Here is a 57,288-nt window from a genome sequence, read left to right as displayed (position 1 = left end):
GCTGGCCACCTTCCCCAGCATCGAGCGCACCCTGGTGATGGTGCAGAGCGAGGTTGCCGACCGGCTCGCGGCCAAGCCCGGCAACAAGGTGTACGGCGTCCCGTCGGTCAAGGCCAACTGGTACGCCGAGGTGAAGCGGGCCGGCGCCATCGGGCGCAACGTGTTCTGGCCCGCGCCGAACGTCGACTCCGGCCTCGTCTCGCTGATCCGTCGCGACCCGCCGCAGACCACCGCGAGCCGCACCGAGGTGTTCGCGGTCGTCGACGCCGCGTTCGCCCAGCGCCGCAAGACCCTGCGCGCCGCCCTCGCCGGCTGGGCCGGCTCCCCGGCCGCGGCCGAGCAGGCGCTCGCCGCCGCCGGCATCGACCACAAGCTGCGCGGCGAGATGCTGACGGTGGAGCAGTTCGCCGCGATCGCCGAGCACAAGCCCGGGAAGCCGGAGTCCGAGTGATCACGGTACGCGTCCCCGCCAAGGTCAACGTCCAGCTGGGGGTCGGCGGGCTGCGCCCCGACGGCTTCCACGACCTGGCCAACGTCTTCTTCGCCGTCGCCCTCGGCGACGAGGTGACGGCGAGCGCCGCCGGGCCCGGCGAGGGCGTCACCCTCACCTGCTCCGGCCCCGACGCGGCCGTCGTCCCGCTCGACGGCAGCAACCTCGCCGCCCGCGCGGCCCGGCTGCTCGCCGCCCGGCACGGCCTCGCCGAGCCGGACGTGCGACTGCACATCGACAAGGCCATCCCGGTGGCCGGCGGGATGGCCGGCGGCAGCGCCGACGGCGCCGCGGCCCTGGTGGCCTGCGACGCGCTGTGGCAGCTCGACACCCCCACCGCGACGCTGCTGGAGCTGGCCGCCGAACTCGGCTCCGACGTGCCGTTCGCCCTCCTCGGCGGCGTCGCCCTCGGCCGGGGCCGCGGCGAGATCCTGGACCCGCTGCCCGTCACCGGGACCTTCCACTGGGTCTTCGCCGTCGCCGACGGCGGGCTCTCCACCCCCGCCGTCTTCCGCGAGTGCGACCGCCTCCGCGAGGAGGCCGGCACCGGCTCCGGCGACACCGACGTGCCCACCCCCGACGCCGACGCCGGGCTGCTCGCCGCCCTCGCCGACGGCGACGCCGTCGCCCTGGCCGGCGCGCTCGCCAACGACCTGCAGTCGGCCGCCCTCTCGCTGCGCCCGTCGCTCGCCGCGACCCTGCGGGCCGGCACCGAGGCCGGCGCCCTCGGTGCCCTCGTCTCCGGCTCCGGCCCGACCTGTGCCTTCCTCGCCAAGGACGCCGAGGCGGCGGCCGCCGTCGCCGAGGCCCTGCGCGCGTCCGGCACCTGCCGCACCGCGCACGCCACCCACGGCCCGGTACCGGGGGCGACCGTACTGCCGTAGCAAGGCACCTCGGGCTTCCCCATTAGGCTGGGGAGATCGGGGCCTCCCCGAGTGGGGCGCGCACCGGGAGACCGGGGCGGCCCCGAGACCGCCGAACCCAGGAGCGCAGCAGACGTGGCCGTCAACCTCGCCACCATCGAGTCCGTCACGAAGGTCTACGGCACCCGGGCCCTTCTGGACGGGGTCAGCCTCGGCGTCAGTGAGGGGGACCGGATCGGCGTCGTCGGACGCAACGGTGACGGCAAGACCACCCTGATCCGGATGCTCGCCAAGCTGGAGGAGCCGGACGGCGGGCGGATCACCCACGCCGGCGGGGTGGAGATGGCCGTCCTCACCCAGCACGACTCGCTCGACCCGAAGGCCACCATCCGGCACGAGGTGATCGCCGGCCGGGCCGACCACGAGTGGCTCGGCGACTCCCGCATCCGCGACATCATCGAGGGCCTCTTCGGCGGCCTCGACCTGCCCGGCTTCGCCGACGGCCTGGACACCGTGATCGGCCCGCTCTCCGGTGGCGAGCGCCGCCGGATCGCCCTCGCCAAGCTGCTGCTCGGCTCGCCGGACCTGATCGTCCTGGACGAGCCCACCAACCACCTCGACGTCGAGGGCATCGCCTGGCTCGCCAAGCACCTGCAGAACCGCCGCTCCGCGCTCGTCTGCGTGACCCACGACCGCTGGTTCCTGGACCAGGTCTGCACCCGGATGTGGGACGTCCAGCACGGCGCGGTGCACGAGTACGAGGGCGGCTACTCCGACTACGTCTTCGCCCGCGCCGAGCGCACCCGGATCGAGGCCACCGAGGAGCAGAAGCGCCAGAACCTCGCCCGCAAGGAGCTGGCCTGGCTGCGCCGCGGCGCCCCCGCCCGGACGTCCAAGCCGCGCTACCGGATCGAGGCCGCCAACGCCCTGATCGCCGACGTGCCGGACCCGCGGGACAAGAGCGAGCTGATGAAGTTCGCCAACGCCCGGCTCGGCCGGACGGTGTTCGAACTGGAGGGCGTGACCGTCACGGCCGGTCCGAAGCTGCTGCTGGAGAACCTGACCTGGCAGCTCGGCCCCGGTGACCGGATCGGCCTGCTCGGCGTCAACGGTGCCGGCAAGACCTCGCTGCTCCGGGCGATGCGCGACGCGTACGCCTCGGAGGGCGACGTGCAGCCCGCCTCCGGCGTGATCAAGGTCGGCAAGACGGTCCGCCTGGCGTACCTCTCGCAGGAGGTCGCCGAGCTGGAGCCGGAAACCCGGGTGCTCCAGGCGGTCGAGCAGGTGCGCTCCCGGGTGGACCTCGGCAAGGGCCGGGAGATGAGCGCCGGGCAGCTCTGCGAGCAGTTCGGCTTCGGCAAGGACAAGCAGTGGACGCCGGTCGGCGACCTCTCCGGCGGCGAACGGCGCCGGCTGCAGCTGCTCCGGCTGCTGATGGACGAGCCCAACGTGCTGTTCCTGGACGAGCCCACCAACGACCTCGACATCGAGACGCTCAACCAGCTGGAGGACCTGCTCGACGGCTGGCCCGGCTCCATGGTCGTGATCAGTCACGACCGCTTCTTCATCGAGCGCACCACGGACGTCGTGCACGCGCTGCTCGGCGACAAGAAGCTGCGGATGCTGCCGAACGGCGTCGACGAGTACCTGGAGCGCCGCGCCCGGATGGCGGCCGCCGCCGTACCGGCCGCAGCCGCCGTCGTGGAGGCGCCGGGGGTCGGCCTGTCCGCGGGAGACGCGCGGGCGGCGAAGAAGGAGATGCAGAAGCTGGAGCGGCAGATCGCCAAGCTGGACCAGAAGGAGTCCAAGCTGCACGCCCAACTGGCCGAGCACGCCGCCGACTTCTCCAAGGTCGCGGAGCTGGACACGCAGCTGCGCGGCGTCCGGGAGGAGAAGGAGGAGCTGGAGATGAGCTGGATGGAGCTGGCCGAGCAGGTCTGAGGGCCGCCCGGGGATTCACGGCCCGGGGATTGACGGCCCGGCCTCGACGGCCGTCGGTCAGCCCCGGCCGCCGAGGAGCGTTTCGAGTTCGTCCGCCGCACGGCCCAGCGCGCTGCGCGCCGGGTCGTGCGGCCGGGTCGGGCGGGCCGCCGACCGGGTCGGCGGCCGGTGCTCGCGGGCGGCCGCGGTGAGATCGTCCAGGGCCCGCCGGACCCGGGCCACCTCGCCCGGGTCGGGGACCCGGCCCCCGTACCGGATCTGTGCCGCGTACGCCGCCACCGCGCCGCTGAGCCGCTCCAGCGCGGCGGTCGCGGGCAGCCACTGCTCGGCGAGCCGGCCGGTGGGCGGCGGCTCGGCCAGGCCCTGCTGCACTTCCTGGCGGGCCTCGGCGAGGGCGCGATAGGCGGTGCGGCGGAGCCAGACCTCGGCGACGGGGGCCGGCGGGGTGGTGGGGGATTCGGGGGCTGAGGGGGCTTCGGGGGCGGTGACGGGGGCTCCGCCGCCGGCGACCGAGGCGAGGTAGGCCCGGAGCGCGGTGGCCGCGTCGACCAGGCGCGGCTCGATCCGGTGCCGCGGGCGTTCCGGCCAGAGCAGATAGCCGAAGAGCAGCACGATCGCACTCGCGAGCGCGGTGTCCAGGACTCGCGGCCAGAACTCGGCCGCGCTGCTCTGCCCGCCGAGCTGGAGCAGGATCAGTGCCATCGGGGTCATGACGACGGTGTTCAGACCGTAGTGCGCCGCCGTCGCGTACGGCAGCAGGGCCACACAGAACGCGGCGATCACGGTCAGCGCCCACGCGTCGGTGGTGAGCGAGAGCACCCCCGCCGTCACGGCCACTCCCAGCACCGTGCCGATCGAGCGGCTGACCGCGCGCAGGAACACCGAGCCGAGGTCGGGCTTGAGCACGAAGGCGATCGTCATCGGCACCCAGTAGCTCTTGCTGAGCGGGAGCGAGGCGGTGGCGGCCGAGCCGACCGCGATGCAGAGCGCCACCCGCAGGCCGTACCGGACCGACCCCCGGGAGAGCAGCCGCACGCGCAGCCGCCACGGGTCCGGCGGCGGGGGCGGCGCGGTGCCCAGCACCGCCGCGCGCCCGGCGACGGTCTCGGCGGCGGCGCGCAGCGCCACGTCCAGGGCCTGCCGGGACGGCGTGTCGGGCTGCCAGTCGGGCACCGCCACCTCCCCGCCGCCGCGCTCGACGGCGCGGGCCAGCCGCCCGGGGACGGCGGCGACCTCCGGCGGCACCGGCCGCCAGGCCCAGAGCAGCCCGCTCGCCGCCTCGGTGGCGGCCAGCGCCGCCTCGTACATCCGGCGGAGCCGGACCGCGCGGGGGGACTCGGGGGCCCGGGGGCGGGGTGGCGGGAGGAGGTCCTGGAGCTGGTTCAGGCGGGCCGTCAGGACCTGGCGGGAGGTGGCGCCCTGCGGGGTGCCGAGGTCGGCCAGGGTGCGGCCGAGCGCGTCGTACGCGGCGGCCAGCGCGCGGTTGCGCGGATCGGCGCGGGGACGGCGGTAGCCGCTGCGCGGCAGGCCGAGCAGGATCACGAACGCGGCCCCGGCCAGCATCATCGGCGCCGCCGCCCACCACGGCCGGGCCAGCGGCATTCCGCTGCCCAGCGCGGCGGAGACCAGCAGCAGCATCCCGGCCGCCGACCCGCGCGGCCCCGTGGCGCTCAGCGCACCGGACACGAACGCCGTGGCGGTGAGCGCCGCGCCGATGACGAGGGCGGTCGAGTGGAGCCCCTCGGGGTGGAACTCCTGCAGGGCGGAGCCGATCAGCATGCCGAGCGCGGAGGCGAGGACGGCGGAGGCGATCCGCGGGGCACGCAGCCGGGTGGGTTCGACGCGGTCGTTCATGGTGGCGTGCATCGCGCCGAGACCGGCGAAGATGCCGAGGTCCAGGCGGTGGGTGAGCTGCCCGAGCGCGAGCGGCACCGCCATGCCGACCGCCGCACGCACCATCAGCGCGAGCGGCAGCGGCGGCCGGGCCGGGCGGGCGGCCCGGGCCCACCAGGGAGTGCTCCGCCGTACGGGATCGGCCGATCTGGACGGCACGTGATCACATCCATTCCGCTGCAGGCCGGCCCGCACGCGAGTGGGCGGGGGCGGCGGTCGCTGCTGTGCGACATTGCGCGGCAGATGAGGTCGTACCCGGCCGAACCGGACCCGGCCAGTCTAGCGGCCGTCCGGGTGGGGTCCACGGAGGCCTTGTACGTGTCAAGTTCGTACCGATCGCGCTCAGTCGTGGCACGGGCCCTGCCGACGTGACGGAGCGGGTGGCTACGATGGTCGAGGCGACCGCTGTGCCGAACGAGGGATGGCGCGTCGAGTACGACTGTACGACCGAGAAGTTGACGGTGTGTTGCGGTGCGGCGGCCCGAGGGGGCCGCCCCGCACGCGGGGGAGAGGTGGATTTGCGGTGGCTGACGCACCAGTGGGCGGAGAAGCCGGGACGACGAACGGAGTGACGACGACTCCGGACGACACGCCGTTCTCGCTCGGCGGTCATGACAGCGGCATTCTCGGCATGTTCGGCATGGCCGGCGTGGTCGACAACGTCATTCGTGTCGCCCAGACGAACGTCAGCGCCTCGGCGCTGGTATCCGCTTTCGGCAGTCAGAACGTCAAGATCGAGCTGGATACGCTGACCGCCTTCGCGAAGAAGATCGAGGCGCTGCTCCAGGCGATGGAGGGCTCGGAGGCCGCGCCGTACAAGCTCCAGGAGCAGCGGCTGCACGCGGACAACTTCGGCAAGGGCTTCACGCAGTCCACCGACCTGACGGCCGCGTACGGGAAGACGCACGACGCCCTGGTCAAGCTGCACAAGGACTTCGTCTCCCAGATCGAGGCCATGAAGACGGCGGTGGCGAAGACGGCGGGCAACTACGCCGGCAACGAGGAGCACACGACGGCCGCCCAGACGAACATCGCCAAGAACGCTGGTGTGCCGCACCCGGCGGCGGGGCCGAACGGGCCGGGCCCGAAGGTGGCCTTCTGATGCCGGTCAAGGGTGGGAGTTTCGGTAGGACGGGGAGTAAGTAATGGCAGGCGGAACAGACTTCGAAGGCAAGAAGCACGAAGAACTCAAGGCCATGGTCGCCGGCACCGACCCCGGCAAGGTGCTCAGCCGAGGTACCCAGCTGCAGGCGGCCGGCAAGGTTCTGAAGGAGCTCAGCCAGGCGCTCAAGGCGCATGTCGACCAGATCGCCTGGGAGGGGCCCGCAGCCGAGAGCTTCAAGACCTGGGCCGGGAACTTCCACAAGTCGGCGGCGCTGATCGGCGACTACTCCACTGGTGCCGGCGACGCGATGCACCAGGCGGGTGAGGCGCTCAGCACCGCGAAGACCGCGGTGCCCGAGGTGCCGAAGACCGAGGTGGCGACGGTCGACAAGCACAACAAGCAGCCGTGCCCGACCATCACTCCGGTGCTGGAGATCAAGTACGGCGGTGTGGGCAGTTCCGCCGACGAGATCATGAAGCGGGTCGACTCCAACTGGGTGACCGCGGCCGAGGCGCAGAAGGCGCAGAAGAAGGTCGAGCAGGAGCACCAGGAAGCCATCAACCAGATGGTGAAACTGGCGCAGGCCTATGAGGCGGCGACCACGAAGCTGAACTCGCTCGAACTGCCGCCCCTGCCGGGGACACCGGGTGAGGGTGGCGGAGTCGGCAGCAGCGAGGAGGTCGGTACCGGAGGGGGCGGTGGAACGGGCTCGGGCAGCTACACCAGCAGGCCCCATGGGGGTGTCGGCGGTGGAGGCGGGAGCTACAGCCCGCCCGGCGGCGGTGGTGGAGGCGGCGGCTCGGTGGCTCCCCGTCCGTCCGTGCCGGGCCCGCAGGACCCGAGTGGGCCGGGGCACATCGACCCCGTCCCGCCGCACACCGGACCGGCGCCGCTGCCGCACGACCCGGGTTCGCCGCTGCCGGCGCCGGTGCCGACGTACCCGGGCGACCGCCCGGGCACCGGCATCGACAGCGTGCCGACCCTGCCGACCGTTCCCGGCCAGACCGGTCCCGTCGGGCCGGGTGGCGGCGGCAGCCTGCCGCCGAACATTCCGGGCGGTCCGCACACCCAGCCGGTCGGCCCTGGTGGTCCGCCCGGCGGCGGGCCCCTGCCGTTCAACCCCTTCGGTCCCACCGGCGGTGGCGGCGGATCGCTCCCGCCCAAGGGCACTGGTCCGGCCTCGGGCCGGACGAGCACCTTCGGCGGCGGCACGCTTCCCTCGAAGAGCACCACACCCGGGGTGCCCGGTGGCGGGCAGGGGGTCTTCGGATCCCGTGAGGCCCAAGGCGGCGGCCGTTCCGGAGCCGGCAACGGCATGGGCGGTTCGGGCGGCGGCATGCACCCGGGCGGGGGCGGCGGTCACGGCGGCGGGGCCTCCGGCGGCAGCGCGCGCGGGCGGGGCCTGACCTCGACCGGCGGCGGCACGGTCGGCGGTTCCAAGGGACCGGCCGCCGGCGGCGCGTTCACGCCCGGCGGCACCGGTCTGCGGAGTCGGGCGGCAGGTGCGGGCGCGGGCGCGGAGAACGGGTCGCGTTCGGGGCAGAACGGCATGTCGGGCGGTCCCGGCATGGCGGGTGGCGCAGGCAAGAGCGAGCGCGAGCGCCGCAATCGCGCCGACTACCTGCACGAGGACGAAGAGACCTGGACGAACGGTACGCCGCAGAGCAATCCGGGCGTGATTGAGTAGGACTGTTACGACTGCCCGGCCACTGGGCTCTCCCGGTGGCCGGGCAGTGCTGTCCGGGGCATGGTCCTCGGTGACGGGGCGACAACGAGGAGCGGGAATGCGGCGGACGGGTGACGGGACGCGTAGGTGGTGCTTCGCCTCCGCGTTCTTGGCAGCAGGTGTGATCACGGGAGCCGTGGTGGCTCCGGTTGCTGTGGCCGACTCAATCCGTGAACAGCAGTGGCACCTCGATGCCATGAAGGCATCGGAGATGTGGAAGGTCAGCAACGGGCAGGGTGTCACCGTGGCCGTGATCGACAGCGGCTTCAAGCTGGACCATCCCGATCTGGCCGGGCAGCTGCTGCCGGGGAAGGACTTCAGCGGCCTTCCCGGTGGAGTCGGAAGCTACACCGAGAGCCACGGGACCGAGATGGCTGCGCTGGTCGTCGGCTCTGGCAAAGGCATGAACGGCAACGGAGCGTACGGGCTGGCTCCAGGCGCCAAGGTGCTGCCGATCAAGATCAAGAACAATGACAACGCGGCCGGTGTCAGCTCGTCGGAGTTCCTCAACCAGATCGACCAGGGCATCGTCTACGCGGCCGATCAGGGCGCGAAGGTGATCAGCATCTCGCAGGCGACATCGGCTGCGCGGCTGTCGACCGACGACATCGCAGGTCTCAAGGCGGCTGTGGACCACGCACAGGCCAAGGGATCTCTGGTGGTGGCGGGCGTCGGGAACTCGGCGCAGTCAGGCAATCCACTGCAATACCCCGCCGCACTCCCAGGAGTGCTCGGCATCGGTGCCGTCGACCGCGAGGGGAACGTCACCGCGGAGTCCGAGCAGGGGCCCCAGGTGGACCTCGTCGCGCCGGGGATCGACATCTTCAACGCGTGTACGGCCAATTCGGGTTACTGCAAGGGGCACGGCACGTCGGACGCTACCGCGCTGGTCTCCGCCTCCGCGGCCTTGGTCTGGGCGGTGCACCCCGACTGGACCGCGAACCAGGTGCTGCGGGTGCTCATCAACACCGCGGGGAAGCCGAGCGACGGTGCCGCCCGCGCCGACAACGTCGGCTACGGCGCCGTCCGGCCCCGGGTGGCGCTGACCACGCCGGGTGACCCGGGGCCCGCGGATGTGAACCCGATCCCCGAGGCGCCGGTCGGCGGGGCCGCGCCGACGGCCGCCCCGTCGTCGTCGGCCCCCTCGGCCACGGCGAAGCCCTCGTCGGCCGCGCCCACCGCGCAGGGCACGGACAGCTCACCGGCGCCGGCCGCGCAGCCCCCGACCGCGCAGCCCCCGACCGCGCAGCCGCAGGCCGACAAGGCGGCCGACTCCGGCAGCGCGATGCCGATCGTCGTCGCGGTGGTCGTCGGGCTGGCGGTCGTGGCGGGCGTCGTGTTCTTCGTGCTGCGCCGACGGGCCGCCACCGCTCCGCAGGCGGCGGCGGCGCCGCCGGCTCCGGTGGGGTACCCGCACGTTCCGGGGCAGCCGCCGCAGCAGCAGGCCGGGCCCGGGGCTCCGTCGGTGCCGCCGGCGTACGAGCCGCCGGCTCCGCCGAGTGACAATCCGTACGCCCGGTAGGGAGTCGGTGCGACTGCCCGGCCGCTGGGGTGAGCCCCGGTGGCCGGGCAGTCGTCGTGGGTGGTGACGGGGTGCGGGGCGGGCGTGGGGCGCCGGCCGTGCGCTGCCGTCACCCGGGTGGGTGCTGTCGCGGTGGTGCGGTGGTCGCCAGGGTGGCGGTATGGATACGCAGGAAGCCTGCCGGGCGGCGCAGTTGCGCCGGGTCGCGGCGGCGGCGCTGATCGGTACGGCGATCGAGTTCTACGACTTCTTCATCTACGGGGCGGCGGCCGCGCTGGTCTTCGGCGGGGTGTTCTTTCCGGAACTGAGCACTGTGGGCGCGTTGTTGGCGGCGTTCTCGGTGTACGCGGTGGCGTTCCTGGCCCGGCCGCTGGGGGCGGTGGTGTTCGGGCACTTCGGGGACCGGCTGGGGCGTCGGGCGACGCTGGTGGTGTCGCTGCTGCTGATGGGTCTGTCGACGGTGCTGGTCGGGGTGCTGCCGGGGTACGGGGCGTGGGGGTGGTGGGCGCCGGCCGCGCTGGTGGCGTTGCGGGTCTGCCAGGGGGTGGGGCTCGGCGGGGAGTGGGGCGGGGCCGCGCTGCTGATCGCGGAGAACGCGCCGGCCGGTCGGCGCGGGCGGTACGGGGCGTTCCTGCAGCTGGGGCCGACCAGCGGGTTCGCGCTCGCCAACGGGGTCTTCCTGGTGCTCCAGCTGACGCTGGACGAGCGGGCGTTCCACGGTTGGGGCTGGAGGGTGCCGTTCCTGGCGTCGTTGGCGCTGGTGGCGGTGGGGCTGTTCGTACGGCTGCGGATCGAGGAGACGCCGCTGTTCCGGGCCGGTGAGGTGCGGGAGCGGCCACCGGTGCTGGAGGTCCTGCGCGGGCACTGGCGGACGGTGCTGATCGGCTGCGGTGTGATCACCGTGGGGTACGCGCTGTTCTACCTGACCACCACCTACGCGCTGGCGTATGCGACGACCGGGCTCGGGGTGCCGAGCACGCTGGTGCTGTCGATGCTGCTGGTGGGTGCGGTGGGCATGGCCGCGACGGTCTGGGTGAGTGCGCGGCGCAGTGACCGGTGGGGGCGCCGACGGACGCTGCAGGCGGCGACGGGGCTCGCGGTGTTCTGGTCGCTGCTGCTGTTCCCGCTGCTGGAGACGGTGCGCCGGCCGCTGATGTTCCTGGCCCTGGCGGGGTCGATGGTGGTGCTGGGGTGTCTGCTCGGGCCGGTGGCGGCGTATCTGCCGGAGCTCTTCCCGACCCGGGTGCGGTACACGGGGGCCGCGTTGACGTACAACCTGGGCGGGGTGGTGGGCGGTGCGACCACGCCGCTGATCGCGACCAGGCTGACCGACGTGTACGGGACGGCGGAGCCGGTCGGCTGGTACCTGGCGGCGCTGGGGCTGGTGTCGCTGCTCTGCCTGCGGCTGTTGCCGGAGACCAGCGGTACGGACCTCGCGGTGGCCGGGGCGGACGGCGGACGCCGCCCGGTGCCCGTTCTGGGGGCGGACCGGGCGGCGTAGCGCGGGGTGGGCGCGATGCCGGTCCGGGCCTCTCGGGTCGGTGGTGCGAGCAGGCCCGGTCGGGTGTCCGGTCGGGTCAGACGGTGGCGGCGGCGTGGGCGGCGCGGCCGGCCAGCAGGATCGCGGTGTGCTTGGCGACCCGGTCGCCGAGGTGTTCGGCGGTGGCGATGTCGGCCTTGTGCACGGCGTCGGCGCCGCCGTCGGACGGGGTGGAGGCGGCGGCACCGGCGAAGAAGCCGAGGCGGTTGATGTCGTTCTCGGTGCCGGTCGAGGAGTTCCAGCCCGGCTTGAGGCCCAGGTTGACCCAGTTCATGCCGTGCTGGGCGGCGAGGGTCTGGAAGAAGCCGAGGGTGCCGGACTTGTCGCCGCTCTTGGAGGCGGAGTTGGTGAAGCCGGCGGCGACCTTGTCCAGCCAGGCGTCGCCGAACCAGCGCTTGCTGCTGGCCTCGGCGAAGGTGTGGAAGGCGCCGGAGGCGGTGCCCATGTAGGTGGGCGAGCCGAAGACGATCGCGTCCGCGGTGTCCAGCCGGGCCCACTGCTCCTCGGTGATGGTGTCGACCGCGATGGAGACGACCTCGGCGCCGGTGGCGGCGGCGCCGCGGGCGACGGCCTCGGCGATGACGGCGGTGTGGCCGTAGCCGGAGTGGTAGGCGATGGCGACGGTCGGGCGGATGGCGGTCATGAGGGTGCTCCTCGGCGGGGCTCGGGGAAATGGGGCGGCGACATGGCGGGAAGCCGGGACGGGCAGGGGAGGGGACGTGGTGTCCGGCTCCTTGGTCTCCAATATAGACCAAGTCTCCAATGGTTACCAAGGGCGGATTGGAGACCGGGGGCTACCCTGGAGGGCATGACGACACGGGAGCAGTCCCAGGCCGGGGCCGGGCAGGCCCAGGAGCTCGATGTCTTCGCCCAGCTCTGTCCGAGTCGCGCGATGCTCGCGGACCTGGCGGACAAGTGGTCGATGCTGATCCTGATGAGCCTCGGCGAGTTCGGTCCGCAGCGGTTCTCGGAGCTGCAGCGCGGGGTGGACGGGGTCAGTCGCAAGATGCTCACCCAGTCGCTGCGCACCTTGGAGCGCAACGGCCTGGTGCGGCGCACCGTCCACCCCGAGACGCCGCCGCGGGTGGTCTACGACCTGCTGCCGCTCGGCCGGGAGCTGGCCGGGCTGCTGGTGCCGGTCGGTCGCTGGACGCAGGAGCGGACGGCGCAGATGCTCGTCGCGCGCGAGGCGTTCGACCGGGCGCACCCCGACGCCTGACCGGCCGTGCGACGGGTGCGGCGCATCCTGCGGCGGCGTCGCGCGCTGCCTTCGGCGAGGGGTCGGGCGCCCCCGGGCGGGTGACCGGAGCCGATTTCCCTTCCGGGCCGTCGGCCGTGTAATGTCTTCCTTGTTCGACCGGTTCGCCCCTATAGCTCAGTCGGTAGAGCGTCTCCATGGTAAGGAGAAGGTCTGCGGTTCGATTCCGCATGGGGGCTCAAAGTGAAAGACCCTCGCCCAACGGCGAGGGTCTTTTTCGTTGCCGCCCGTCGGTGCCGGCACGGAGGCGGGCTAGCGGTCGGGTACGGAATGCGCTGTGATGGTGCGTCATCGGCCGCCCGCCCCACCGGGTGCGGGCGCGGAGCCGGACCCCGACCGGGAGGGTGTCATGGGCGTTCGGCTCGTGGTGGTCGACGACCATCGGTTGCTGGCCGAGGCGCTGGCCGCCGCGCTCCAGTTACGCGGCCACCGGGTGCTCGCGGTCGGCTCGCCGGCCGGGTCCGCCGCCGACCTGGTGGCCGGGCGCAGGCCCGAGGTGTGCCTGCTCGGGGTGGCCGGACCGGCCGAGCCCGGCGCCTTCGAGGGGCTGCGCAGGATTCGCCGGGAGCGGCCCGAGGTGGCCGTGATCGTGCTCGGACCGGTCGGTGAACTCCGGGGCGTGGCAAGTGCGTTCGCCGCGGGCGCGGCGGGGTACGTGCCCAGTGACGAGCGGATCGAGGTGGTCGAGCGGGCCATCGGGCGGGCGCGGGCCGGGGAGGCGGCGGTCGCGGTGGACGTGCTCCGCGGGGCCTTCGACCAGTTGCTGCGGCCGGCGGTGGAGCCGGACGACGAAGCGCTCCGGCTGCTGCGGCTGCTGACCCGCCGTGAGGTCGAGGTGCTGGCCCGGATCGCGGACGGCGAGGACACCGCGGCGATCGCGGCCGGGATGCGGATCGCGGCCAGTACCGCCCGGACGCACGTCCAGCGGGTGCTCATGAAGCTCGGTGCGCGCACTCGGCTGGAGGCTGCGGCGGTGGCCGCCCGGACGGGGCTGCTGGAGCGGATGGCGCGGGACTGACCGGGCGGCCCGACCGGCGCCTCGGGGAGGCGGTCGGGAGTGCGGTCCGGAGCACTCCGGCGGCCGGGGACAATGGGCCACAGTCGTATGTACGTCACCGATGGCCGCCCACCGGCGGACCATCGCCCGCTGGAGGTCTCATCATGAGTAAGTACCTGGTCACGGGTGGCGCCGGCTATGTCGGCAGCGTGGTCGCCGCCCACCTGCTGGAGGCGGGACACCAGGTGACCGTCCTGGACGACCTCTCCACCGGCTTCCGTGAGGGCGTGCCGGCCGGTGCGGAGTTCGTGCGGGGCCGGATCCAGGAGGCCGCCGCGGTGCTGGACGCCTCCTTCGACGGGGTGCTGCACTTCGCCGCCTCCTCGCAGGTCGGCGAGTCGGTCGCGGACCCGGAGAAGTACTGGCGCAACAACGTGGCCGGCTCGCTGGAGCTGATCAGCGCGATGCGCGCGGCGGGCGTGCGCAAGCTGGTGTTCTCCTCCACCGCCGCCACCTACGGCGAGCCGGAGGCGGTGCCGATCGCGGAGACCGCCCGCACGGCGCCCACCAACACCTACGGCGCCACCAAGCTGGCCGTCGACCACCTGATCACCAGTGAGGCCGTCGCCCACGGCCTGGCCGCCGTCTCGCTGCGCTACTTCAACGTGGCCGGCGCGTACGGTGCGTACGGCGAGCGGCACGACCCCGAGTCGCACCTGATCCCGCTGGTCTTCCAGGCCGCGCTCGGGCAGCGCGAGCACATCGCGGTGTACGGCGACGACTACCCGACCGAGGACGGCACCTGCGTCCGCGACTACATCCACGTCGCGGACCTGGCCGAGGCGCACCTGCTGGCGCTGGACGCCGCCAAGCCGGGCGAGCACCTGATCTGCAACCTGGGCAACGGCAGCGGCTTCTCGGTGCGCGAGGTGATCGAGTCGGTCAAGCGGGTCACCGGCCGGGAGATCCCGGTGGTCACCTCGGGCCGCCGCGCCGGCGACCCGGCCGTGCTGGTGGCCTCCGCCGAGCGCGCCCACCAGGCGCTGGGCTGGACCCCGAGCCGCCCGAACCTGGACGACATCGTCGCCGACGCCTGGAAGTTCACCCTGGAGAAGAACGGCCTGTAGACGGCGGCCCGCGCCCGCGGACGAAGCGCCGTTCCCGCTCCGGGGGCGGCGCTTCGTCGTTCCCGCGCGCGGCCCGGACCTCCCGGCGCTTCGGCGTTTCCGCGCGCCGGCGGCCGCGCGCTACCGCGCCGGGCGGGCGGCATAGGCGCGCAGGAAGGCCTGCACGCCGGCGGTGACGATCTCCTCGGTCTCCGACGGGGCGAGCGGATGCGCGCCCCAGTAGGAGCGCTGGGTGACCTCGCTCCCGACGAGCAGGACGAAGTGCTGGGCGGCGCGCGCCGGGTCGGGCGCGTCCATCAGGCCCTGGTCGGCCAACTCGCCGAACCGGATGCCGAGTTCGATCATGGCCCGGCGCGGTCCGGTGGCCTGCCAGGCGTCCAGCAGGTCCTTCGGGAGGTGGGCCGCCTCGGCGTTGATCTGCCGGACCAGCGCAAAGTGGTCGGCGAAGGTGGTGAGTGCCGCCACCCAGTCCAGGCCCAAGGTGACGAGGTCCGTCTCCAGGTCGGTGACCTTGGCCAGATGGCGTTCGATGACGTCCAGCTGGGCGTCGCTGACCTCCCCCGCGCTCTCCTGGACGACGGTTCGGAACAGCAGCTCCTTGCCGGCGAAGTGGTTGTAGATGGTGCGGGTGGACACCCCGGCCTCCGCGGCGATGGCGTCGATGCTGGCGCGGGAGTAGCCGTCCCGGCCGAAGACCGTCCGGGCGGCCCGGGTGATGGCCTGCCGCTTCTCGGCCAGCCCCCGGCGAGGTGCGGGCGCAGCTTCGTTCCTACTGGTCATCGGGGGTCTCCCAAAGAAGTTTGCAGTAAGCGTTGTACCTATTGCCATACACGTTGTACTTTACCTGACGTGCCGTCCGATCGGGCGGCCGTCCAGTGAAACCTGTGGAGACCGTCATGTCCGAGACCCCGTACCGCGTCGCCGTCATCGTCGGCAGCAGCCGCCAGGGCCGTGTCGCGCCCACCGTCGCCGAGTGGTTCCTGCGCACCGCCGGGCACCGGGCCGATCTCGACCTCGACGTCATCGACCTGGCCGACCACCCGCTGCCGCACCTGGGCGAGGAGCCCACCGCCGAGCAGGCCCAGTGCCTCGCCGCGCTCTCGCCGCGGCTGGCCGCCGCGGACGCCTTCGTGGTGATCACGCCCGAGTACAACCACAGCTTCCCCGCCGTGCTGAAGAACGCCATCGACTGGCACCGCGCCGAGTGGCAGGCCAAGCCGGTCGGCTTCGTCTCCTACGGTGGCCTCGGCGGCGGGCTGCGCGCGGTCGAGCAGCTCCGGCTGATCTTCGCCGAGCTGCACACCGTCACCGTCCGGGACTCCGTCAGCTTCCACGGCGTCTGGGCCGCCTTCGGGGAGGACGGCGAGCCCGTCGACCCGACCGTCCCGAACGGCGCCGCCAAGGGCATGCTCGACCAGCTCACCTGGTGGGCCCACACGCTGCGGGACGCCCGCGCCGCCCGCCCGTACGGCGCCTGACCGGCACCCGCCCGTACGGCGCCTGACCGGCACCCGCCCGTACGGCGCCTGACCGGCACCCGCCCGTACGGCGCCTGACCCGACGACCGACCGCCCGAAGCCCGTCAGCCAGGGGGACCCGATGAGCACCACCACAGGCACCGCCGCACCCGCCACCGCCGGGGCCGCCACCGCGCCCGGCCCGCGCACCGCGGCGATCGCCGCGGTCGTGGTCCTCGGTTCGCTGATGACCGTCCTCGACACCACGATCGTCAACGTCGCGCTCAACCGCCTCGCCGAGGACTTCCGGGCCCCGCTGGCCACCATCCAGTGGGTCACCACCGGCTACACCCTCGCGCTCGCCACCGTCACGCCGGTCACCGCCTGGGCGATCGGACGCTTCGGCGCCCGGCGCCTCTACCTGACCGCGCTCACCCTCTTCGTGCTCGGCTCGCTGCTGGCCGGCGCGGCCTGGGACGCCCCGTCGCTGATCGCCTTCCGGGTGCTCCAGGGGCTGGGCGGCGGCATGGTGATGCCGGTCGGGATGACCGTGCTGCTCCGGGCCTGCGACCCGGCCCGCACCGGGCGCACCATGAGCGTGCTCGGCATCCCCGTGCTGATCGGCCCGCTCGCCGGGCCGGTGCTGGGCGGCTGGCTGGTCGACGAGGCCTCCTGGCGCTGGGTCTTCCTGATCAACCTGCCGCTCGGCGCGCTCGCGCTCGGCCTGGCCGCCCGGCTGCTGCCCCGCGACGCCGGCGCGGCGGCCGGCCGCCGGCTGGACCTGCCGGGCCTGCTGATGCTCTCCCCGGGCCTGGCCGCGCTGATCTACGGACTGGGCGCCGGGCACGGCAACCCCGGCGCCGCCGCTCTGGTGCCCGTACTGGCCGGGGCAGCCCTGGTCGCCGGGTTCGTCGTCCGGGCGCTGACCACCCGTGACCCGCTGCTCGACCTGCGCCTCCTGGGCCGCCGGGCGTTCGCCGCCCCCGCCGCCACCATCGCCCTGTTCGGCTGCGGCTACTTCGGCTCGATGCTGCTGCTCCCGCTCTACTACCAGCTGCTGCGCGGCCAGAGCGCGACCGAGGTCGGCCTGCTGGGCATCCCGCAGGCGCTCGCCACCGGCATCACGATGCAGTTCGCCGGGCGGCTGGCCGACCGCTTCGCGCCGGGCCGGATCGTGCTCGCCGGTGTCCTGGTGGCCACCGCCGGTTTCCTCGGTTTCACCGTCCAGGTCGGCGCCGACACCCCGTACTGGCACCTGGTCGCCGCCCTGGTGGTGATGGGGACCGGTATCGGCATGACGCTGATGCCCGCCATGGCGGCTGCCACCCGCAGCGTCGCCCCGGTGGAGGTCCCGGCGGCCAGCACCCTGGTCACCATCGTCCAGCAGGTCTCCGGCTCGGTCGGCACCGCGCTGATGTCCGCCCTCCTGTCCGCGGCGCTGGCCGACCGGCTGCCCGGTGCGGCCGACGGGGGCCTGGCCGCCGTGCGGGCCCTGGACCCGGCGGCGCGGGCCGCGCTCGCCCCCGGCCTCGCGGAGGCCTTCCGGGAGACCTACGGATGGGCCGTCGCACTGCTCGCGCTGGCCCTGCTGCCCGCGCTGCTGCTCTCCCGGAGCGCGTCGCGGGACGCCGCCGGACTCTCCCGGAGCGCGTCGCGGGACGCCGCCGGACTCTCCCGGAGCGCGTCGCGGGACGCCACCGGAGGTACCAAGTCACGCCAAGTTCGCACCTCCTGACGAAACTTCACCAAACCCCCACCGAGCCGTCCCCCACCCCGTACGCTGATTCCGGTACCGGTGGGGGTCGGTGCTTTGGTCCTCCCGGGAGCCGGGGCGTGGGCGGCGGAGCAGTACCCGGGCCATGGCGGTGGGACGGGTCGGCGCTCCGGGCGCGGGCTCGGCCGAACAGGGGGGAGTGACGATGGGGCGGATCCGCGTCCTGGTGGTCGACGACCACCGGATCTTCGCCGAGGCGCTGGCCGCGGCGCTCGCCGCCGAGCCCGATGTGGAGGTCGGCGCGGCCGGCAGTGCGGCCGCCGCGGAGCGGGCGCTGGAGCGCGCCGCCACCGAGGGCCGGGCCTTCGACGTCGTCCTGATCGACGCCGACCTCGGTGCCGAGTCCGACGGCGCGCGCAAACCGCGCCAGCCCGGAGCCGACCCGCCCGACGCGGTACGCCGCCGCCCCCCGGTCACCCTGCCCGCACCCCGCCGCCCGGCCGCCGTGTCCGGCTCGCCCGCGGGCCCCGGCATCCCGGCCCGCACCACCCCGCCCCCGGTCTGTTCGACCGCCCCCTACCCGCCCGACCGGTACCACCCGGCCGCCCCGGTGCCCGACGGGCTCACCCTGCTCGCCCGGGCCCGCCGCAACCATCCCGCGCTGCGGGCGATCGTCCTGGCGACCGCCGACGACCCGCTCCGCGCCGCCCGCGCCCTGCACGCCGGCGCCACCGGCTGGGTGGCCAAGGAGAGTTCGCTGGCCCGTCTGCTGGCCGTGGTCCGGGGCGTGCTGCGCGACGAGACGCACCTGCCGCCGGCCCTGCTCACCGGCGTGATCCGGGAGCTCACCACCGCCCGGCGGGACCGCACCGAGAGTGAACGTCTCGTCGACATGCTCACCCCCCGGGAGAAGCAGATCCTGCGCTGTATGGTCGCCGGCCTCGGCCGGCAGGCCGTCGCCGAGCGGCTCTACCTCTCCCCGCACACCGTGCGCACCCACATGCAGAACGTCCTCGGCAAGCTCGGGGTGCACTCCACCCTGGCCGCCGTCGCGGTCGCGCGGCGGGCGGGCGTCAGCCCCTCCGAGCCGGCCGCGCCCGCAGCTCCGCCGTCCGTCGCCTCGACCACAGCTCCCGGCGCCGGCTGATCGGCCCGTCACACCCAGGTACCGGCTCAGGTCCGTCAGGTCAGGGAAATCCGGAGGACAGATGTCGCCGCACAGCACTTCCGCACGCCCGCACACAGCCCAGCCCGGCGCGAACGGGGGCCCGGCCGCCCCCTCGGCGGCCGCGAGTGCTCCCGCCGCGACGCCACCGACCGGCCTGCGCACCCTGATCGTCGGAGCCGGCGCCGCCGGGACGGCGCTGGTCCGCGACCTCGGCCGGACGCCGGAGTTCGGACTCGACCCGATCGGCCTGCTCGACGACGACCCGGCCAAGGCCGACCGGGCGGTGGGCGGCGTGCCCGTCCTCGGCACCCTGGCCGAGCTCACCGGGCTCGCCGTCCGCCACCGTGTCCAGGTGGTCGCGCTCGCCATCCCCGGTCTCGCCCCGCAGCGGGTCCGGGCCCTGGCCACCGCCGCCGCGGCGGCCGGTGCCGCCGTCCGCTACCTGCCGTCCTTCCTCGCCGCGCTGCGCCGAGAGGTGGTCGGGTCGGACATGCGCAGCCTGGACGTCAACCGGTTGATCGGGCGGCACGAGGTGCATGTGGTCTCCGCCGACGTCCGGGACGTGATCGAGGGCCGGCGGGTGCTGGTGACCGGGGCGGGCGGCTCGATCGGCAGCGAACTCTGCCGCCAGGTGAACGCGTTCAACCCGAGCGCGCTCTACATGCTGGACCACGACGAGTCCAACCTGCACCGCCTCCAACTGGAGATCTGGGGCGAGGCGCTGCTCACCGACGAGTCACTGGTGATCGCGGACATCCGGGACCGGCCGCGGATCCAGCAGATCTTCCGCGACCTCCAGCCCGAGGTGGTCTTCCACGCCGCCGCGCACAAGCACCTGCCGCTGCTGGAGCGCCACCCCAGTGAGGCGGTCAAGTCCAATGTGCTGGGCACCGACCACCTGGTGGAGGCCGCGCTGGCCACCGGTGTCGAGCGGTTCGTGCTGATCTCCACCGACAAGGCGGCCGACCCGACCTCGGTGCTCGGTGCCAGCAAGCGGCTGGCCGAGCTGATCGTGCAGGCGAACGCGCGGGACGCGCGCAACCTCGGCACCGGGGTGTTCTCCGCGGTCCGCTTCGGCAACGTGCTGGGCTCGCGCGGCTCGCTGCTGTCGGTGCTGGCCGAGCAGTTGCGCAGCGGCGGCCCGGTGACCATCACCCACCCCGATGTGACGCGGTTCTTCATGACCATCGAGGAGGCCGTCGGGCTGGTGCTGGAGTCCGCTCGGATGGCCCGCGGCGGTGAGGTCTTCGTGCTCGACATGGGCGAGCCGGTGCGGATCGTCGACCTGGTGCACAACTTCGCCGAGCAGGTGCAGCTGGGCCGGGACGAGGTGGAGATCCGCTACACCGGCCTGCGGGCGGGCGAGAAGCTGAACGAGGCGCTGTTCTCGGAGGGCGAGGAGCGGCTGCCCACCGCGCACGCCCGGATCTACGCCACCGTGGCCGAGCGCGGCGCCGGCCCCGAGGACCTCGCGGGCGGCCTGACCGGTCTCTACGAGGCGGCGGTGGGCAACAGTGACGAGGAGGTGCGCCGGCGGCTGGCCGAACTGCTGCCCGGCTACCGCACCGCGGTGTCCGAGCCGGCTCCGGTGCCGGCGCTCAGCGCCCCTTACCCGGACGGTTTCTGACGGCCCGCGGGCCGGGGGTCAGCTCGGGATGTTGTCGAAGGGAGCGACCAGCTGCCGCAGCAGTCCGGCGAGTTCGCCCTGCTGGGTGCCGGTGAGCTGGGCCAGCAGCTCGCGCTCGTGCGCCAGCAGCCCGGCGAGTGCCTGATCGGCCCGGTCGCGCCCGTCCTCGGTCAGCCGGACCAGGACGCCGCGCCGGTCGTCCGGATCGGGCAGGCGCTTGACCAGGCCCTTGCCGGTGAGCCGGTCGATCCGGTTGGTCATGGTGCCGGAGGTGACCAGGGTCTGGGTGAGCAGCTGGCCGGGGGAGAGCTGGTAGGGGGAGCCGGCGCGCCGCAGCGCGGTCAGGACGTCGAACTCCCAGGGCTCCAGGCCGTGCTCGGCGAAGGCCGTCCGGCGGGCGCGGTCGAGGTGCCGGGCGAGTCGGCTGACCCGGCTGAGTACCTCAAGTGGTTCCACGTCGAGGTCGGGGCGCTCTCGGCGCCATGCTGCGACCAGGCGGTCGACCTCGTCCTCCATGACGATCAGTGTATCGGGGGATGTGTCGATGTGAAGTCTCTTGACATCGAGAAATGTAACGTGGAAGCTGCGCGTGGATATCTTGATGTCGAGATACTTGTGAGGCCGGCCATGAGCACCCCCGTCTGGGACCCGGAGCAGTACCTGCGCTTCGCCGACGAACGGACCCGCCCGCTGCGGGACCTGCTCGCCCGCGTCCCCGCCCTGGCGCACGAGGCGTCCGCCACGATCCTGGACATCGGCTGCGGCCCCGGCAACTCCACCGCCGTCCTGCGCGAACGCTGGCCCCGGGCCCGGATCACCGGCGTCGACAACTCCGCCGAGATGCTCGCCGTCGCCCGCACCGAGGGCGAGCCCACCGCCGACTACCTGCTCGCCGACGCGCGCGGCTACGACCCGGCCGCCGCCGCACCGGACCTGATCGTCTCCAACGCGGCCCTGCAGTGGATCGGCTTCACGCCGGAGGGGGAGGACGGGCCCACGGGCCACCTCGACCTGCTGACCCGCTGGGCCGCGGCACTGGAGCCCGGCGGCGTGGTCGCCTTCCAGGTGCCCGGCAACTTCGACTCGCCCAGCCACACCCTGCTCGCCGAACTCCGCCGCAGCCCCCGCTGGCGTGACGCCCTGGGCGACGGCGCCATCCGGGCCGGCGTCCACGAACCCGGCGCGTACCTGGCGGCCCTCGCCGGCGCCGGCTGCTCCCCCGACGTCTGGGAGACCACCTACAGCACCCTGCTCCCCGGCGCGGACCCGGTGCTGGACTGGGTCAGGGGCACCGCCCTGCGGCCCGTTCTCACCCGGCTCACCGACCCGGCCGAGCGGGCGGCCTTCCTCGCCGAGTACGGCGCCCTGCTCCGCGAGGCCTACCCCGCCGGGCCGCACGGCACCGTCTTCCCGTTCCGGCGGATCTTCGCCGTCGGCGTGAAACGGTAGGCGCGACCGGGCGCGGCGAGGGCGGACCCTAGGTCTGGCGGTCGCCGACCAGCTTCGGGTGCCGCTCCATCCCCTCCAGGCCGTGCCAGGCCAGGTTCACCAGGTGGGCGGCGACCTCGGCCTTCTGCGGCTTGCGCACCTCCAGCCACCACTGGCCGGTCAGCGCCACCATTCCCACCAGCATCTGCGAGTACATCGGGGCGAGCCGCGGGTCGAAGCCCCGCGCCTTGAACTCCAGGCCCAGGATGTCCTCCACCTGCGTCGCGATGTCGCTGATCAGCGAGGCGAAGGTGCCGGTCGACTGGGCCACCGGGGAGTCCCGGACCAGGATCTTGAAACCGTCCGTCGACGTGTCGATGTAGTCCATCAGCGCGAACGCCGCCTGCTCCAGCAGCTCCCGCGAGTGCCCGCCGGTCAGTGCCCCCGTCACCATGTCCAGCAGCAGCTGCATCTCGCGGTCCACCACCACCGCGTAGAGCCCCTCCTTGCCCCCGAAGTGCTCGTACACCACCGGCTTGGACACCCCGGCCCGCTCGGCGATCTCCTCCACCGAGGTGCCGTCGTAGCCGCGCTCCGCGAACACCGACCGGCCGATCCCCAGCAGCTGCTCGCGCCGCTGCTTCCCGGTCATCCGCACCCGGCCGCTCCGGCGGCGGCCCGCGGGCGCCGCCGCGGCCGCCGGGGCAGCGGCACGCGGACGGGCCTGCGCCGCATCGGGCGCGACGTCCGTCCGCGGGCTCTCGTGGCCGCCTGTGCTGTCTGCGCTGCTCCCGTTCACCCCTACATCATGCTGCAGGCGCGCCCTCATGCGGCGCGGCGGGCGGCGATCCGCTGCGCGTCCGGCCAGCGGACGTCCCGGGCCCAGCCGGCCAGCTCGAACCAGCGGATCAGCCGGGCCGAGGAGTCGACCTGGCCGCGCAGCACGCCGTGCCGGGCCGAGGTCGGGTCCGCGTGGTGCAGGTTGTGCCAGGACTCGCCGCAGGACAGCACCGCCAGCCACCAGACGTTCCCGGAGCGGTCGCGGGAGCGGAACGGGCGGCTGCCGAGCGCGTGGCAGATCGAGTTGATCGACCAGGTGACGTGGTGCAGCAGGGCGACCCGGACCAGTGAACCCCAGAAGAAGGCGGAGAGCGCACCCTGCCAGGAGAGCGTGACCAGCCCGCCGACCAGGGGCGGGAGCAGCATCGAGATCGTGGTCCAGAGCCAGAACAGCCGGGAGATCCGCCTTATGGCCGGGTCGTCGACGAGATCCGGCGCGTACTTCAGCTGCGGGGTCTGCTCCTCGTCGAAGAGCCAGCCCATGTGCGCCCACCAGAGGCCCTTGAGCAGGGCGGGGACGGTCTCGCCGTAGCGCCACGGCGAGTGCGGGTCGCCGTCCTTGTCGCTGTACCGGTGGTGCTTGCGGTGGTCGGCCACCCAGCGGACCAGCGGGCCCTCGATGGCCAGCGACCCGGCGACGGCGAGGGCGACCCGCAGGGCCTTGTTGGCCTTGAAGGAGCCGTGGGTGAAGTAGCGGTGGTAGCCGATCGTGATGCCGTGACAGGTGAGGAAGTACATGACGGCGGCGATCGCGAGGTCGGTCCACCCCAGACCCCAGCCCCAGGCCACCGGCACGGCCGCCAGCAGCGCGGCGAACGGTACGGCGATGAACAGCCCGAGCGCGACCCGCTCGGCGAGACCCTGGCTCTCCCCGCCGCGGGTGGCGGAGAGCAGCGTCGGGGCGGGATCGATGGAGTGCGCGGTATCGGCGCGCGCCTCGCCGGCCTGGATGGTCATGGGTGTCCCTTGAGGGCGGGGTGGAGGTTACGTCTGCGTAACCTACGGCATCGTAGGTTGCGTTCGGCCGTCAGGGGAATACGTGACCGGGGGCGGCCCGGCGTATTTCACCCGACTGGATGGGCAACGTCCGGGAACCGCGCGGGCCGAGTCGGCTGCGCCAGGATGGTGGAGGTACGCGGCCGCAACCCTTAGGCTGTGTCGAAGCGCCCCGGGCGCTGCGAGTTGATGATCGATCCGCCGTGGTGTAATGGCAGCACAGGGCCCTTTGGAGGCCTTTGTCTGGGTTCGAATCCTAGCGGCGGAGCCAGTAGGCGCCTCTGTTTCGGGTGTACCACCCGCCCCCCGGTATTGTCGGGGCTGCTCGGCGGACTGTGCGAAGGCGACCGGCCTGGGTCCCGGCCGGGCTGCACTGCCCTCTCTGTGAACCGACTGAGGAGCCTCCCCCCGTGAGTGCCAATTCGCCTGCCGCCGTTGTCGTGCTTGCCGCCGGTGGCGGGACCAGGATGAAGTCGAACAGCCTGCCCAAGGTGCTCCACGAGGTCTGCGGGCGGTCACTGGTCGGCCACGCGGTGGCGGCGGCACAGGAGTTGACGCCGCGGCAGCTGGTCGTCGTGGTCGGGCACATGCGGGAGAAGGTGCAGGAGCACCTTGGGGCGCACTACCCGGCGGCGCGCGCCGTGGTGCAGGAGGAGCAGAAGGGCACCGGGCACGCCGTCCGTACCGCGCTGGAGGCCCTGGCGGCCGACGGGGTGGAGCTGGACGGCACGGTGATCGTCACCACCGGCGACGCGCCGCTGCTGACCGGCGCGACCCTGGAGGCCCTCGCCGGGGCGCACGCCGAGCAGGGCAACGGCGTCACCGTCCTGACGGCCGTCGTCCCGGACCCGTTCGGCTACGGGCGGATCCTGCGGGACGAGGCGGACGGCGCGGTCGCGGCGATCGTCGAGGAGAAGGACGCCTCGGACGCCCAGCGGGCGATCGACGAGATCAACTCGGGGGTCTTCGCCTTCGACGCCAAGCTGCTGGCCGAGGCGCTGTCCCGGGTCACCACCGACAACGTGCAGGGCGAGGAGTACCTCACCGACACCCTGGAGATCCTGCGGACGGCCGGCCACCGGGTCGGCGCCGTGGTGGCCGCGGACTACCGCGACATCCTGGGCATCAACGACCGGGTGCAGCTGGCCCAGGCCCGGCGCCTGCTGAACGACCGCCTGCTGGACCGGGCGATGCGCGCGGGTGTCACGGTGGTGGACCCGGCGACCACCTGGATCGACGTGCAGGTCTCCTACGAGCCGGACGCCGTGGTCCTGCCGGGCACCCAGCTGCACGGCGCCACCCATCTGGGCGAGGGCTGCGAGGTGGGCCCGAACTCGACGATCAAGGACACCCGGATCGGCGCCGGCGCGCGTGTGAGCAACACCACGGCGGACGGCGCCGAGGTGGGCGACTTCGCCACCGCCGGCCCGTACGCGTACCTGCGGCCGGGGGCGAAGCTGGCGCGCAGGGCGAAGGTCGGCACCTATGTCGAGGTGAAGAACTCGGAGCTGGGCGAGGGCGCCAAGGTGCCGCACCTGTCCTACATCGGGGACGCCACCATCGGCGAGGGCACCAACGTCGGCGCGGCCTCCGTCACGGTGAACTACGACGGGGTGAACAAGCACCGCACGGTGATCGGGGCGCACTGCCGCACCGGTTCGGACAACATGTTCATCGCGCCGGTGACGGTCGGTGACGGCGCCTACACCGCGGCCGGCTCGGTGATCACCGGCGACGTCCCCGCCGGCGCACTGGGCGTGAGCCGGGCGCAGCAGCGCAACATCGCCGGCTGGGTGGAGCGCAAGCGCCCCGGGACGGCATCGGCGCAGGCTGCGGCTGCCGCGTCGCAGGAGGCCGGGGAGGCCTGACGGGTCGGGCGGGAGTCCGAGGAGCGGTCCCGGGGCGGACGGTTTCTGCGCGGGCGCGTAACCTTGGGGACATACGTGCGCCACTGGGCCTACCGCCCGTGTCCAGGCGTACCGACATTTCCCCGACCCCTATCGCCAGCGGGCTCGCGCCTGCCTGCGGTGCGGACGGGTTCAGCGTCAGCAACGCGAGGAGACGGTGCAGTGAGCGGGATCACGACGTCGGGTGAGAAGAAACTCAAGCTCTTCTCCGGCCGTGCCCACCCTGAGCTGGCGAGGGAGGTGGCCGAGTCGCTCGGGACCGAGCTGGTTCCGACCAAGGCCCTGGACTTCGCCAACGGTGAGATCTACGTCCGCTTCCTGGACTCGGCGCGCGGTGCGGACTGTTTCGTGATGCAGAGCCACACGGCTCCCATCAACCAGTGGATCATGGAACAGCTGATCATGATCGATGCTCTGAAGCGGGCCTCGGCCCGGAGCATCACCGCGATCCTGCCGTTCTACGGCTACGCCCGCCAGGACAAGAAGCACCTGGGCCGCGAGCCCATCTCGGCCCGGCTGATCGCGGACCTGCTGGCCACGGCCGGCGCGGACCGGATCATGGCGGTGGACCTGCACACCGCGCAGATCCAGGGCTTCTTCTCCGGCCCGGTCGACCACCTGTTCGCGCTGCCGCTGCTGGCGGACTACGTGGGCGACAAGGTCGACCGTGACCGGCTCACCGTGGTGTCCCCGGACGCCGGCCGGGTGAAGGTCGCCGACCAGTGGTCGGACCGCCTGGGCGCGCCGCTGGCGATCATCCACAAGCGCCGCGACATGACGCAGGCCAACACCATCCTGTCCGCCGAGGTGGTCGGTGACGTCAGGGGCCGGGTCTGCGTCCTGGTCGACGACATGATCGACACCGCCGGCACCATCTGCGCCGCGGCCGACGCGCTGTTCGAGAACGGCGCCGCGGACGTGATCGTGGCCGCCACCCACGGCGTGCTCTCCGGCCCGGCCGCGGACCGGCTGAAGAACTCCCGGGTCAGCGAGTTCGTGTTCACCAACACCCTGCCGACCCCGGCCGAGCTCCAGCTGGACAAGATCACCACGCTGTCGATCGCCCCGTCGATCGCCGCCGCGATCCGCGAGGTGTTCGAGGACGGCTCGGTCACCAGCCTGTTCGAGGGCGTGCACTGACGAAGCCCCGCGCAGGCGGCCCCGGTCCCCCCAGGGGCCGGGGCCGCCGCCGATTTCGCGGGAGGGCACCCGTGCGGTTAGACTCGTGAAACTGCTCGGCGAGGGATGCCGTGTGCCTGCTCGTCGGGTGCCCGCTCCGTGATCGACGCGCTGCTGGAGCCGGTTCTGCCGGTTGTTGGCAGAGGTCGTGCGCCGCCGAGTGACCCCCGTTCTGTGGGTGTGGTCCCGGCGGTTTTTTCGCGTTGCCTGCACCCCCGCGCCAGTTTTCACGAGGAGTGCAGTCGTGTCCGAGATCCGCATCGCCGCTGAGACCCGTTCCGAGTTCGGCAAGGGCGCCGCCCGCCGGGCCCGTCGTGCCGGCCTGGTCCCCGGTGTCGTCTACGGCCACGGCCACGCCCCGGTTCACCTGAACCTGCCCGGCCACGCCCTGATGATGGCCCTGAAGACCCCGAACGCCCTGCTGGTCGTCCCGATCGAGGGCAAGGACGAGTACGTCCTGCCGAAGGCCATCCAGCGCCAGGCCATCAAGCGCACCATCGAGCACGTCGACCTGCTGCTCGTGAAGCGCGGCGAGAAGGTCACCGTCGAGATCCCCGTGCACACCGAGGGCGAGCTGGCCCCCGGCGGCAACCTGCTGGAGCACGTCCTCAACGCGCTGCCGATCGAGGCCGAGGCCACCCACCTGCCCGAGTCCGTGACCGTCTCGGTCGAGGGCCTGGAGGCCGGTGCCTCGATCACCGCCGGTGACATCGAGCTGCCCAAGGGCACCACGCTGGCCGTCGAGGCCGACACCGTCGTGCTGCAGGTCATCGGCGCCCAGGCCTCGCAGGCCGACGCCGACGCCGAGGCCGCCGAGGCCGGCGCCGAGGCCTGAGCCTCTCGCACCGTCTGACCGCTGCCCCGGCCGCTCCGTTCTGGAGCGGCCGGGGCAGCGGTGTGTCCGGGATGATGTCGACGAGCGAGAGCACGAGGAGCGATGCGATGAGCGAGGACGTGTACGAGGGCCCCTGGCTGGTGGTCGGGCTGGGCAACCCGGGGGAGCAGTACGCCCGGAACCGGCACAACATCGGCTTCATGGTGGTGGACCTGCTGGCGCAGCGGATGGGTGCCAGGTTCAAGGCGCACAAGAGCCGCGCCCAGGTGGCCGCGGGGCGGCTGTCGGGCCGGCGGGTGGTCCTGGCCAAGCCGATGTCCTTCATGAACCTCTCGGGCGGCCCGGTGACCGCCCTGCGGGACTTCTACAAGGCGCCGGCCTCGGCCGTGGTGGCCGTCCACGACGAGCTGGACATCGACTACGCCACGCTGCGGCTGAAGCTCGGCGGCGGCGACAACGGCCACAACGGGCTGAAGTCGATCACCAAGTCGCTGGGTCCGGAGTACTACCGGGTGCGCTGCGGGATCGGCCGGCCGCCGGGCCGGATGGAGGTCGCGGACTTCGTCCTGAAGGACTTCTCCGGCGCCGAGCGCAAGGAGCTGGAGTGGTTCGTGGACCGGTCGGCGGACGCCGTGGAGGCGTTGCTCTCCGACGGCCTGGAGCGGGCCCAGGGCGTCTACAACTCCTGACCGCCGCACCTCCCGGCGGTGCGGGACGGGCCCGCCCGCTGGCTGACCGGGTGTCAGGAGGGCTGTTCCGCAAGGAGCCCGGCCCTCGCGGGACACCTTCCGCCGGGGCGGGCGGCACCGGACGCGGCCGGCCGCGCAACAGTCGTACAACGCTTGGCCCCCAAACCTGAATGGGTGTGAGAAACCTGTGCGGGATCGGATAGCGTCAAACCCGTACGCGAACGGGTCCTGGGGAGTTCTCGATGCGGAGTTTGCGGCCGATCCGGCGCCTGCGGCCGGTCCGGGTGGTACGGCTGAGGCGACTGGGCCGGAGGGTCGGTACGGCCGGCGCGCTGGGGGCGGCCGGAGTGCTGCTCTCCGGCGGCGGCGTGGCGCACGCGGAGTCGGTGGCGGAACCCGATCCCGGTGTGGTGTCCCAGGATCCCGCCTCGGCGCAGTTCGGCCCGGTGCTCAGCGGTTCGGTCGGCGGTGACGCGGGCCTGCTGGCCGTCGGCGGCGGTCTGGTCGTGGCGGCGGGCGGCGCGGCCCTCTGGGTGAAGCGCCGGCGCGCGGGCGATCCGGGGGAGTGACGACGTCCGCAGGGGCCGGGTCCGGGCTTGCCGGACACCGGTCCCTGCGCGTCTTCCGGCGCGTGTCATCCGTTTTCCGCGGCCGGTGCGTCCTGTGGGCATGAAGCGCGAATCGATCCGGTCGACGGGCACCGGAAGTGACCCGTTCGACGAGTTCGTCTCGGCGCGGTACCAGTCCCTGCTGCGCGGCGCGTTCCTGATCACGGGGGACGTCCACGACGCCCGGGACCTGCTGCACGACGCCCTGGCCCGGGTCTACCCCCGGCGCGGTGTGATCAGGGACCCGGGGGCGGCCGAGGGCTACGTCCGCATGACGATGGTCCGCACCCATGTGTCGCGGTGGCGGCGGACCCGGCGGGAGGTGCTGACACCGTTCCTGCCGGACACCCCGGCACCGGCGGTGGACGCCCGGGACGAGCGGCTGGAGGTGGCGCTACGGGCGCTGCCGCCGCGTCAGCGGGCGGCGGTGGTGCTGCGCTACTACGTCGACCTGCCGGTGGCGCGGGTCGCCGAGGAGCTCGGTTGCTCGCAGGCGACGGCCAAGACGCACCTGGCCCGGGCGATGAGAACGCTTCGGCAGGAGCTGGCACCGGCGAGGGAGATGGTGGGCCATGGCGGCTGAGGACAGGACGGCGGACGGGGCGGCGGACGGGTTCGAGGAGGAGCTGACCGTCCGGCTCGGCGCGCGGGCGAGGGCGGTGGGCGCCAGCCCGCCGCTGGCCGACCTGCGGCGGGCCGGGCAGCGGCGGGCCCGGCGCCGGACGACGGCGCGGGTGGTGGCGGGGGCGGCGGTCCTGGCCCTCGGGGCGGGGGTGTTGACGCAGTTCGGCGGGGGAGCGGGCGGCGCCGCGCAGGTGGCGGCCTCCGGCGGGGCGGACGGCTCGGGGGCCTCCCGGGACGAGGCCGGGCCGCCCGTCCTGGCCTGCACGGCCGGTCCCTCGGCGAACCGGACTCCGGGCTGGACCGGGCCTCCGGGCGCCTCGGGGAACCGGACTCCGGGTTGGACCGGGCCCCCGGACGTCTCGGGGACACCGGTGACGCCGACACCACCGCCGGGGTCTTCGGCCTCGGGGTGGCCCGCGGGTTCGCCGACGGGGTGGCCGACAGGCGGGTCCTCGGGTTCGCCGACGGGCGGGCCGAGTTCGCCGTCCGGTCCGTCGAGCGGGTGGCCGACGGGCGGCCCGACGAGTTCGCCGTCCGGGTGGCCGGGCGGGGCTGTGCCGGGTTCGCCGTCGGGCTCGGGCTCGGCCTCGGCCTCGGCTCCGTCGGGCCGGCCGCAGGTCAGCGAGCTGGTCCGGCTCGCGAAGGTGGTCGGGGAGCTGGCCGCCACCGAGTACCCGGACCAGTACTTCGGGGCCTGCAGGGACGAGGCGACCCACACGCTGTACGTGATGCGGGTGCCGGGCGGCGACTTCGACCAGGCCGTCAGGACGCGGGTGACGGAGCGGCTGCCGGCCTCGAACGCGCGGTTGGTGTTCTGGGAGGCGGCCGGCTCGCGGGCCGCGGTGGACGAGCTCCGGGCCCGGATCACGGCGGACGCGGCCGGGTACTGGAAGGACCGCGGGATCGAGATCAGCCAGGTGACGGTCTGTCTCGACGGCGCCGGCGTGCGGGTGGACAGCCCGCAGGCGCGGAGGGCCCGGGCGGAGATCGTCGCCCGGTACGGCCGGCTGGTGGCCGAGGTCGTGCAGGTCGGCTGACCTGACACCGAGGGCCCTGCGACACCCCCCCTCGGACGGGGTGTCGCAGGGCCCTTTCGCCGCGGTGGCGCCGGTCAGCCGGTGTTGCGCAGGCCGGCGGCGATGCCGTTCACGGTCAGCAGCAGGGCGCGGGCCCGCAGCGGGTCCTCCGGGCGGCCGGTGGCGGCCTCCTCGCGCTGGCGGCGCAGCAGCGCGACCTGGAGGTAGGAGATCGGGTCCAGGTAGGCGTCGCGGACGGTGAAGGTCTGCTTCAGCACCGGGTTGTGCTCCAGCAGCTCGCTCTCGCCGGTGAGGCGGAGCACCTCGCGCAGGGTCAGCTCGTGCTCGGCGGTGATCTGGTCGAAGACGTGGTGCAGCTCGGCGGGCACCAGCTGCTCCACGTAGTGGCGGGCGATCCGCAGGTCGGTCTTGGCCAGCGTCATGGCGACGTTGGACAGGAAGTTGCGGAAGAAGTGCCACTGGCCGTACATCTCGTCCAGCACGTCCCCCAGACCCGCTTCGCGGGCGGCGGCGAGGCCGGCACCGACGCCGAACCAGCCGGGGACGATCTGGCGGGACTGGGTCCAGCCGAACACCCACGGGATGGCCCGCAGGCCGTCCAGGCCCGCGCCGGAGTCGGGGCGGCGGGACGGGCGGGAGCCCAGGTGCAGCGAGGCGAGCTGGTCGACCGGGGTGGCCGCGAAGAAGTACTTCGGCAGGTCCTCCTGCTCGACCAGGGCGCGGTAGGCGGTGTGGGCGGCCGCGGAGACCTGGTCCATCGCGGCGTCCCAGCGGGCCAGCTCCTCGGGGGCCTGGCGGGGCGCGGTGTGCAGCGCGGAGGCGGAGAGGGTGGCGGAGATGGTCAGTTCCAGGTTCTCCCGGGCCAGCGAGGGCAGCAGGTACTTGTCGGAGATGACCTCGCCCTGCTCGGTGACCTTGATCTCGCCCTCCAGGGTGCCCCAGGGCTGGGCCAGGATGGCCTCGTGCGAGGGGCCGCCGCCGCGGCCCACGGTGCCGCCGCGGCCGTGGAAGAGCCGCAGCCGGATGCCGTAGCGGTGGGCGACGTCGCGCAGTCGGCGCTGGGCGCGGTGGATCTCCCACTGGGACGTGGTGATGCCGCCGAACTTGGAGGAGTCGGAGTAGCCGAGCATGACCTCCTGGACGTCGCCGCGCAGCGAGACGAGCAGCCGGTAGGAGGGGTCGGAGAGCATCTCGTCCAGGATCCGGTCGGCCTCCTGGAGTTCGTCGGTGGTCTCCAGCAGCGGCACGATGCCGATCTTGGCGATGCCGCCGTGCAGGTCGATCAGGCCGGCCTCGCGGGCCAGCACGGTGGCGGCGAAGACGTCGTCGGCGCCCTGGCACATCGAGATGATGTAGCTCTCGACGATCTCGTCGCCGAACCGCTCGAAGCCCTCGCGAATGGTGTTGAAGACACCGAGGGTCTTGGTGCCGGCGGCGTCCAGCGGAGCCGGGGTGGGCGCGAGCGGGCGGCGCGAGCGGAGCTCCTTGGCGAGCAGCTTCTGCCGGTACTCGCGGGGCATGTCGGCGTAGCGCCAGGCCTCCTCGCCGAGCCGGTCGAAGAGCTGGCCGAGGGCGTGGTGGTGGGCCTCGGCGTGCTCGCGGACGTCCATGGTGGCGAGCTGGAGGCCGAAGGCCTCGATGGTGCGGATGGCGCGGGCGAGCCGGCCGTCGGCGATCAGCCCGCCGCGGTGGGAGCGGAGCGACTCCTGGATCAGCCGGAGGTCGGCGACGAGCTCGCGGGTGCCGAGGTAGTCGCGGCCCTCGATGTGCGGGGTGCCCTGGGCGAGCCGCTCGCGGGTGTTCTCCAGCTTGAGCCGGACGCAGGTGGCCTTGAGGCGGTAGGGCTCCTCGGCGTTCATCCGCTTGTAGCGCGGGCTCAGTTCGGGGAGCACGTGCAGGTCGGCGTTGAGCGAGGCGAGCAGCTCGGCCGAGGCGCCGGCCAGGCGCTCGGAGGTGGAGAGCGAGTTGCGCAGGTCGTCGACGGCGGCGAGGGCGTCCTTGATGCCGTACTCGTGCTGGAGGTTCAGGACGTCCCAGGTGACCGTCGGGGTGACGTTCGGGTTGCCGTCGCGGTCGCCGCCGATCCAGGTGCCGAAGGTGAGCGGGCGGACGCCGTCGGGCAGGGTGAGGCCGACCCGGGCGAGCTCCTCGTGCAGCTCCTCCAGGACCTCGGGGACGGCCTCGCGGTAGAGCTCGTCCAGGTAGTAGACGGCGTTGCGGGCCTCGTCGGTCGGCTCGGGGCGGGCGATCCGCAGCTCGTCGGTCTGCCAGAGCAGGTCGATGACCTCGGCGAGGCGGCGGTCGGCCTGCCGCTTGGCGGAGGAGGTGCGGGCCGGGTCGGCGTGGGAGAGACCGGCGGCGATCTGCTCGCGGTGGATCCGGTCGAGGAGCTCACCGATCCGGCGGAGCTTGTTGAGGACGCTGCGGCGGGCGGCCTCGGTGGGGTGCGCGGTGAAGACCGGGCGGACGGCCAGGTGGGCCAGGGTGTCCGCGAGGTGCTTCGGGTCGGCCTCGGCGAGCTGGTCCGCGGTCTGGGCGAGCAGCGAGCCCTCGCGGGCGCGGCGGGTGGCCAGCTCCCGGCCGCGGTGCACCTGCTCGGTGACGTTGGCGAGGTGGAAGTAGGTGGAGAAGGCGCGGACCAGCTTGGCGGCGGTCTCCAGGTCGATGTCGGAGAGCAGCTCGGCGGTCGCCTCGCCGTCGGTGCGGCTGAGCAGGCGGACCTGTTCGACCAGGCCCAGCAGCTGGGGGCCCTCCTGGCGGACCAGCGTCTCGCCGAGCAGGTCGCCGAGACGGCGGATGTCCGCGCGCAGGGCTGTGTTGTCAGCCTCGGCGCCGGCTGCGCCGACGCGGCTGGGGCTGTCCGCCGGAGTGGGGACCGGAGCGGTCACGGCTGGCTCCCTGTGGTGGTGGGGTTCGGCAACGGCTCATCGTCACAGGTCCGCGCACGTGTGGCGGGTGTGACGCGTGCGGACCGCGCTGTCCGACGCGACCCAGCATAGGTGTCGGGGCGGTTGCTGTCCGCGAGGTGGCCGGATGGCGGACAAGATCACAGGCGCCCCATGTGGTCTGGACCACTTGAGGGCCGCGTGGGTGTCGGACCGGAACCGGGTGGGGATGGATCAAGGTTCACGCTTAGGCTGTGTGGTTATGAGCAAGTCGCCTGGGGAGCGCGAGCGGGGCCGGTCGTTCTGGTGGTGGGAGCGGCGGCGCAGCGCTCTCCTGGACATCGGGCTGGCGGCGCTGGCGGCGCTGGAGTGTGCGGCCAGCGCGGTCGCCTTCCTGGCGCCCCGGGTCCACCTGGGAGTGGTGGCGATCGTCGGGGTCGCGCTGTTCGGCGCGCTGGCGGGCGCCACCCTGGTGCTGCGGCGGCGCTGGCCGGCGGTACCGGTGCTGGTGGCGCTGGTCGCGATGCCCGGGATGCTGGGTGTCGTGCTGCTGACCGTGTCGCTGTACACGCTCGCGGAGACCTGGGAGTGGCCGACCCGGCGCCGACGGGTGGTGGCGCTGTCGGCCCTGGCCTTCGCCGAGGCGGTCGGCGTGATGCTGGTGTCGATGCTCACCCCCTCCGACCTGACGGTCGACGAGCCGCCGCTCTGGGGGCAGGTGCTGCTGGCGGTGCTGGTGGCCGTCGGACTGACCGTGCCGCCGGTGGTGACCGGCCTGTACGTGGGCGCGCGGCGGCGGCTGATCGAGTCGCTCAAGGACCGTGCGCACGGCCTGGAGACCGAGCTGGACCTGCTGGCCGAACAGGCCCGCGAGCGCGCCCGCCGGGCCCGGCTGGAGGAGCGGACCAGGATCGCCCGGGAGATGCACGACGTGGTGGCCCACCGGGTGTCGCTGATGGTGGTGCACGCCGGGGCGCTGGAGCGGATCGTGGCGAAGGATCCGGAGAAGGCGGCGCAGAGCGCCAAGCTGATGGGCGAGGTCGGCCGGCAGGCGCTGAACGAACTGCGCGAGATCCTCGGGGTGCTGCGGATGTCGGACGACTCCGCGCCGGAGCCGGACTCGCTGGTCGCGCTGCCGCGACTGGTCGACCAGTCGCGGGCGGCCGGGATGGCCGTGACCCTGACCGTCAGCGGCGGCCGCCAGGAGTTCACCACAGAGGCCGAGCAGACCGCGTACCGGGTGGTGCAGGAGGGCCTGACCAACGCGCACAAGCACGCCGGTGGCGCACAGGTGTCCGTCCTGCTCGCCTACGCGCCCAACGGCGTGCGGGTCAGCGTGGTGAACGCCTGCCCGGGCGGGGAGCGGACCGCGGCGGCGCTGCCCAGCGGGGGCAACGGACTGGTCGGGATGCGCGAGCGGGTGGTCGCGCTGGGCGGCACCTTCTCGGCGGGGCCGGAGTCGGACGGGGGCTTCCGGGTGGAGGCGGTGCTGCCGTCCCGGCTGGCCGTGCGGGCCGACCGGCTGGCGTGAGACCGCCGGCCGGGGCGGCGCCCCGGCCGAGGGGCGCGGCGGTGTGGGGTGCAGGGCGCGGGGCCGAGCGTGGCGGTGCGGGGCGATCAGCCCTCGTCGGCGGTGCGCAGCCGCTCGGGGGCGGTGCCGAGGACGAGGGCCGTGATCGCCTGGTCGATGCCGTGGCCGAGGAACCACTCGCCGGTGTGGTCCAGGCTGTAGACCCGGCCCTCCTCGTCGACGGCCAGCAGCGCCTGGCCGTACGCCTCCTCGCCGAGCGGGGCCAGCCGGGTGCCCAGGGCGCGGCCGAGGTCGGCCAGGGTGCGCGGCTGGTGGAGACCGCACAGCGGGTCCACCAGGAAGGGCGTGCGGGCCAGCTGGCGGCCCGGGCCGTCGAGGTCGAAGGCGAGGCCGCCGAACTCGGCCCAGGCCTCCACCGCCGCCGGGAACACCGCGTGCCCGACACCGGCCGGGTCGCCGTACGCGGCCAGGGTGTCGGCCCACTCCTCGGCCTGGCCGATCTGCCAGCGGCCGGGGTGCCAGCCGGCCGCCTTGAGCTCGGCGGCGACGTCGGCCGGGAAGCGCGGGCGGGTCCGCAGGGCGGGCTCGCCGAGGGTGCTCGGCGGGGGCGGGGGCGGGCTGGGCGGATTCAGGACGGGCTCCGGTGGCTCGGGGACGGGGGGCGTGCGAGGGCGCGCGATCAGCGGGCGGGCGGGCCGACGGCGACGCTCTGGACGGTGAAGTGCTCCAGCAGCGGCACGCAGGAGCGGCAGGGCGGGGCGTGCGTGCCGTGCGCCGGATCGCCCTCCTCGCGGATCCGCACGGTGGTCAGTCGCGAGCCCTTGAGCGCCTTGCGGGCTTCGGGCAGGCCCATCGGCTTGCGGGCGGCGCGCTTGGAGCGCTTGCCGTCGACCACGGCCAGGTACTGGGAGAGCAGGACGGCCTCCGGGCAGCGGCCGGTGAAGCGCTCGCGGTGCTCCGGCGGCAGCGCGTCCAGGAAGTCGCCGACCAGCGGGTGCAGGGCCGGGCGCCGGGCGGGCTTGTCGCCGGCCAGGGTGTGCACCGCCCCGCCCTTCAGCGACAGGGCGGCGGCGACGGCGGGCAGCAGGCTGTCGCGCTGGTGGCGCAGCACGGGCGGGCCGGCTGGTTCGCCGGTGGTCATACGTCGTCCTCCTCCTGTTTCTCCGCCGGTGGTGGGCTGAGCGGGGTCAGTCCGGGGCAAGCCTGTCAAATGGCACCGACATCCGTACAACCGGGGGGCGGCGGCGGGCGGTCGGCGGTGGCGACCGGCGCGGTGGGCACGCCCGCGTCGGCCGGATCCGCACGTCATCCTCACGACTCGTCCCCGGGTTTCCCGAATCCGCCCCCGGTCGGGGGCGGTGGCCGGTAGCGTGCCAGCAGCGGGCCAAGGGGGTGGCCGAGCCGTGGGGGTCGATCGGCCGGTTCGGCAACACCTTTGCCCGGTACGGCCGTTGAGATCGTCGAAACCGGACCCGAGCTTCCGATGGTCGAGACCGGACCGCGCGTTCCGAAGGTCGAGTCGACGACGAGCAAGGGGGGTCTTGCGATGACGGAGACGGAAACCGCCAACGAGGCGCCCGGCGAGCACGTGCCCACACCGGGCGTGCCGCCGCAGCCGGTACCCGCGCACCCGATCGGGATCGCGGTGGTCGGTGCCGGCTACTGGGGCCCGAACCTGGTCCGCAACGCGCAGCAGACGCCGGCCCTGCGCCTGCACTGGCTCTGCGACCTGGACGAGAGCAAGACCCGGCGGGTGCTGGGGGAGTACAGCACCGTCCGGTCCACCACCTCCTTCGCGCAGGTGCTCGCGGACGAGCGGGTCGGCGCGGTCGCCGTGGCCACGCCCGCCGCCGCGCACTACCGGCTGGTCCGGGCCGCGCTGGAGGCCGGCAAGCACGTCCTGGTGGAGAAGCCGATCACCACCTCCGCCGAGGAGGCCGCCGAGCTGGTGGCACTCGCCGAGGACCGCGGGCTGGTGCTGATGTGCGACCACACCTTCTGCTACACGCCGGTGGTGCGCCGGATCCGGGAGCTGGTGCACGGCGGGGAGATCGGCGACGTCCAGTTCTTCGACTCGGTGCGGATCAACCTCGGGCTGGTCCAGCCGGACGTGGACGTGCTCTGGGACCTCGCCCCGCACGACCTGTCCATCCTGGACTTCGTGCTGCCGCCGGGCGTCGACCCGGTCGGGGTGTCCGCCCAGGGCGCCGACCCGATCGGCGCCGGCCGGGCCTGCGTGGCCTACCTGACGGTCCGGCTGAGCAACGGCGCCCTGGCGCACTGCCACGTCAACTGGCTCTCCCCGACGAAGGTCCGCACCACCCTCATCGGCGGTTCGCGGCGCACCCTGGTCTGGGACGACCTCAACCCGCAGGCCCGGCTCGCGGTGCACGACCGCGGCGTGGACCTCACCCCGCCCGACGAGCTGACCGACGCGATCCGCCACCGGACGCAGATCTCCTACCGGGTCGGCGAGATGGTCGCGCCCGCGCTGGTCGAGCAGGAGGCGCTGCGCAACGTGATGGCCGAGTTCGCCGCCGCCATCACCGAGGGCCGGGCCCCGCTCACCGACGGCCGGTCCGGGCTGCGCGTGCTGCAACTGCTGGAGGCCGCCTCGCTCAGTCTGGAACTCGGCGGTGCCACCGTCCCGGTGGGCGCCGGTCTCGACGACGCTGTGCCGATCAACCGACTGTCCGACGCACACGAGAGGGCCGCCGCGCGGTGAACGCTGTACAGATCGAGGGCTCCCGCTGCCTGGTCACGGGTGGCGCCGGCACCATCGGCTCCACCGTGGTCGACCAGCTGATCGAGGCGGGCGCCCGCGAGGTGATCGTGCTCGACAACTTCGTCCGCGGCCGCGGGGCCAACCTGGCGTACGCCCAGGAGATCGCCGCACCCGGGCAGCTGCGGGTGGTGGACGGCGACATCCGCGACCGCGGCCTCCTGCGCGACCTGCTGGACCCCGGCACCGACCTGCTGTTCCACCTGGCCGCGATCCGGATCACCCAGTGCGCCACCGAGCCCCGGCTCGCGCTGGAGATCATGGTGGACGGCACCTTCGACGTGGTCGAGGCCGCCGCGGAGGTCGGCGTCGGCAAGGTGATCGCCTCCTCCACCGCCTCCGTCTACGGCCTCGCCGACGTCTTCCCGACGCCCGAGACCCAGCACCCGTACCACAACGACACCCTGTACGGGGCGGCCAAGGTCTTCAACGAGGGCCTGCTGCGCAGCTTCCACGCCATGGCCGGCCTGGACTACGTCGCGCTCCGGTACTTCAACGTGTACGGACCCCGGATGGACGTCCACGGCAAGTACACCGAGGTGTTCATCCGCTGGATGGAGCGGATCGCCGCCGGGCAGCCGCCGCTGATCTTCGGCGACGGCGCGCAGACCATGGACTTCGTCTACACCGAGGACATCGCCCGGGCCAACCTGCTGGCCGCCGCGGCGCCCGTCACCGACCGGGTCTACAACATCGCCAGCAGCACCGAGGTCTCGCTGCGCGGCCTGGCCGACGCCCTGCTCACCGCGATGGACCGCACCGACCTGGACGTCGAGCACGGCCCCGCCCGGGGCACGGCCGGCGGCGTGGTCCGGCGCCTGGCGGACATCACCGCCGCCGAGCGCGACCTCGACTGGAAGCCCGAACTGGGCCTCCACGACGGCCTGCGCAGGCTGGTCGCCTGGTGGCGCGAGCAGTAGTCCCCCTCGTCTGCACGGCAGTTCGGAGTACACCTGTGTCCACCATCCCCGTCATGATCCCCTGGCTCGGCGAGGAGGAGGCCCTCGCCGCCGCCGAGGCCGTCCGCTCCGGCTGGGTGGCCCAGGGCCCCCGGGTCGCCGAGTTCGAGCGGGCCTTCGCCGAGCACCTCGGGGTGCCGCACGCCGTCGCGGTCTCCTCCTGCACCACCGCCCTGCACCTGGCGCTGGTCGGCGCCGGCGTCGGGCCGGGCGACGAGGTAGTCGTCCCCTCGCTCTCCTTCGTCGCCACCGCCAACGCCGTCACCTACGTCGGTGCCGTCCCGGTCTTCGCCGACGTGGACGCCACCACCGGCAACCTCACCCCCGCCACCGTCGAACCGCTGCTCACCGAGCGGACCAGAGCCGTGATCGCGGTCGACCAGGGCGGTGTCCCGGTCGACCTGGACGGGCTGCGGGAGCTGGTCGAGCCGCGCGGCGCCACCGTGGTCGAGGACGCCGCCTGCGCGGCCGGCTCGCTCCACCGGGGCCGGCCGGTGGGCAGCACGGCCGCGCTCGCCGCCTACTCCTTCCACCCGCGCAAGCTGCTCACCACCGGCGAGGGCGGCATGGTCACCTGCCAGGACGGCGCGCTCGCCGCCCGGCTGCGCCGGCTGCGCGAGCACGGGATGAGCGTCTCGGCCGCCGACCGGCATGCCGCGAAGGGCGGGGCCGGCCGGCTGGAGACGTACGACGAGATCGGCTTCAACTACCGGATGACCGACATCCAGGCGGCGATCGGCCTGGTGCAGCTGCGCAAGCTGGCGGCCATGGTCGCCCGGCGGCGCGAACTCGCCGAGCGGTACCGGGAGCGGCTGGCCGGTACCGGCGCCCGGCTGGTGGCGGACCCGGCGCACGGCCGCACCAACTACCAGTCCTGCTGGCTGCTGCTGCCGGACACCGCCCGCGACAGCCGCACGGTGCTGGGCGACCTCGCCGCCGCGGGCGTCTCCGCCCGGCGCGGCATCATGGCGGCCCATCTGGAAGCGCCGTACAAGGGCACCGCCCGGGTGCCGCTGCCCGCCACCGAGCTGCTCACCCGCCGCTCGCTGATCCTGCCGCTCTACCACGCGCTCACCGAGCAGCAGCAGGACCGGGTGGTCGACGCCCTGCGGGCGGCCCTCGGCTGAGCCGGGCCGCCGGGCCGCCGGGGGCAGCCCGCCTGCGCCCGGATCCGCTCGCGGGCGGGCCCCGGGCCGTCGCCGCCGTACGCCCGCTCCGATCCGCCGAGCCGCCGATCCGCCGAGCCGCCGAGCCGCCGAGACGCCGAGCCGCCGAGACGCCGAGCCGCCGAGACGCCCCAGGGGAGAACAGGATGACCACCGACCAGTCCTTCGATCAGCCCGTCGATCAGCGTGGGGACCAGCCCGTACCGCTGGTGGACCTGAAGGCCGCGCACGCCGAGGTGGCGGTCGAGGTCCGGGCCGGCTTCGACCGGGTGCTCGCCACCGGCGGTTACATCAAGGGCCCCGAGACGGCCGGCTTCGAGGAGGAGTACGCGGCCTTCTCCGGCGTCCGGCACTGCGTCGGCGCCGCCAACGGCACCGACGCGCTCGAACTGGCCCTGCGCGCCCTCGACCTGCGGCCCGGCGGCGGCGTGGTGCTCCCCGCCAACACCTTCGTCGCCACCGCCGAGGCCGTGGTCCGGGCCGGACTGCGTCCGGTGCTGGTCGACGCCGACCCGGACCACCTGCTGATCGACCCCGAGCGTGTGGCCGACGCACTGCCCGGCGCCGTCGCGCTGCTGCCCGTCCACCTCAACGGGCAGCTCGCCCCGATGGCCCCGCTGCTGGAGCTGGCCGCCGGCCGGCCCGTGGTGGAGGACGCCGCGCAGTCCCAGGGCGCCCGGCAGCACGGCCGTGCCCTCCACGGGCTGATCTCCGCCACCAGCTTCTACCCCGGCAAGAACCTCGGCGCCTACGGGGACGCGGGCGCCGTCGTCACCGACGACGACGGGCTGGCCGCCGCCGTCCGGCTGATCGGCGACCACGGCTCGGGCCGCAAGTACGAGCACGAGCGGTTCGGCTTCAACTCCCGGATGGACGCGCTGCAGGCCGTCGTGCTGCGGGCCAAGCTGCGCCGGCTGCCCGCCTGGAACGAGGCCCGCCGCGCCGCCGCCGGGCGCTACCACCGGCTGCTCGCCGGGTTCGACGGCCTCACCCTGCCGCGGTCCGCGCCCGGCAACGAGCACGTCTGGCACCTGTACGCGGTCCGGATCGGACCGGGCCGGGACCGCGACGCGGTCCTCGCCGCGTTGCAGGCCGCGGGGATCGGCGCCGGCGTCCACTATCCCGTGCCGGTCCACCTGCAGCCCGCGTTCCGCCACCTCGGGCACGGGGTGGGTGCGTTCCCGGTGGCCGAGCGGGCCGCCCGCGAACTGCTCACCCTGCCGCTCTACCCGCAGATCACCGAGGGTCAGCAGGAACGCGTCGCCGAGGCGTTGGCCAAGGCGCTCGCCGCCTGAGCCCTCCGAGCCCGCTGTGCCCGTGGTCCCCGCCCGCTGTCCCGGCCGGTGCTCCCGCTCGTGCGGTGTCCCCCGGGCGGGGGGCCGGGGCGCGGGGCGACCCCCTACCCTGGTGTCCAGCAAGCGCACCGAATTTGCAGCAGCCAGTGGGGGCTCCCAGATGACGACAGGTCGGCCCGGCGTCGCCGCCGCGCCTAACGCGGCGTACGCAGGTCAGGTGGTGCAGTTCCCGGACCCGGTCCGCGCGGAGCGGCACCCCGCCGGGGTCCGGGTGGACGAGCACGGCCACCCGGACTTCGGCCCGTACGCGGCCGCCGCGGCCGAGGTCGCCGACCCGCCGCCGGGCTTCGGCGTCGACGAACTGCGGCTGACCGACTACGTCTCGGCCAACGCCGCGCAGTTCACCCAGGGCCATCCGCTCTGGGCCGACCTGGAGACCGCCGTCGCGACCCCGCCCGGCTGGACCTGGCACCACGCGGTCGGCCGGGCGGCGCCCGGCTGGCGGCGGATGGAGCTCGTCCCGGTCGAGGTCAAGGCGCTGCTGCGGCACCACGGCGGGCTGGCCGCCTCCACCGCCGACCACGGCCGCCGCGGCACCCGACCGCTGCAGGAGCGCCGGCCGGTGCACTTCTCGCTCGCCAGGGACGGCAGCGACCCGATCGGTGTCCCCGAGGACCTGGTGCAGCGGGCCGAGGAGCGCCTCGGCTACCGGCTGCCCGGCGCGTACCGAACCTTCCTCAAGCTCGCCGGCGGCCGGGCCCCGGTCGGCGTGGCGCTCGGCCCCGAGCTCGGGTTGCTGCTCGACCAGCCGTTCCTGACCCTCAGCGAGGAGTACGGCACCGAGGACGTCGTCTACGCCAACAAGTGCCTGCGCGACCACCTCACCAAGGACTACCTGGGCATCGCCTACGCCCAGGGCGGCATCGTGGCGCTCAAGGTGCGCGGCGACCGGATCGGCTCGGTCTGGTTCTGCCTCTACGACGACGCCCGCGACGACGGCGCCCCCGAGGCGCCCGAGGAGCGGGTCGCCCGGCTGCTGCTGCCCTGCGGCGAGGACTTCGACGACTTCCTGCTCCGGTTGGCCGGCAGTCCGCCGGAGCTGGAGACGGTCGCGGAGCTGATGGTGGACGGCGGCTTCGCCCGCGCCGTGCCGGTGGGCTGACGTGGCCCGTACGGCTCCGGCGGCGGCGGTGGTGGTAGCGGAACAAGCGGGGACGAAGGGGACAGGGGTGATCCGGGCGTGGTGACGTACGCGCAGGCACAGGAGCTCGCCGACGAGTGGATCAACGGCGGGGTGCCGCGTTCGCAGCAGCGCGAGGTACGGGTCCGGGAGTTCGACCTGGGCTTCGTCTGCTGGGCGGTGCAGCCCGTGGAGGGCGCGGCCGGTGATTCCGGCGGCCGGGCCGACGGCTCCGACGGGGCGGGTGGTCCGGCGGGTCCGGGCGGCTCGGCGGGTGAGGCGCGGCTGGTGATCGCCCGGGACTCCGGCGCCAGCACGCTCTGGCCCGCGCTGCCGGTCAACGAGGTGGTCCGGCAGTACGAGGAGGTCTACGGGCGGCCGGTCGCGGCCAACCCGGCCGGGGCGGCGAAGCCCGCGCCCGGTCCGGTCGAGGCGACGTCGTTCCTGCTCAGCCCGCCGCAGTGGCTCCAGGAGGCGGGCGCCGCGGCGATCGCCGCCGAGGCCGAGCGGCTCGGGGCCCCGGCCCCGGCTCCCGCTCCTCCCGTCGTGCCCGCGCCGGCCCCCGCCGTCGCGCCGGTCGCGCCGGTCGCGCCGGTGGGGCCCGAGGCCGTACCGGCGCCCGCGCTGCTGACCACGCCGCCGGTCTCCGAACGCCCGGCCGGGGACGCGCCGACCATGCTGGCCCCGCCGCCCGGTCACGGCGGACCGCCGCCGATGGCCCCTCACGTCGCTCCGCCGGCGCCCGACACGCCGCTCGCTCCGCCGGTTGCCGCCGCCCCGCCGGCGCCCGACACGCCGCTCGCTCCGCCGGTTGCCGCCGCCCCGCCGGCGGCCCCCGTCCGGCAGACCGGTGGCGCCGAGGCGGCGACGGTGCTGCTGCCCGACGGTCTGCGGACCAACGGCGCAGGTCTGCCCGGCGAGGCCCGGCCCGGTGCCGAGGCGGCCACCGTGCTGCTGCCCGAGAGCGGCTACGGCATGGCCCCGGTGCCACCCGCCGCCGTGCCGGAGGCCGAGCAGGCCCCGACCATGCTGGCGCCGCCGGACGGCCTGCCCGGCCTGATGGGGCTGCCCGGCGCGCCCGGCCCCGGTGCGCCGGTTCCTGGTGCGCCGGCGACCCCGCCGCCGGGTGGTCCCGGCGTCGAACACGCCGCGACCATGCTGGCCTCGCCGGACTCGCTGCCCGGCCTGATGGGCCTGCCCGGTGCGCCCGGCCCCGGTGCGCCCGGCCCCGGCGCGCCCGCCGCCCCGGCCGCCGACGCCTCGCACGGGGGGCTCGGCCGGGGTTCGGCCTCGGTGCCCCCGCCGCCCCCGCCGGCCGCCCTGCGCGGCGGCTCGGCCGCTCCGGGCGGAGCACCGGTCTCCCCCGGCCGGGGTTCGGCCTCCGCTCCGCCGCCGCCCCCGCCGGGCGAGCTGCGGCAGTCTCCCGGCGCGGGTGCCCCCGCCGCCGCGGGCGGTCGCGGCGCGGGCGGGGCCCCGCCGCCCCCGCCGCCGGCCGGCCTGCGGGACGCCGGCGCCCCGCCCGCGCCGCCCGTCGCGGGCACGCCCGGCGCCGGGGTCGCGTACGAGCGCACCCAGCTGGCGGGCGCGATCGACCCCGCGCTGCTCGGCGGCGTCCCGGCCGATCCCGGTACCCCGCCGTCCGGCGGCCCGGCCGTGCCGCCCCCGCCCGGCCCCGGCGCGCCCGCGGCCGGCTACGGCTACCCCGGCGCGGCCTCTCCCGTCGCCCCGGCTCCCGCCCCCGCGGCGGCCGTCCCGCCGGCGCCGGCGCCGGTCCCCGGTCCGCCGCAGGGTGCCCCGGTGCCGCCCGGCGTGCCCGCCGTCGGTCCCGGCTACTTCGCCGCGCTCAGCTACCGCGGCCCGGACGGCTCCGAGCAGAAGCTGCTGCACCGCAGCGAGCCGGGCACCCCGCACCCGGAGTGGAAGATCCTGCAGGACCTGCGCCGGCTGAACGTGCCGCCGGAGCAGGTGCTGGAGCTCTACACCGAGCTGGAGTCCTGCGATCTGCCGGGCGGCTACTGCAACCGGATGATCGCCGCCTCCTGGCCGAACGTCCGGCTCACCCACACCGCCGACTACGGCCGGGACCACCACTCCCGGCAGGCCGGCATGGCGCAGCTGCTCGACCACCTGGACGAACTGCACCAGCTGGCCTCGGGTGCCCAGCGGGTCCGCCCGTTCCGGGTGCCGCTGCCCGCCCCGGGCACCGTCCCGCCGCTGCCGCCGATCGCCCCGCAGCAGCTCGGGCAGGAGCTGGGGCAGGCCTTCGGCCCGAACGTGTTCCTCTTCGAGCAGCGGGCTGTCTCCCGCCAGGGCGTCCCCGAGCCGGTGGCGCAGACCCTGATGTGGGCGGGCCTGCCGCGCGAGTTCGGGCCCTTCTTCTGGGCCCAGGCGCAGGAGGGCCGCCCGATCCCGACGCTCGCCGAGCTGGCCGCCGAGCGCGGTCTGGCCGGCGGCCCGGACTTCGGCGGCTACCTGGTGCTCGGCAACGACTACGGCCGCCAGCTCTGCGTGCAGTACGGCACGGCACACGTGGTCGCGGTGGACATCGACGGAACCGGGGAGCCGCCGCGGTTCGTCAACAGTGGTGTACCGGAGTTCGTCCGCGCCCTGGCCCTGCTGGGCCGGATGTGGCGGCTGCGGTACGGGCTGACCCCGGACCAGGCCGGTCGCTGGACGACCGACTTCCAGGCTCAGCTCGCCGCGATCGACCCGGCGGCCCTGCAGTCGGCGGACACCTGGTGGGCCGTCCTCCTGGAGCAGTTCTGGGACGGCCTGTTGTAGCGGGCCGGCTCGGATCCGTGCAGGTGAAAGGGGTCGTTCCGGTGTCCGGAACGACCCCTTCGGCGTGCCGTCGCGGCTCTGCCTCGTTGGGGTTTCGCCCTGATCTGCGCAAAATAGGTCAAGAGGATGGGTCTATTCGTCCACTCCTCGCCGCATTCCGATCCGTACGACCTCCAAATCCGGACCGGCTTCCGGATCCGGTTCCCGATCCGTCCGTTCCGTCCGATCATGGGCTCCGCAGCCCGCGACACGAGGGGAAGAGCCCATGAGCGATGCCGTCCCCCAGCACGGCTTCACCGCTGCCCGGCGTGGATACGCGCCCGAGCAGGTCGACCGAGCCCTGACCGCGCTCACCGCCCAACGCGACGAGGCGTGGGAACGGCTGAGCGTGCTGGGCGCCGGAATCCGGGAGATGGAGCGGCGCCTGGCCGACATCCGGCAGGCCGCCGCCGATGCCCCGGACCCGGACTACCAGGTGCTCAGCGAGCAGGCCGCCGGACTGGCCACGATGGCCGCCAACGAGGCCAAGGCGGTCCGGGAGGCCGCCGAGCGGTTCGCCGAGGACCTCCGTGACGAGGTCTACGAGGCCGGCCAGGCGCGCGGTCAGGCCGCGAAGGAGTACGCCGCCACCACCCGCGCCGAGGCCGACCAGGCCGCCCGGCGCACCGACGAACGGACCCGCGCCGAGGCCGAGGCGATCCGGGCCGACGCCGACCGCGAGACCCGGGCCCTGCGGGACGCCGCCACGGCCCACGCCGCCAAGGTGCGGGTCGCCGCGGCCGAGGCCTCCGAGCTGGCCGAGGCCAAGCTGGCCGAGCTGCGCCGGGAGGCCGACGAGACCTTGGCGGCGGCCGCGGCCAAGGCCGACGCCGAGGACGCCGAGATGTCGGCGACCGCGGAGCGCCGGCTCAAGGAGGCCGAGCAGTACCGGGACACCGTGCTCGGACAGATCAAGCAGTCGGACGCCGAGGCGCAGGCCCGGGCGGACCAGCTGATCGAGCAGGCCCGGCGCGAGGCCGAGGCGATCAACGCGGCGAGCGAGCGCGAGCAGCGTGAGTTCGCCGTCAGGCAGGAGACGGTGCAGAAGCACCTGGACCACATCAAGGGCACCCTCGCCTCGCTCACCGGCGCGGCGGTCGGCGCGATCGAGCCGGCCGAGGCCGCCGGGGCGACCGAGGGTCCGGACGACGGCGCGCCGGCGGTGGACTCCGAGGCGGACACCGGCGAGATCGCGGTGGCGAGCCTGCGCAAGGCCGTCGCGGTGGGCGGCGGCCAGGCAGTCGGCGCCGACACGGCAACGGCGGTGCTGCCGGTCACCGCGGGCCCGGTCACCTCGGGCCCGGTGGGCTCCGAGGCGGGTCCGTTCGACGCCACCCCCACGGACGCCGCGCCGGCCGACTCGGTGGAGGCCGCCCCGGTTGCCCCGGTTGCCCCGGGCGCCCCGGCCGCTGCCCCGGCCGCCGTCGAAGCGGTCACCACCGGGCCGGTCAGCCCCGGACCGGTGCCACCCCGGCCGGCCACCCCGCCGAGCGGGTCGACCGCGACCGGCGCCGCGGCCGCCGCGCAGGGCCGGGCGGGGGACGACGAGACCCGGATCATTCCGAAGATCGTGATCGTCGACGACGGCAGCGACTACGCCACGCCGAACACGGTGGGTCTCAACCGGCGGCGCTGAGCCGCCGAGGCCCCTCGGCCCGTGCGGACGCCCCTCGGGGGTCGCACGGGCCGGGGCGCCGGACCCGCCGGGCGTCTCACGAGAGCGGCCTCTCACGAGAGCGAAGGCCCCTCACGAGCGAAGGCGCCTCACCCGCCGCCGGCCACCAGTCGGCTGAGTTTCGCGTCCTGGGCCCTGACCGCCTCCTGTTGGGCGGTCAGGGCCTGTGCGTTCCGGTCGATCTGCTGACGCTGGTAGCCGGCCAGGACGGCGAACCAGATCCCCGCCAGATTGCTCCGGAGCGTGCAGTCGGCGTCGGCGCGGGCCGTCGCCAGCTCGCTCGGGGTGATCTCCGCGACGCCCCGGTACCGCTCCGGCAGGGCCGCCGGGTCGTCCGCCCGGAAGCCGGCCGCGGCCATGCAGGCGGACCAGTCCCCGGTCGCCGAGGTCACCCGGGCGTCGCGGCCGGTCGCCCCGATCGATTCGTCGAAGAGCCGGCCGACCAGCTCGGCGCCCGGCCCCGGCGGTGAGCCGATCCGCTCCGCCGCCTGTCGGTCGCAGTCGACCCGGGCGGTGTCGTAGGCCTCGCCGGAGCCGGCCGCCGGTGCCGTCGGCCGGGGCAGTGCCCGCTTCGGTGGGTGGAACCCCTGGACGGCGGCGACCTCGGCCCCGAGATACCCCCAGGAGCCGGCCGGCAGGGCCGTCGCGTTGTCCGGGGCCTGCGCGCTCTGCAGGCCGTCGCCGCCGAATCCGGTGAATCCGGCCCGCTGCATACAGGAGACGACCAGCATATTCCTGGCCTGAATCTCTTTCACGGCCACCTGGTCATTGGCCTGGTAAGCGGAAAGCGGCAGTCCGGTCATTCCGGCGCGTCCGGATTCCGGAGGTTTCGGCGTGCCGATCGCCGGGGGCGTCGACAGGTATTCCGCCGAACTGTCCCGGGAAGGGCCGGCGCAGCCTGCGGAAATGGCCGACAGCATGGCCGCCAGAGTGATGGCGGTGAATCGCCCGAAATGTGGTGGACGTGCCAATCGTCTGCTCCGATCCTGAGGCACGGCAAGCGTGTTCGGACCCTAGCGCATTCCGCTTCGCCCCGGTCCGGCAGACTCTCCCGGGGTTTCGGCTTGGCCGGAAAACAGCTGTTCGACAGCAGGTCCTCATGTAAATCTCTGGAGTCGCAACTGCTGTCGATGGAGGGGTTTCATGATTCGCCGCACAAATCCCGCAAATCCCCGCAGGGATCGCCGTACCGGAAATGTCCAGGCCCGTCGGATCGGTGCCGTCGCCCTTCTCGCCGCGGCTGCGGCCGCACTCCTGCCGACGACCGGCGCGAACGCGGTGAGCAGGGTCGACTGCGGAAACCGCACCGATTTCGCGAAGGTGTACAACTACGGCTACAGCAGCCGGCTCTGTTTCGCGAATGACGGCTGGATGTCCGTCCGGATCTACAACGTCGACCGGATCGACGCGGGCAACAACCGGGTCATCACCTATCTGGGGGGTGGCCTCGGCTCCTGGACGGTCTTCAACTGGGAGCAGTACGACTTCAACGGCAACCAGGGCCATCAGGTGACGATGTACGACATCAATCTCTCCCGCTGGTAGCCGCGGTAGCCGCCGGTGGCCGGAGCGGGCCCGACTCATGTGCGCGGTGCCGGGCGGGTGCGGACGCCCGGCACCGCGTTCGCGCCTGTCGACCGCTCCTACAGCACCTCGACCGCCGCGCCCGCGAGTCGGCGCCGGCAGTCCAGTACGTACCGGGAGTGCGTGGCGACGGCCGCGTAGTCGAAGTCGTCGTGGTCGGCGAGCAGCACCACCGCGTCGGCCGCGGCCAGCTCCTCCGGCGTCGCCTCCACCCGGCGGACGGCGGCGAACGGGTCGCCGTGCGGGTCCAGCTCGGCGGCCCGCTGCCCGGGGATCACCGGCTCCGGGACGTGCACCCCGACGACCACGTGCGGGTCGGCGGCCCTGACCTCGGCGCCCATCCGGGTCAGCAGCTCGGCGACCCGGGCGGCCGGGGTCTCCCGGGCGTCGCCGGTGTTCTTCTTGTAGGCGAGCCCGAGCAGCAGGATCCGGGAGCCCTTGACGGAGCGCTGCCGCTCGTTCAGCGCCTCGGCGAGCCGGCGTACCACGTAGTCGGGCATGTGGCTGTTCACGTCGTTGGCCAGCTCGACGAAGCGGAACGACTGACCGAGCGCCCGCTCCACCCGCCAGGACAGGTAGGAGGGGTCGATCGGCAGGCAGTGCCCGCCGACCCCCGGCCCCGGGGTGAAGCGCAGATAGCCGAACGGCTTGGTCGAGGCGGCGTCGATCGCCTCCCAGACGTCGATGCCGAGGTCGTGCGCGAACATCGCCAGCTCGTTGACCAGCGCGATGTTCACATGGCGGAAGGTGTTCTCCAGGAGCTTGGTCAGCTCGGCCTCCTTGCAGGACGAGACCGGTACCGTCCGCTCGACCAGCCGACCGTAGAAGCCCTCGACCGCCGCCAGCGCCGCCGGATCGACGCCGGAGACCACTTTCGGGGTGTTCTCCAGCCGCCAGGTCGGGTTGCCCGGGTCGATCCGTTCGGGGCTGTAGCCGAGGTGGAAGTCGCGGCCGGCGGTCAGCCCCGACCCCTCCTCCAGCAACGGTGCGAGCAGTTCCTCGGTGGTGCCCGGGTAGGTGGTGGACTCCAGGACCACCGTCGCCCCCGGGCGCAGGTGCTTGGCGAGCAGCCGGGCCGAGGCCTCGATGAAGGAGAGGTCGGGCACCCCGTCGCGCAGCGGCGTCGGTACGGTGATCACCGCGATGTCGAAGCCGGCCACGTCGGCCGGGTCGGCCGACGGCAGGTAGGCGCCGCTCTCCAGCAGCGGCCGCAGCCGCGCGGCCGGGATGTCCTCGACGTAGGACTCGCCGACGGCCAGCCGTTTGATCCGGCGCTCGTCCACGTCGTAGCCGACCACCCGGTAGCCCACCTCGGCCGCCCGGACCGCCAGTGGCAGCCCCACATAGCCCTGACCTGCGATGACAACGCGCATGACGAAGAACCCCCTCCATCGCGACGCCCCCTGGTCCCCTCCGGGGCATCCCCACACGGTCTTCACCACAGGGTAGGGAGCGCCGCCGGGCCGCGTGGCCTTTCGGCGAAGTGGGCGGATCCGTGACGCGGTGCGGGGGGCGGGCGAGGGCCGACGCCCTGACGCGGGGCGCCTGACGCGGGGCGCGGGGAGGGGGCGCGCGGGACGGAACGCGGAGAGGGGGCGCGCGGGAAGGAACGCGGGGCGGGGGCCGGGCACGCGCGACGCGAGCGGCTGTGAGCGACGGATCCGCGGACAGGATCGGACGGAAGAGGCCGAGACCCGTGGCGCCCTCCAGGAAAGGGCGCCACGGTTCCCGGCGCTTGGGCGGGCGCCCCCACCCAGGGTCGCCCGGCCTCGCACTCCCGACCCCCATCGGGTGTGCGACTTGTGCCGCCGCAGCCATCCCCCACGGTTGGGTGCGGCGGGCACATTCACCATGGTGCGCGATCTCCATGGACGGGCAGTGACAGGAGTATGTCCAGTTCGTGGCAGATCGCGGAGGCCCAGCCGCAGCGTGCGGCCGGTGCTTCGTCCTCGTCCGGGCCTCGCCCCGGGCGTGCCGCGCGCCCGACCGCCCGTCCTGCGGCCCCGCCGGGCCCGCGCGCCGCGTGCGTGTCGGCGCCGCGGCGTAGGCTGGAGACCCCCGGCCGCTCGGCGCGCCGGGCCGTTCGCGTTGCCCCGGCAGGCTGGTGCCGCCCGGGGGCAGCACCAGCCACGGCACGAAGAAGAGACTCCTGATGAGCCTGACCGGACTGCTCGATGTCGTCGCGCGGGACGCGGCGCTCGCCGAGGCGATCGAGGCCGCGACCGCGATCGGTGCCACGGCCGGCGGCCGCCACCACCTGGACCTGGTCGGTCCGCCCGCCGCCAGGCCGTTCGCCATCGCGGCGCTGGCCCGCGCGCTGGCCGGGCAGGCGGCCGGGGAGCGCGGCCGCCCGGTGCTCGCCGTCACGGCGACCGGCCGGGAGGCCGAGGACCTCGCCGCCTCGCTCCGTTCGCTGCTGCCGCCCGACGCGGTGGCCGAGTACCCGGCCTGGGAGACGCTGCCGCACGAGCGGCTCTCGCCGCGCTCGGACACCGTCGGCCGCCGGCTGGCGGTGCTGCGCCGGATCGTGCACCCGCGGGCGGACGACCCGGCGGCCGGCCCGGTGCAGGTGATCGTGGCCCCGGTCCGTTCGGTGCTCCAGCCGCAGGTCAAGGGGCTGGCCGAGCTGGAGCCGGTGGCGGTTCGGCGCGGCGAGTCGCACGACCTGGAGGCGGTGGCCCGGCAGCTGTCGGCGGCCGCCTACGCGCGGGTCGAACTGGTCGAGAAGCGTGGTGAGTTCGCCGTCCGCGGCGGCATCCTGGACGTCTTCCCGCCGACCGAGGAACACCCGCTGCGGGTGGAGTTCTGGGGCGACGACGTCGAGGAGATCCGGTACTTCAAGGTCGCCGACCAGCGCTCGCTGGAGATCGCCGAGCACGGCCTCTGGGCTTCGCCCTGCCGTGAGCTGCTGCTGACCGACGAGGTCCGGGCGCGGGCCGCCGAGCTGTCCGCCGAGCAGCCCGGGCTGGCGGAGATCCTGGACAAGATCGCCGAGGGCATCGCGGTCGAGGGCATGGAGTCGCTGGCGCCCGTCCTGGTGGACGACATGGAGCTGCTGCTGGACGTGCTGCCGCTCGGCTCGGTCGCCGTGGTCTGCGACCCGGAGCGGGTCCGCACCCGGGCGACCGACCTGGTGGCGACCAGTCAGGAGTTCCTGCACGCCTCCTGGGTGGCGGCCGCCGCCGGCGGGGACCGGCCGATCGACCTGGAGGCGATCGACGTCTCGGCCGCCTCGCTGCGCTCACTCGCGGAGGTGCGCGAGCACGCCGCCGAGATCGGCCTGCCCTGGTGGTCGGTCAGCCCGTTCGCGACCAGCGGGTCCAGCGTCAGCGAGGTGCCGGCCAGCGGCGGAGCCGCTGATCGGTACGGCGATGCCAACACCCTGGCCCTGGGCATGCACGCGGTCGAGGCGTACCGGGGCGACACCGCCCGGGCCATCGCCGATGCCAAGGAGCGGCTGGCCGCCGACTGGCGGGTCGTCATGGTGACGGAGGGCCACGGGCCGGCCTCCCGGCTCGCCGAGGTGCTCGGCAACGAGGGCATCCCGGCCCGGCTGGTCGCCGACCTCGCCGAGGCGCCGACCAGGGACGTCGTCTACGTCTCCTGCGGCTCGATCGAGCACGGCTTCGTCGACGAGGCGCTCAAGCTCACCGTCATCACCGAGACCGATCTCTCCGGGCAGAGGTCCTCCACCAAGGACATGCGCCGGATGCCGTCCCGGCGCCGCAACGCGATCGACCCGCTGGCGCTGGCGGCCGGCGACTACGTCGTCCACGAGGCGCACGGCGTCGGCCGGTACGTCGAGATGGTGCAGCGCACGGTGCAGGGCGCCACCCGCGAGTACCTGGTGCTGGAGTACGCGCCGGCCAAGCGCGGCCACCCCGGCGACCGGCTGTTCGTGCCGACCGACCAGCTGGACCAGGTCACCAAGTACGTCGGCGGCGAGGCCCCGACGCTGCACCGCCTCGGCGGCGCGGACTGGGCGAAGACCAAGCAGCGGGCCAAGAAGGCGGTCAAGGAGATCGCCGCCGACCTGATCAAGCTGTACTCGGCCCGGATGGCCGCGCCCGGCCACACCTTCGGCCCGGACACCCCGTGGCAGCGCGAGCTGGAGGACGCCTTCCCCTACGCGGAGACGCCCGACCAGCTCACCACCATCGCCGAGGTCAAGTCGGACATGGAGAAGTCCGTCCCGATGGACCGCCTGATCTGCGGCGACGTCGGCTACGGCAAGACCGAGATCGCGGTCCGGGCGGCCTTCAAGGCGGTGCAGGACGGCAAGCAGGTGGCGGTGCTGGTGCCGACCACGCTGCTGGTGCAGCAGCACTTCTCCACCTTCGCCGAGCGGTACTCCAACTTCCCGGTGACGGTGAAGGCGCTCTCCCGCTTCCAGACCGACAGCGAGGCGAAGGCCGTGCTGGAGGGGCTCTTCGAGGGCTCGGTGGACGTCGTCATCGGCACCCACCGGCTGTTCTCCTCGGAGACCAGGTTCAAGGATCTCGGCCTGGTCATCGTGGACGAGGAGCAGCGCTTCGGCGTCGAGCACAAGGAGCAGCTGAAGAAGCTGCGCGCCAACGTGGACGTGCTGACGATGTCCGCCACGCCGATCCCGCGCACCCTGGAGATGGCGGTCACCGGAATCCGGGAGATGTCCACCATCACCACCCCGCCGGAGGAGCGGCACCCGGTGCTGACCTTCGTCGGCCCGTACGACGAGAAGCAGATCTCGGCCGCCATCCGGCGTGAACTCCTGCGCGAGGGCCAGGTGTTCTACATCCACAACCGGGTGGAGTCGATCGACCGGGCGGCGGCCCGGCTGAAGGACCTCGTCCCCGAGGCGCGGATCGCCACCGCGCACGGGCAGATGGGGGAGACCGCGCTGGAGAAGGTGGTCGTCGACTTCTGGGAGAAGGAGTTCGACGTCCTGGTGTCGACCACGATCGTCGAGTCGGGCATCGACATCTCCAACGCGAACACCCTGATCGTCGAGCGCGGTGACACCTTCGGTCTCTCCCAGCTGCACCAGTTGCGCGGCCGGGTCGGCCGTGGGCGCGAGCGCGGCTACGCGTACATGCTGTACCCGCCGGAGAAGCCGCTGACCGAGACGGCGCACGAGCGGCTGGCCACCATCGCCCAGCACACCGAGATGGGCGCCGGTATGTACGTGGCGATGAAGGACCTGGAGATCCGCGGCGCCGGCAACCTGCTCGGCGGCGAGCAGTCCGGGCACATCGCGGGCGTCGGTTTCGACCTCTACATGCGGATGGTCGGCGAGGCCGTGGCCGAGTTCCGGGAGTCGCTGGCCGGTGGCGGCGAGCCGGAGGAGGAGCCGCTGGAGGTCAAGATCGAGCTGCCGGTCGACGCCCACGTGCCGCACGACTACGCGCCGGGCGAGCGGCTGCGGCTCCAGGCCTACCGCTCGATCGCGGCGGTCAACTCGGAGGACGACATCAAGCAGGTCCGGGACGAACTGGTCGACCGGTACGGCAAGCTGCCCGAGGCGGTGGAGAACCTGCTGCTGGTGGCCGCGCTGCGGCTGTACGCCCGCCGGTGCGGCATCGCGGACATCACGCTGCAGGGTGCCAACGTCCGGTTCGGGCCGGTGGAGCTGCGCGAGTCGCAGCAGCTGCGGCTGAACCGGCTCTACCCGCGCAGCCAGGTGAAGGCGGCCGCCCAGCAGCTGCTGGTGCCCCGGCCGGCCACCGGGCGGATCGGCGGCAAGCCGCTGGTCGGGCGGGAACTCCTCGGCTGGTGCCGTGAGTTCCTGTCCACCATGTTCGACGACCTGGCGGGGGCGAAGAAGTAGCGGCGGGAAAGTCGCCCGCCGGTTCGGCGGGCCTTGCGGCGGTCTCGGGCCATGGTGCCTGAGGCCGCCGTCGCGCGTTCGGCGGGTGCGGCCCCGGGTCAGCCCAGCTTCCACTGGCCGCTCTGCGGGGCGAAGCCGCTGTCGAGGCCGAACTGGGCCTTGTCGACCTTGATGTCCTTCGGCACCTCGAAGGTGACGAAACCGAGGGCACTCTCCCCGGGGGCGATGCTGGCGGGGAGCTGGAAGCTCGGGCCCGCCTTGGTGTCGGCCACCGTCGAGCCGAAGGCCTGGCCCTCGGCGTCCAGCAGCTTGGCGCTGTTGCCGGGGACGTCGCGGTAGGCCTTCTTGCCACTCGCCTTGATCCGGAACTGGACCGAGACGAAGCGCTTGCCGTCGGCCGGGTGGGTGAACTCGTCCTCGCCCTCGGCGTTGTCCACCACCTTCACCAGGGTGACGTCGGCGGTGTCGGCCGGGTCGTTGCCCTTGAGCGCGATGGTGTCGCCCGGCTTGGCCACGGCCTTGGGTGCGTCGGCGGGCTTGGACTCGGCGGGCTTGGCGGTGCCGGCGGAACCTGCGGCGTCGGCCGCGCTCGTGGCGGCCGAGGTCTGCTTCGGCTCGGTGGAGACGGTGGACCCACCGGTGGAGTTGCAGGCCGTCGCGGTGAGGGCGACGAGCGCGGCGCCCAGCAGCAGGGCGGCGTTGCGGCGGGTGGTGCGGGAGGTGCGGGTGGCGAGCCGACAGAGAGATCACACCATCAGCTGTGAACCATGTCAACATTGATTCACGAAACCTCTCTGTTCACGTGTGAACGATGGATCGGAGGGTGCTGGCTATGCTGTGTGATCACACCCCGCCCGTGCCGCCGCCTCGCGACGGCACCCGCCCCCTGTGCGCCGAAGGAGTCTCCATGCCGGACCGTCCCGAGGTGACCGCCGTCGAGATCGCGCGGCTGGCCGGGGTCGGGCGGGCCGCCGTCAGCAACTGGCGCCGCCGTCACGCCGACTTCCCCCGCCCGGTCGGCGGCACCGACAGCAGCCCGACCTTCGCCCTCGACGAGGTGGCGGCCTGGCTGCGCGGACAGGGCAAGATCGCCGAACTGCCGCTGCTGGAGCGCGTGTGGCACCTGGTGGAGACGCTGCGCGACCCGGCCGGCCACCCCGCCGCACCACTCGTCCAGGCCGGCGCCGTCCTGCTGCTGCTGCACCGCGAACCCGACCGGTGGCCCGCACTCGCCGCCGAACCGGACACCCGGCTCGCCACCGCCCTGCCGCGGGCCCTGGCCGAGACCGCCTCCCGCGCCTTCGGCGGCGACGGCGCCGCCGCCCTGCACCTGTCCGGCCTGCTCGGCTCCACCCAGCTGGACCTCGCCCGCCTGCTGGCCGAACTCGCCGCCACCGCCGGCGGCCCGGGTGCGTACGAGCAACTGCTGACCCGCTACGCCGAGGCCAACACCCGCCAGCTCAGCCCCACCCCGCCCGAGGCCGCCGAGCTGCTCGCGGCCGTCGCCGGCGTCCCCGCCACCGTGCTGGACCCGGCCACCGGCCTAGGCGCCCTGCTGCTCGCCCTCCCGTCCACCACCGGCCGCTACGGGCAGGACGCGGACGAGGTGACCGGCGCCCTCGCCCGGCTCCGGCTCGCGCTGCACACCCCGGCCGGCGACCCCGGTCCGCTGCCCGTCGAGCTGCGCGCCGGCGACGCCCTGCGCGCCGACGGCTACCCCGGTGACACCTTCGAAGCCGTGCTCTGCCAGCCGCCGTACAACGAACGGGACTGGGGTCACGACGAGTTGCAGTTCGACTCGCGCTGGCCGGGAGGCCTCGTGCCGCCGCGCGGCGAGTCCGAACTCGCCTGGGTGCTGCACTGCCTGGCCCACACCCGCCCCGGCGGCCTCGCCGCCCTGCTGCTGCCGCCCACCGTCGCCACCCGACGGGCCGGGCGCCGGGTCCGCGCCGAACTGCTGCGCTCCGGCGCGCTGCGCGCCGTCGTCGCACTGCCGGCCGGAGCCGCACCGCCGTACGGGGTGCCGCTCCACCTCTGGGTGCTGCGCGCGCCCCGGCCGGGCGACGACTTCCGGCAGGTGCTGCTGCTGGACGCGGCCTCGGCCACGCTCTCCGCCGGTCACCTCGCCGGGCACTCCGTCGGTCACCCCGGCACGCTCTTCGCCGCTGAAGCCGAGGGCGGGCGCGACAAGGTCCGCTGGCCCGAGCTGCGCCGGACCGTCCTGGACGCCTGGCGCGCCTTCGACCTCGCCGCCCGGGAGGGCCTGCCGCTGCCGGCCGACCGGCCGGGCGTGCACCGGACGATGGCCGCGATCGACCTGCTCGACGACGAGACGGACCTCTCGCCCAGCCGCCACGTCCCGCCCGCCGACCCGGTCGGCGGCGCCGCCGAACTCGCCCACCTCAGCGGCCGGCTGACCGAACTCCTGGCCGGCCTGGCCGACCCCGGCTCGCTGCTGCCCGACCCGGCGCTGGCGACGGCGCAGCCCCCGGCGGTGGCCGGGCCGGTCGTCACGGTGGGCGAACTGGTCCGCGGCGGAGCGCTGGAGGTGTACTCCTCGGGCGCCGGCGCACCGACCCGCCCGGTGGGCGCCGACCCCTCCGGCACACCCGTCCTGACGGACCAGGACGTGATCACGGGCAACCCGCCGAGCGCCGTCCTGGACGCTTCCGGGCCGGCCGGCGGCATCCGGACCCGCCCCGGTGACGTCCTGGTCCCGGCCCTGGGCACGGGCGCGGCGCGCGTCGTCCAGGACGGCGGCCCGCCGGCCGGTGCCGCGCTGGGCCGCCAGCTCCACCTGCTGCGCCCCGACCCCGCCGTGCTCGACCCAGACTTCCTGGCCGGCCAGTTCCGCTCGACGGCCGCCACCCGGCGGGCCGCCAGCCACGCCTCCACCACCGCCCGCCTCGACATCCGCCGGGTCGAGCTCCCTCGCCTTCCGATCGCCGAACAGCGCCTGCTCGGTGCCGCCTTCGCGCGCCTGGCCGGTTTCGAGACCACCCTCCAGCAGGCCGCCGGTCTCGCCCACACCCTC

45 protein-coding genes and 2 tRNA genes (2 of these 47 cut by a window edge) are annotated in these 57,288 nt (G+C 74.1%); 35 read left to right on the top strand and 12 right to left on the bottom strand.

Annotated features, from left to right (window positions below; translation table 11 throughout):
* The 3 genes from rsmA to AB0J08_RS00470 all read left to right on the top strand — a co-directional run.
* Positions 1-451, top strand: the 3' portion of a protein-coding gene (gene rsmA / locus AB0J08_RS00480; protein ID WP_360624433.1) for a 16S rRNA (adenine(1518)-N(6)/adenine(1519)-N(6))-dimethyltransferase RsmA. The gene continues 434 nt to the left of window position 1, outside the view; only the last 451 of its 885 coding nucleotides appear in the window; its start codon lies beyond the left edge, outside the window; its stop codon occupies positions 449-451.
* Positions 448-1,374: a 4-(cytidine 5'-diphospho)-2-C-methyl-D-erythritol kinase gene (locus AB0J08_RS00475; protein ID WP_360624430.1), complete on the top strand. Its 927-nt coding sequence runs from the start codon at positions 448-450 to the stop codon at positions 1,372-1,374. Before rsmA ends, AB0J08_RS00475 begins: the two co-directional genes overlap by 4 nt.
* Positions 1,375-1,488: 114 nt before the next feature.
* Positions 1,489-3,294 (top strand): ABC-F family ATP-binding cassette domain-containing protein, encoded by a 1,806-nt coding sequence (locus AB0J08_RS00470; RefSeq protein WP_360624427.1) that lies wholly within the window; start codon positions 1,489-1,491, stop codon positions 3,292-3,294.
* A gap of 57 nt (positions 3,295-3,351) precedes the next feature.
* Here the strand turns inward: AB0J08_RS00470 and AB0J08_RS00465 are convergent, their stop codons facing one another.
* Complete coding sequence (locus tag AB0J08_RS00465) at positions 3,352-5,346, bottom strand: FUSC family protein (RefSeq protein ID WP_360624424.1); 1,995 nt, start codon at positions 5,344-5,346, stop codon at positions 3,352-3,354.
* Between the two features lie 364 nt (positions 5,347-5,710).
* On the opposite strand from AB0J08_RS00465, the gene AB0J08_RS00460 reads away from it, so the two are divergent.
* From AB0J08_RS00460 to AB0J08_RS00445, 4 genes are all read left to right on the top strand, one after another.
* A complete protein-coding gene (locus AB0J08_RS00460) occupies positions 5,711-6,289 on the top strand; it encodes a hypothetical protein (RefSeq protein WP_360624421.1) in 579 nt (192 codons plus the stop codon).
* 43 nt (positions 6,290-6,332) lie between these two features.
* Positions 6,333-7,979, top strand: a complete 1,647-nt coding sequence (locus AB0J08_RS00455) for a WXG100 family type VII secretion target (RefSeq protein ID WP_360624418.1) — start codon at positions 6,333-6,335, stop codon at positions 7,977-7,979.
* Between the two features lie 235 nt (positions 7,980-8,214).
* Positions 8,215-9,540: a type VII secretion-associated serine protease mycosin gene (mycP, locus tag AB0J08_RS00450; RefSeq protein ID WP_360624415.1), complete on the top strand. Its 1,326-nt coding sequence runs from the start codon at positions 8,215-8,217 to the stop codon at positions 9,538-9,540.
* A 160-nt stretch (positions 9,541-9,700) separates the two neighbouring features.
* Positions 9,701-11,041 carry an MFS transporter gene (locus AB0J08_RS00445; RefSeq protein WP_360624412.1) on the top strand — a complete coding sequence of 447 codons (1,341 nt, stop codon included), beginning with the start codon at positions 9,701-9,703 and terminating at the stop codon, positions 11,039-11,041.
* A gap of 76 nt (positions 11,042-11,117) precedes the next feature.
* Here AB0J08_RS00445 and AB0J08_RS00440 read toward each other — a convergent pair whose 3' ends face one another.
* On the bottom strand, positions 11,118-11,723 hold the full coding sequence (locus tag AB0J08_RS00440) for a flavodoxin family protein (protein WP_360624409.1): 606 nt from the start codon (positions 11,721-11,723) through the stop codon (positions 11,118-11,120).
* A 165-nt stretch (positions 11,724-11,888) separates the two neighbouring features.
* Between AB0J08_RS00440 and AB0J08_RS00435 the strand changes: the two genes are divergently transcribed.
* The 4 genes from AB0J08_RS00435 to galE all read left to right on the top strand — a co-directional run bounded on the left by AB0J08_RS00435 (position 11,889) and on the right by galE (position 14,462).
* Positions 11,889-12,299, top strand: a complete 411-nt coding sequence (locus AB0J08_RS00435; RefSeq protein ID WP_360624406.1) for a helix-turn-helix domain-containing protein — start codon at positions 11,889-11,891, stop codon at positions 12,297-12,299.
* A gap of 145 nt (positions 12,300-12,444) precedes the next feature.
* Positions 12,445-12,517 (top strand) — tRNA-Thr (locus tag AB0J08_RS00430).
* 170 nt (positions 12,518-12,687) lie between these two features.
* Positions 12,688-13,356 carry a LuxR C-terminal-related transcriptional regulator gene (locus AB0J08_RS00425; RefSeq protein WP_360624403.1) on the top strand — a complete coding sequence of 223 codons (669 nt, stop codon included), beginning with the start codon at positions 12,688-12,690 and terminating at the stop codon, positions 13,354-13,356.
* A gap of 143 nt (positions 13,357-13,499) precedes the next feature.
* Positions 13,500-14,462 carry a UDP-glucose 4-epimerase GalE gene (galE, locus tag AB0J08_RS00420; protein ID WP_360624400.1) on the top strand — a complete coding sequence of 321 codons (963 nt, stop codon included), beginning with the start codon at positions 13,500-13,502 and terminating at the stop codon, positions 14,460-14,462.
* A gap of 120 nt (positions 14,463-14,582) precedes the next feature.
* Here the strand turns inward: galE and AB0J08_RS00415 are convergent, their stop codons facing one another.
* Positions 14,583-15,242, bottom strand: coding sequence for a TetR/AcrR family transcriptional regulator (locus tag AB0J08_RS00415; RefSeq protein ID WP_360624397.1), 660 nt, complete (start codon positions 15,240-15,242; stop codon positions 14,583-14,585).
* A 116-nt stretch (positions 15,243-15,358) separates the two neighbouring features.
* Between AB0J08_RS00415 and AB0J08_RS00410 the strand changes: the two genes are divergently transcribed.
* The 4 genes from AB0J08_RS00410 (at position 15,359) to AB0J08_RS00395 (ending at position 20,428) form a co-directional block, all read left to right on the top strand.
* Positions 15,359-15,940 carry an NAD(P)H-dependent oxidoreductase gene (locus AB0J08_RS00410; RefSeq protein ID WP_360624394.1) on the top strand — a complete coding sequence of 194 codons (582 nt, stop codon included), beginning with the start codon at positions 15,359-15,361 and terminating at the stop codon, positions 15,938-15,940.
* A gap of 121 nt (positions 15,941-16,061) precedes the next feature.
* Positions 16,062-17,654 (top strand): DHA2 family efflux MFS transporter permease subunit, encoded by a 1,593-nt coding sequence (locus AB0J08_RS00405; protein ID WP_360624391.1) that lies wholly within the window; start codon positions 16,062-16,064, stop codon positions 17,652-17,654.
* Between the two features lie 184 nt (positions 17,655-17,838).
* Positions 17,839-18,780: a LuxR C-terminal-related transcriptional regulator gene (locus AB0J08_RS00400; protein WP_360624388.1), complete on the top strand. Its 942-nt coding sequence runs from the start codon at positions 17,839-17,841 to the stop codon at positions 18,778-18,780.
* Positions 18,781-18,841: 61 nt separating this feature from the next.
* Entirely contained in the window at positions 18,842-20,428 is a 1,587-nt protein-coding gene (locus AB0J08_RS00395; protein ID WP_360624384.1) for a nucleoside-diphosphate sugar epimerase/dehydratase, read from the top strand.
* Between the two features lie 18 nt (positions 20,429-20,446).
* Here the strand turns inward: AB0J08_RS00395 and AB0J08_RS00390 are convergent, their stop codons facing one another.
* Complete coding sequence (locus AB0J08_RS00390) at positions 20,447-20,944, bottom strand: MarR family transcriptional regulator (protein ID WP_329489314.1); 498 nt, start codon at positions 20,942-20,944, stop codon at positions 20,447-20,449.
* A 111-nt stretch (positions 20,945-21,055) separates the two neighbouring features.
* On the opposite strand from AB0J08_RS00390, the gene AB0J08_RS00385 reads away from it, so the two are divergent.
* On the top strand, positions 21,056-21,877 hold the full coding sequence (locus AB0J08_RS00385; RefSeq protein WP_360624381.1) for a methyltransferase domain-containing protein: 822 nt from the start codon (positions 21,056-21,058) through the stop codon (positions 21,875-21,877).
* Positions 21,878-21,905: 28 nt separating this feature from the next.
* On the opposite strand, the gene AB0J08_RS00380 is transcribed toward AB0J08_RS00385, so the two are convergent.
* Positions 21,906-22,514 (bottom strand): TetR/AcrR family transcriptional regulator, encoded by a 609-nt coding sequence (locus tag AB0J08_RS00380; protein ID WP_360625137.1) that lies wholly within the window; start codon positions 22,512-22,514, stop codon positions 21,906-21,908.
* 167 nt (positions 22,515-22,681) lie between these two features.
* Complete coding sequence (locus AB0J08_RS00375) at positions 22,682-23,653, bottom strand: fatty acid desaturase (RefSeq protein WP_360624378.1); 972 nt, start codon at positions 23,651-23,653, stop codon at positions 22,682-22,684.
* Positions 23,654-23,889: 236 nt separating this feature from the next.
* Between AB0J08_RS00375 and AB0J08_RS00370 the strand changes: the two genes are divergently transcribed.
* The 8 genes from AB0J08_RS00370 (at position 23,890) to AB0J08_RS00335 (ending at position 30,571) form a co-directional block, all read left to right on the top strand.
* Positions 23,890-23,963, top strand: a tRNA-Gln gene (locus AB0J08_RS00370).
* A 139-nt stretch (positions 23,964-24,102) separates the two neighbouring features.
* Complete coding sequence (gene glmU, locus AB0J08_RS00365) at positions 24,103-25,560, top strand: bifunctional UDP-N-acetylglucosamine diphosphorylase/glucosamine-1-phosphate N-acetyltransferase GlmU (RefSeq protein ID WP_360624375.1); 1,458 nt, start codon at positions 24,103-24,105, stop codon at positions 25,558-25,560.
* A gap of 201 nt (positions 25,561-25,761) precedes the next feature.
* The gene (locus AB0J08_RS00360; RefSeq protein ID WP_360624372.1) at positions 25,762-26,739 is read left to right on the top strand and encodes a ribose-phosphate diphosphokinase; all 978 of its coding nucleotides are present in this window, start codon (positions 25,762-25,764) and stop codon (positions 26,737-26,739) included.
* A 283-nt stretch (positions 26,740-27,022) separates the two neighbouring features.
* Positions 27,023-27,613, top strand: a complete 591-nt coding sequence (locus AB0J08_RS00355; protein ID WP_360624369.1) for a 50S ribosomal protein L25/general stress protein Ctc — start codon at positions 27,023-27,025, stop codon at positions 27,611-27,613.
* Positions 27,614-27,720: 107 nt separating this feature from the next.
* Positions 27,721-28,302, top strand: coding sequence for an aminoacyl-tRNA hydrolase (pth, locus tag AB0J08_RS00350; protein ID WP_360624366.1), 582 nt, complete (start codon positions 27,721-27,723; stop codon positions 28,300-28,302).
* Between the two features lie 242 nt (positions 28,303-28,544).
* On the top strand, positions 28,545-28,871 hold the full coding sequence (locus AB0J08_RS00345; protein WP_360624362.1) for a hypothetical protein: 327 nt from the start codon (positions 28,545-28,547) through the stop codon (positions 28,869-28,871).
* A 100-nt stretch (positions 28,872-28,971) separates the two neighbouring features.
* On the top strand, positions 28,972-29,493 hold the full coding sequence (locus tag AB0J08_RS00340; protein WP_360624359.1) for a SigE family RNA polymerase sigma factor: 522 nt from the start codon (positions 28,972-28,974) through the stop codon (positions 29,491-29,493).
* Positions 29,494-30,088: 595 nt separating this feature from the next.
* The gene (locus AB0J08_RS00335) at positions 30,089-30,571 is read left to right on the top strand and encodes a hypothetical protein (RefSeq protein WP_360624356.1); all 483 of its coding nucleotides are present in this window, start codon (positions 30,089-30,091) and stop codon (positions 30,569-30,571) included.
* Between the two features lie 74 nt (positions 30,572-30,645).
* Here AB0J08_RS00335 and ppc read toward each other — a convergent pair whose 3' ends face one another.
* Positions 30,646-33,381 carry a phosphoenolpyruvate carboxylase gene (gene ppc, locus AB0J08_RS00330; protein WP_360625134.1) on the bottom strand — a complete coding sequence of 912 codons (2,736 nt, stop codon included), beginning with the start codon at positions 33,379-33,381 and terminating at the stop codon, positions 30,646-30,648.
* A gap of 337 nt (positions 33,382-33,718) precedes the next feature.
* Between ppc and AB0J08_RS00325 the strand changes: the two genes are divergently transcribed.
* Entirely contained in the window at positions 33,719-34,987 is a 1,269-nt protein-coding gene (locus AB0J08_RS00325) for a histidine kinase (RefSeq protein WP_360624353.1), read from the top strand.
* Between the two features lie 86 nt (positions 34,988-35,073).
* On the opposite strand, the gene AB0J08_RS00320 is transcribed toward AB0J08_RS00325, so the two are convergent.
* Positions 35,074-35,565, bottom strand: coding sequence for an SUKH-3 domain-containing protein (locus tag AB0J08_RS00320; RefSeq protein WP_360625131.1), 492 nt, complete (start codon positions 35,563-35,565; stop codon positions 35,074-35,076).
* Between the two features lie 101 nt (positions 35,566-35,666).
* Complete coding sequence (locus AB0J08_RS00315) at positions 35,667-36,128, bottom strand: YwqJ-related putative deaminase (RefSeq protein WP_360624350.1); 462 nt, start codon at positions 36,126-36,128, stop codon at positions 35,667-35,669.
* Positions 36,129-36,533: 405 nt separating this feature from the next.
* Here AB0J08_RS00315 and AB0J08_RS00310 point away from each other — a divergent pair, with 405 nt between their 5' ends.
* The 7 genes from AB0J08_RS00310 to AB0J08_RS00280 all read left to right on the top strand — a co-directional run bounded on the left by AB0J08_RS00310 (position 36,534) and on the right by AB0J08_RS00280 (position 46,825).
* Positions 36,534-37,712 (top strand): Gfo/Idh/MocA family oxidoreductase, encoded by a 1,179-nt coding sequence (locus AB0J08_RS00310; protein ID WP_360624347.1) that lies wholly within the window; start codon positions 36,534-36,536, stop codon positions 37,710-37,712.
* Positions 37,709-38,689 carry an NAD-dependent epimerase/dehydratase family protein gene (locus AB0J08_RS00305; RefSeq protein WP_360624344.1) on the top strand — a complete coding sequence of 327 codons (981 nt, stop codon included), beginning with the start codon at positions 37,709-37,711 and terminating at the stop codon, positions 38,687-38,689. The genes AB0J08_RS00310 and AB0J08_RS00305 overlap by 4 nt, the downstream gene beginning before the upstream one ends.
* A 53-nt stretch (positions 38,690-38,742) precedes the next feature.
* Positions 38,743-39,855 (top strand): DegT/DnrJ/EryC1/StrS family aminotransferase, encoded by a 1,113-nt coding sequence (locus AB0J08_RS00300; protein ID WP_360624341.1) that lies wholly within the window; start codon positions 38,743-38,745, stop codon positions 39,853-39,855.
* 185 nt (positions 39,856-40,040) lie between these two features.
* On the top strand, positions 40,041-41,189 hold the full coding sequence (locus AB0J08_RS00295) for a DegT/DnrJ/EryC1/StrS family aminotransferase (protein WP_360624338.1): 1,149 nt from the start codon (positions 40,041-40,043) through the stop codon (positions 41,187-41,189).
* A 160-nt stretch (positions 41,190-41,349) separates the two neighbouring features.
* Positions 41,350-42,351: an SMI1/KNR4 family protein gene (locus tag AB0J08_RS00290; RefSeq protein ID WP_360624335.1), complete on the top strand. Its 1,002-nt coding sequence runs from the start codon at positions 41,350-41,352 to the stop codon at positions 42,349-42,351.
* A 78-nt stretch (positions 42,352-42,429) separates the two neighbouring features.
* Complete coding sequence (locus tag AB0J08_RS00285) at positions 42,430-45,150, top strand: SUKH-4 family immunity protein (protein WP_360624332.1); 2,721 nt, start codon at positions 42,430-42,432, stop codon at positions 45,148-45,150.
* Between the two features lie 265 nt (positions 45,151-45,415).
* On the top strand, positions 45,416-46,825 hold the full coding sequence (locus AB0J08_RS00280; protein ID WP_360624329.1) for a hypothetical protein: 1,410 nt from the start codon (positions 45,416-45,418) through the stop codon (positions 46,823-46,825).
* A 128-nt stretch (positions 46,826-46,953) separates the two neighbouring features.
* On the opposite strand, the gene AB0J08_RS00275 is transcribed toward AB0J08_RS00280, so the two are convergent.
* On the bottom strand, positions 46,954-47,577 hold the full coding sequence (locus AB0J08_RS00275) for a hypothetical protein (protein ID WP_360624326.1): 624 nt from the start codon (positions 47,575-47,577) through the stop codon (positions 46,954-46,956).
* Positions 47,578-48,007: 430 nt separating this feature from the next.
* Between AB0J08_RS00275 and AB0J08_RS00270 the strand changes: the two genes are divergently transcribed.
* Complete coding sequence (locus tag AB0J08_RS00270) at positions 48,008-48,409, top strand: beta/gamma crystallin domain-containing protein (protein ID WP_360624323.1); 402 nt, start codon at positions 48,008-48,010, stop codon at positions 48,407-48,409.
* Positions 48,410-48,507: 98 nt separating this feature from the next.
* Here AB0J08_RS00270 and AB0J08_RS00265 read toward each other — a convergent pair whose 3' ends face one another.
* Positions 48,508-49,821, bottom strand: coding sequence for a nucleotide sugar dehydrogenase (locus AB0J08_RS00265; RefSeq protein WP_360624320.1), 1,314 nt, complete (start codon positions 49,819-49,821; stop codon positions 48,508-48,510).
* A gap of 779 nt (positions 49,822-50,600) precedes the next feature.
* On the opposite strand from AB0J08_RS00265, the gene mfd reads away from it, so the two are divergent.
* Positions 50,601-54,254 carry a transcription-repair coupling factor gene (gene mfd / locus AB0J08_RS00260; protein ID WP_360624317.1) on the top strand — a complete coding sequence of 1,218 codons (3,654 nt, stop codon included), beginning with the start codon at positions 50,601-50,603 and terminating at the stop codon, positions 54,252-54,254.
* A 98-nt stretch (positions 54,255-54,352) separates the two neighbouring features.
* Here mfd and AB0J08_RS00255 read toward each other — a convergent pair whose 3' ends face one another.
* Positions 54,353-54,769: a DUF4352 domain-containing protein gene (locus tag AB0J08_RS00255; protein ID WP_360624314.1), complete on the bottom strand. Its 417-nt coding sequence runs from the start codon at positions 54,767-54,769 to the stop codon at positions 54,353-54,355.
* Positions 54,770-55,161: 392 nt separating this feature from the next.
* Between AB0J08_RS00255 and AB0J08_RS00250 the strand changes: the two genes are divergently transcribed.
* Positions 55,162-57,288, top strand: partial view of an N-6 DNA methylase gene (locus tag AB0J08_RS00250; protein WP_360624310.1) — the 5' portion only. The gene runs 60 nt beyond the window's last position; only the first 2,127 of its 2,187 coding nucleotides appear in the window; it begins with the start codon at positions 55,162-55,164; the stop codon falls past the right edge of the window.

This window comes from Kitasatospora sp. NPDC050463 (assembly GCF_040655255.1).
Taxonomy (GTDB): Bacteria; Actinomycetota; Actinomycetes; order Streptomycetales; family Streptomycetaceae; genus Kitasatospora.
The sequence above is the reverse complement of the archived record's forward strand: the minus strand, read 5'-3'. Positions and strand labels throughout refer to the sequence as shown.

Excerpts from the sequence above, each read along its gene's own strand:
- AB0J08_RS00455 (WP_360624418.1), top strand. The coding sequence starts at position 6,333 with ATGGCAGGCGGAACAGACTTCGAAGGCAAGAAGCACGAAGAACTCAAG.
- mycP (WP_360624415.1), top strand. The coding sequence starts at position 8,215 with ATGAAGGCATCGGAGATGTGGAAGGTCAGCAACGGGCAGGGTGTCACC.
- AB0J08_RS00445 (WP_360624412.1), top strand. The coding sequence starts at position 9,701 with ATGGATACGCAGGAAGCCTGCCGGGCGGCGCAGTTGCGCCGGGTCGCG.
- AB0J08_RS00440 (WP_360624409.1), bottom strand. The coding sequence starts at position 11,723 with ATGACCGCCATCCGCCCGACCGTCGCCATCGCCTACCACTCCGGCTAC.
- AB0J08_RS00435 (WP_360624406.1), top strand. The coding sequence starts at position 11,889 with ATGACGACACGGGAGCAGTCCCAGGCCGGGGCCGGGCAGGCCCAGGAG.
- AB0J08_RS00425 (WP_360624403.1), top strand. The coding sequence starts at position 12,688 with ATGGGCGTTCGGCTCGTGGTGGTCGACGACCATCGGTTGCTGGCCGAG.
- galE (WP_360624400.1), top strand. The coding sequence starts at position 13,500 with ATGAGTAAGTACCTGGTCACGGGTGGCGCCGGCTATGTCGGCAGCGTG.
- AB0J08_RS00415 (WP_360624397.1), bottom strand. The coding sequence starts at position 15,242 with ATGACCAGTAGGAACGAAGCTGCGCCCGCACCTCGCCGGGGGCTGGCC.
- AB0J08_RS00410 (WP_360624394.1), top strand. The coding sequence starts at position 15,359 with ATGTCCGAGACCCCGTACCGCGTCGCCGTCATCGTCGGCAGCAGCCGC.
- AB0J08_RS00405 (WP_360624391.1), top strand. The coding sequence starts at position 16,062 with ATGAGCACCACCACAGGCACCGCCGCACCCGCCACCGCCGGGGCCGCC.
- AB0J08_RS00400 (WP_360624388.1), top strand. The coding sequence starts at position 17,839 with ATGGGGCGGATCCGCGTCCTGGTGGTCGACGACCACCGGATCTTCGCC.
- AB0J08_RS00395 (WP_360624384.1), top strand. The coding sequence starts at position 18,842 with ATGTCGCCGCACAGCACTTCCGCACGCCCGCACACAGCCCAGCCCGGC.
- AB0J08_RS00390 (WP_329489314.1), bottom strand. The coding sequence starts at position 20,944 with ATGGAGGACGAGGTCGACCGCCTGGTCGCAGCATGGCGCCGAGAGCGC.
- AB0J08_RS00385 (WP_360624381.1), top strand. The coding sequence starts at position 21,056 with ATGAGCACCCCCGTCTGGGACCCGGAGCAGTACCTGCGCTTCGCCGAC.
- AB0J08_RS00375 (WP_360624378.1), bottom strand. The coding sequence starts at position 23,653 with ATGACCATCCAGGCCGGCGAGGCGCGCGCCGATACCGCGCACTCCATC.
- pth (WP_360624366.1), top strand. The coding sequence starts at position 27,721 with ATGAGCGAGGACGTGTACGAGGGCCCCTGGCTGGTGGTCGGGCTGGGC.
- AB0J08_RS00345 (WP_360624362.1), top strand. The coding sequence starts at position 28,545 with ATGCGGAGTTTGCGGCCGATCCGGCGCCTGCGGCCGGTCCGGGTGGTA.
- AB0J08_RS00340 (WP_360624359.1), top strand. The coding sequence starts at position 28,972 with ATGAAGCGCGAATCGATCCGGTCGACGGGCACCGGAAGTGACCCGTTC.
- AB0J08_RS00325 (WP_360624353.1), top strand. The coding sequence starts at position 33,719 with ATGAGCAAGTCGCCTGGGGAGCGCGAGCGGGGCCGGTCGTTCTGGTGG.
- AB0J08_RS00315 (WP_360624350.1), bottom strand. The coding sequence starts at position 36,128 with ATGACCACCGGCGAACCAGCCGGCCCGCCCGTGCTGCGCCACCAGCGC.
- AB0J08_RS00310 (WP_360624347.1), top strand. The coding sequence starts at position 36,534 with ATGACGGAGACGGAAACCGCCAACGAGGCGCCCGGCGAGCACGTGCCC.
- AB0J08_RS00300 (WP_360624341.1), top strand. The coding sequence starts at position 38,743 with ATGATCCCCTGGCTCGGCGAGGAGGAGGCCCTCGCCGCCGCCGAGGCC.
- AB0J08_RS00295 (WP_360624338.1), top strand. The coding sequence starts at position 40,041 with ATGACCACCGACCAGTCCTTCGATCAGCCCGTCGATCAGCGTGGGGAC.
- AB0J08_RS00290 (WP_360624335.1), top strand. The coding sequence starts at position 41,350 with ATGACGACAGGTCGGCCCGGCGTCGCCGCCGCGCCTAACGCGGCGTAC.
- AB0J08_RS00280 (WP_360624329.1), top strand. The coding sequence starts at position 45,416 with ATGAGCGATGCCGTCCCCCAGCACGGCTTCACCGCTGCCCGGCGTGGA.
- AB0J08_RS00275 (WP_360624326.1), bottom strand. The coding sequence starts at position 47,577 with ATGCAGCGGGCCGGATTCACCGGATTCGGCGGCGACGGCCTGCAGAGC.
- AB0J08_RS00270 (WP_360624323.1), top strand. The coding sequence starts at position 48,008 with ATGATTCGCCGCACAAATCCCGCAAATCCCCGCAGGGATCGCCGTACC.
- AB0J08_RS00265 (WP_360624320.1), bottom strand. The coding sequence starts at position 49,821 with ATGCGCGTTGTCATCGCAGGTCAGGGCTATGTGGGGCTGCCACTGGCG.
- mfd (WP_360624317.1), top strand. The coding sequence starts at position 50,601 with ATGAGCCTGACCGGACTGCTCGATGTCGTCGCGCGGGACGCGGCGCTC.